Source organism: Rahnella sp. BIGb0603 (assembly GCF_024808755.1).
GTDB lineage: Bacteria > Pseudomonadota > Gammaproteobacteria > Enterobacterales > Enterobacteriaceae > Rahnella > Rahnella contaminans.
In genome coordinates this window covers 1-56,748 of record NZ_JANUEX010000009.1, presented here as the reverse complement: position 1 = coordinate 56,748, position 56,748 = coordinate 1, and the positions used below count along the sequence as shown (strand labels likewise).

At 54.0% G+C, this 56,748-nt stretch carries 57 protein-coding genes (1 of these 57 only partly in view); 36 read left to right on the top strand and 21 right to left on the bottom strand.

The features are described from left to right. The 10 genes from M2403_RS20785 to trpS form a co-directional block, all read left to right on the top strand. Nucleotides 1-365, top strand: the 3' portion of a protein-coding gene (locus M2403_RS20785; RefSeq protein ID WP_259230784.1) for a PilN domain-containing protein. Its footprint begins 199 nt before the window's first position; only the last 365 of its 564 coding nucleotides appear in the window; the start codon falls outside the window, past its left edge; it ends in the stop codon at nucleotides 363-365. Then, nucleotides 362-1,219, top strand: a complete 858-nt coding sequence (locus M2403_RS20780; RefSeq protein WP_152327516.1) for a DNA utilization family protein — start codon at nucleotides 362-364, stop codon at nucleotides 1,217-1,219. The genes M2403_RS20785 and M2403_RS20780 overlap by 4 nt, the downstream gene beginning before the upstream one ends. Then, nucleotides 1,219-2,475: a DNA uptake porin HofQ gene (gene hofQ, locus M2403_RS20775; protein ID WP_259230781.1), complete on the top strand. Its 1,257-nt coding sequence runs from the start codon at nucleotides 1,219-1,221 to the stop codon at nucleotides 2,473-2,475. Before M2403_RS20780 ends, hofQ begins: the two co-directional genes overlap by 1 nt. Nucleotides 2,476-2,823: 348 nt before the next feature. Next, on the top strand, nucleotides 2,824-3,345 hold the full coding sequence (aroK, locus tag M2403_RS20770) for a shikimate kinase AroK (RefSeq protein ID WP_104923635.1): 522 nt from the start codon (nucleotides 2,824-2,826) through the stop codon (nucleotides 3,343-3,345). Nucleotides 3,346-3,401: 56 nt separating this feature from the next. Further along, entirely contained in the window at nucleotides 3,402-4,484 is a 1,083-nt protein-coding gene (gene aroB, locus M2403_RS20765; RefSeq protein ID WP_259230778.1) for a 3-dehydroquinate synthase, read from the top strand. Nucleotides 4,485-4,613: 129 nt separating this feature from the next. Beyond that, nucleotides 4,614-5,663 carry an SPOR domain-containing protein gene (locus M2403_RS20760; protein WP_259230776.1) on the top strand — a complete coding sequence of 350 codons (1,050 nt, stop codon included), beginning with the start codon at nucleotides 4,614-4,616 and terminating at the stop codon, nucleotides 5,661-5,663. Nucleotides 5,664-5,743: 80 nt separating this feature from the next. Further along, nucleotides 5,744-6,559, top strand: a complete 816-nt coding sequence (gene dam / locus M2403_RS20755; protein WP_152327512.1) for an adenine-specific DNA-methyltransferase — start codon at nucleotides 5,744-5,746, stop codon at nucleotides 6,557-6,559. A gap of 49 nt (nucleotides 6,560-6,608) precedes the next feature. Continuing rightward, nucleotides 6,609-7,286 carry a ribulose-phosphate 3-epimerase gene (gene rpe / locus M2403_RS20750; protein ID WP_152327511.1) on the top strand — a complete coding sequence of 226 codons (678 nt, stop codon included), beginning with the start codon at nucleotides 6,609-6,611 and terminating at the stop codon, nucleotides 7,284-7,286. Next, nucleotides 7,279-7,977, top strand: coding sequence for a phosphoglycolate phosphatase (locus M2403_RS20745; RefSeq protein WP_259230774.1), 699 nt, complete (start codon nucleotides 7,279-7,281; stop codon nucleotides 7,975-7,977). The genes rpe and M2403_RS20745 overlap by 8 nt, the downstream gene beginning before the upstream one ends. 1 nt (nucleotide 7,978) lies before the next feature. Then, nucleotides 7,979-8,995, top strand: a complete 1,017-nt coding sequence (trpS, locus tag M2403_RS20740; RefSeq protein WP_152327509.1) for a tryptophan--tRNA ligase — start codon at nucleotides 7,979-7,981, stop codon at nucleotides 8,993-8,995. An 81-nt stretch (nucleotides 8,996-9,076) separates the two neighbouring features. On the opposite strand, the gene M2403_RS20735 is transcribed toward trpS, so the two are convergent. From M2403_RS20735 to nirB, 5 genes are all read right to left on the bottom strand, one after another. Next, nucleotides 9,077-10,795: a ShlB/FhaC/HecB family hemolysin secretion/activation protein gene (locus M2403_RS20735; protein ID WP_405047850.1), complete on the bottom strand. Its 1,719-nt coding sequence runs from the start codon at nucleotides 10,793-10,795 to the stop codon at nucleotides 9,077-9,079. Nucleotides 10,796-10,883: 88 nt separating this feature from the next. After that, nucleotides 10,884-12,041: a collagen-like triple helix repeat-containing protein gene (locus M2403_RS20730; protein WP_208950308.1), complete on the bottom strand. Its 1,158-nt coding sequence runs from the start codon at nucleotides 12,039-12,041 to the stop codon at nucleotides 10,884-10,886. A gap of 239 nt (nucleotides 12,042-12,280) precedes the next feature. Next, the gene (gene cysG, locus M2403_RS20725) at nucleotides 12,281-13,663 is read right to left on the bottom strand and encodes a siroheme synthase CysG (RefSeq protein WP_165061045.1); all 1,383 of its coding nucleotides are present in this window, start codon (nucleotides 13,661-13,663) and stop codon (nucleotides 12,281-12,283) included. A 60-nt stretch (nucleotides 13,664-13,723) separates the two neighbouring features. Continuing rightward, nucleotides 13,724-14,074, bottom strand: coding sequence for a nitrite reductase small subunit NirD (nirD, locus tag M2403_RS20720; RefSeq protein WP_152327505.1), 351 nt, complete (start codon nucleotides 14,072-14,074; stop codon nucleotides 13,724-13,726). Next, nucleotides 14,071-16,623: a nitrite reductase large subunit NirB gene (nirB, locus tag M2403_RS20715; protein ID WP_259230771.1), complete on the bottom strand. Its 2,553-nt coding sequence runs from the start codon at nucleotides 16,621-16,623 to the stop codon at nucleotides 14,071-14,073. Before nirB ends, nirD begins: the two co-directional genes overlap by 4 nt. Before the next feature lie 222 nt (nucleotides 16,624-16,845). Here nirB and M2403_RS20710 point away from each other — a divergent pair, with 222 nt between their 5' ends. From M2403_RS20710 to M2403_RS20675, 8 genes are all read left to right on the top strand, one after another. Then, on the top strand, nucleotides 16,846-18,129 hold the full coding sequence (locus M2403_RS20710) for a cytosine deaminase (protein WP_165061051.1): 1,284 nt from the start codon (nucleotides 16,846-16,848) through the stop codon (nucleotides 18,127-18,129). 145 nt (nucleotides 18,130-18,274) lie between these two features. Further along, entirely contained in the window at nucleotides 18,275-18,841 is a 567-nt protein-coding gene (gene ppiA / locus M2403_RS20705; RefSeq protein WP_152327502.1) for a peptidylprolyl isomerase A, read from the top strand. A 140-nt stretch (nucleotides 18,842-18,981) separates the two neighbouring features. Then, a complete protein-coding gene (locus M2403_RS20700; protein WP_259230769.1) occupies nucleotides 18,982-20,505 on the top strand; it encodes a DUF853 domain-containing protein in 1,524 nt (507 codons plus the stop codon). Nucleotides 20,506-20,746: 241 nt separating this feature from the next. Next, the gene (locus M2403_RS20695; protein WP_259230758.1) at nucleotides 20,747-21,952 is read left to right on the top strand and encodes an aldose 1-epimerase family protein; all 1,206 of its coding nucleotides are present in this window, start codon (nucleotides 20,747-20,749) and stop codon (nucleotides 21,950-21,952) included. 96 nt (nucleotides 21,953-22,048) lie between these two features. Continuing rightward, nucleotides 22,049-22,219 carry a YhfG family protein gene (locus tag M2403_RS20690; RefSeq protein ID WP_152327499.1) on the top strand — a complete coding sequence of 57 codons (171 nt, stop codon included), beginning with the start codon at nucleotides 22,049-22,051 and terminating at the stop codon, nucleotides 22,217-22,219. Then, the gene (locus M2403_RS20685) at nucleotides 22,209-22,811 is read left to right on the top strand and encodes a putative adenosine monophosphate-protein transferase Fic (protein WP_152327498.1); all 603 of its coding nucleotides are present in this window, start codon (nucleotides 22,209-22,211) and stop codon (nucleotides 22,809-22,811) included. Before M2403_RS20690 ends, M2403_RS20685 begins: the two co-directional genes overlap by 11 nt. A 92-nt stretch (nucleotides 22,812-22,903) precedes the next feature. Continuing rightward, nucleotides 22,904-23,479, top strand: coding sequence for an aminodeoxychorismate synthase component II (locus M2403_RS20680; protein WP_259230756.1), 576 nt, complete (start codon nucleotides 22,904-22,906; stop codon nucleotides 23,477-23,479). Nucleotides 23,480-23,601: 122 nt separating this feature from the next. Beyond that, nucleotides 23,602-24,816: an aspartate aminotransferase family protein gene (locus M2403_RS20675; protein WP_165061078.1), complete on the top strand. Its 1,215-nt coding sequence runs from the start codon at nucleotides 23,602-23,604 to the stop codon at nucleotides 24,814-24,816. Nucleotides 24,817-25,005: 189 nt separating this feature from the next. On the opposite strand, the gene M2403_RS20670 is transcribed toward M2403_RS20675, so the two are convergent. Then, the gene (locus tag M2403_RS20670; RefSeq protein WP_259230755.1) at nucleotides 25,006-27,081 is read right to left on the bottom strand and encodes a YccS/YhfK family putative transporter; all 2,076 of its coding nucleotides are present in this window, start codon (nucleotides 27,079-27,081) and stop codon (nucleotides 25,006-25,008) included. Between the two features lie 61 nt (nucleotides 27,082-27,142). Beyond that, entirely contained in the window at nucleotides 27,143-27,775 is a 633-nt protein-coding gene (gene crp, locus M2403_RS20665) for a cAMP-activated global transcriptional regulator CRP (RefSeq protein WP_013573634.1), read from the bottom strand. A 362-nt stretch (nucleotides 27,776-28,137) separates the two neighbouring features. On the opposite strand from crp, the gene M2403_RS20660 reads away from it, so the two are divergent. Further along, entirely contained in the window at nucleotides 28,138-28,545 is a 408-nt protein-coding gene (locus tag M2403_RS20660) for an OsmC family protein (RefSeq protein ID WP_101077441.1), read from the top strand. A gap of 1 nt (nucleotide 28,546) precedes the next feature. On the opposite strand, the gene M2403_RS20655 is transcribed toward M2403_RS20660, so the two are convergent. Further along, nucleotides 28,547-29,458 carry a LysR substrate-binding domain-containing protein gene (locus M2403_RS20655; protein WP_208950313.1) on the bottom strand — a complete coding sequence of 304 codons (912 nt, stop codon included), beginning with the start codon at nucleotides 29,456-29,458 and terminating at the stop codon, nucleotides 28,547-28,549. Nucleotides 29,459-29,662: 204 nt separating this feature from the next. Here M2403_RS20655 and M2403_RS20650 point away from each other — a divergent pair, with 204 nt between their 5' ends. Then, on the top strand, nucleotides 29,663-30,853 hold the full coding sequence (locus tag M2403_RS20650; RefSeq protein WP_259230752.1) for an MFS transporter: 1,191 nt from the start codon (nucleotides 29,663-29,665) through the stop codon (nucleotides 30,851-30,853). A 15-nt stretch (nucleotides 30,854-30,868) separates the two neighbouring features. After that, the gene (locus tag M2403_RS20645) at nucleotides 30,869-32,053 is read left to right on the top strand and encodes an amidohydrolase (RefSeq protein ID WP_259230749.1); all 1,185 of its coding nucleotides are present in this window, start codon (nucleotides 30,869-30,871) and stop codon (nucleotides 32,051-32,053) included. A gap of 5 nt (nucleotides 32,054-32,058) precedes the next feature. Here the strand turns inward: M2403_RS20645 and M2403_RS20640 are convergent, their stop codons facing one another. The 9 genes from M2403_RS20640 to yiaK form a co-directional block, all read right to left on the bottom strand. Next, complete coding sequence (locus M2403_RS20640; protein ID WP_013573636.1) at nucleotides 32,059-32,928, bottom strand: phosphoribulokinase; 870 nt, start codon at nucleotides 32,926-32,928, stop codon at nucleotides 32,059-32,061. 137 nt (nucleotides 32,929-33,065) lie between these two features. Beyond that, on the bottom strand, nucleotides 33,066-33,767 hold the full coding sequence (gene araD / locus M2403_RS20635; RefSeq protein WP_152327491.1) for an L-ribulose-5-phosphate 4-epimerase: 702 nt from the start codon (nucleotides 33,765-33,767) through the stop codon (nucleotides 33,066-33,068). Further along, a complete protein-coding gene (locus M2403_RS20630) occupies nucleotides 33,761-34,621 on the bottom strand; it encodes an L-ribulose-5-phosphate 3-epimerase (RefSeq protein WP_165061092.1) in 861 nt (286 codons plus the stop codon). Before M2403_RS20630 ends, araD begins: the two co-directional genes overlap by 7 nt. After that, a complete protein-coding gene (gene ulaD / locus M2403_RS20625) occupies nucleotides 34,618-35,277 on the bottom strand; it encodes a 3-keto-L-gulonate-6-phosphate decarboxylase UlaD (RefSeq protein ID WP_259230745.1) in 660 nt (219 codons plus the stop codon). The genes M2403_RS20630 and ulaD overlap by 4 nt, the downstream gene beginning before the upstream one ends. Then, complete coding sequence (locus tag M2403_RS20620; protein WP_259230744.1) at nucleotides 35,270-36,799, bottom strand: FGGY-family carbohydrate kinase; 1,530 nt, start codon at nucleotides 36,797-36,799, stop codon at nucleotides 35,270-35,272. The genes ulaD and M2403_RS20620 overlap by 8 nt, the downstream gene beginning before the upstream one ends. 9 nt (nucleotides 36,800-36,808) lie before the next feature. Next, complete coding sequence (locus M2403_RS20615; protein WP_259230742.1) at nucleotides 36,809-38,146, bottom strand: MFS transporter; 1,338 nt, start codon at nucleotides 38,144-38,146, stop codon at nucleotides 36,809-36,811. A gap of 108 nt (nucleotides 38,147-38,254) precedes the next feature. Further along, entirely contained in the window at nucleotides 38,255-39,229 is a 975-nt protein-coding gene (locus M2403_RS20610; protein ID WP_259230740.1) for a DUF4862 family protein, read from the bottom strand. A gap of 52 nt (nucleotides 39,230-39,281) precedes the next feature. Next, nucleotides 39,282-39,749 carry a YhcH/YjgK/YiaL family protein gene (locus M2403_RS20605; protein WP_259230739.1) on the bottom strand — a complete coding sequence of 156 codons (468 nt, stop codon included), beginning with the start codon at nucleotides 39,747-39,749 and terminating at the stop codon, nucleotides 39,282-39,284. A gap of 11 nt (nucleotides 39,750-39,760) precedes the next feature. Next, entirely contained in the window at nucleotides 39,761-40,759 is a 999-nt protein-coding gene (gene yiaK, locus M2403_RS20600) for a 3-dehydro-L-gulonate 2-dehydrogenase (RefSeq protein WP_259230737.1), read from the bottom strand. 300 nt (nucleotides 40,760-41,059) lie between these two features. Between yiaK and M2403_RS20595 the strand changes: the two genes are divergently transcribed. Next, nucleotides 41,060-41,866 (top strand): IclR family transcriptional regulator, encoded by an 807-nt coding sequence (locus tag M2403_RS20595; protein WP_152327483.1) that lies wholly within the window; start codon nucleotides 41,060-41,062, stop codon nucleotides 41,864-41,866. A gap of 2 nt (nucleotides 41,867-41,868) precedes the next feature. Here M2403_RS20595 and M2403_RS20590 read toward each other — a convergent pair whose 3' ends face one another. Both M2403_RS20590 and M2403_RS20585 read right to left on the bottom strand, forming a co-directional pair. Then, entirely contained in the window at nucleotides 41,869-42,114 is a 246-nt protein-coding gene (locus M2403_RS20590; RefSeq protein ID WP_165061109.1) for a YheU family protein, read from the bottom strand. Beyond that, nucleotides 42,111-43,106, bottom strand: coding sequence for a hydrolase (locus M2403_RS20585; protein WP_259230734.1), 996 nt, complete (start codon nucleotides 43,104-43,106; stop codon nucleotides 42,111-42,113). The genes M2403_RS20590 and M2403_RS20585 overlap by 4 nt, the downstream gene beginning before the upstream one ends. A 100-nt stretch (nucleotides 43,107-43,206) precedes the next feature. Between M2403_RS20585 and M2403_RS20580 the strand changes: the two genes are divergently transcribed. Further along, nucleotides 43,207-43,809: a LysE family translocator gene (locus M2403_RS20580; RefSeq protein WP_152327480.1), complete on the top strand. Its 603-nt coding sequence runs from the start codon at nucleotides 43,207-43,209 to the stop codon at nucleotides 43,807-43,809. A gap of 60 nt (nucleotides 43,810-43,869) precedes the next feature. Here M2403_RS20580 and M2403_RS20575 read toward each other — a convergent pair whose 3' ends face one another. Then, a complete protein-coding gene (locus M2403_RS20575; RefSeq protein WP_259230733.1) occupies nucleotides 43,870-45,786 on the bottom strand; it encodes an ABC transporter ATP-binding protein in 1,917 nt (638 codons plus the stop codon). A 129-nt stretch (nucleotides 45,787-45,915) separates the two neighbouring features. Between M2403_RS20575 and kefG the strand changes: the two genes are divergently transcribed. The 4 genes from kefG (at nucleotide 45,916) to slyD (ending at nucleotide 49,366) form a co-directional block, all read left to right on the top strand. Next, the gene (gene kefG, locus M2403_RS20570; protein WP_101077422.1) at nucleotides 45,916-46,470 is read left to right on the top strand and encodes a glutathione-regulated potassium-efflux system ancillary protein KefG; all 555 of its coding nucleotides are present in this window, start codon (nucleotides 45,916-45,918) and stop codon (nucleotides 46,468-46,470) included. Next, nucleotides 46,470-48,278 (top strand): glutathione-regulated potassium-efflux system protein KefB, encoded by a 1,809-nt coding sequence (gene kefB / locus M2403_RS20565; protein ID WP_152327478.1) that lies wholly within the window; start codon nucleotides 46,470-46,472, stop codon nucleotides 48,276-48,278. The genes kefG and kefB overlap by 1 nt, the downstream gene beginning before the upstream one ends. A 78-nt stretch (nucleotides 48,279-48,356) precedes the next feature. Next, nucleotides 48,357-48,560 carry a YheV family putative zinc ribbon protein gene (locus M2403_RS20560; RefSeq protein ID WP_104923594.1) on the top strand — a complete coding sequence of 68 codons (204 nt, stop codon included), beginning with the start codon at nucleotides 48,357-48,359 and terminating at the stop codon, nucleotides 48,558-48,560. 200 nt (nucleotides 48,561-48,760) lie between these two features. Beyond that, nucleotides 48,761-49,366, top strand: a complete 606-nt coding sequence (slyD, locus tag M2403_RS20555; protein ID WP_152327477.1) for a peptidylprolyl isomerase — start codon at nucleotides 48,761-48,763, stop codon at nucleotides 49,364-49,366. 70 nt (nucleotides 49,367-49,436) lie between these two features. Here slyD and M2403_RS20550 read toward each other — a convergent pair whose 3' ends face one another. Next, a complete protein-coding gene (locus M2403_RS20550) occupies nucleotides 49,437-49,655 on the bottom strand; it encodes a protein SlyX (RefSeq protein ID WP_112288598.1) in 219 nt (72 codons plus the stop codon). A gap of 291 nt (nucleotides 49,656-49,946) precedes the next feature. Here M2403_RS20550 and fkpA point away from each other — a divergent pair, with 291 nt between their 5' ends. From fkpA to M2403_RS20505, 9 genes are all read left to right on the top strand, one after another. Continuing rightward, the gene (fkpA, locus tag M2403_RS20545; protein ID WP_101077417.1) at nucleotides 49,947-50,798 is read left to right on the top strand and encodes an FKBP-type peptidyl-prolyl cis-trans isomerase; all 852 of its coding nucleotides are present in this window, start codon (nucleotides 49,947-49,949) and stop codon (nucleotides 50,796-50,798) included. A 264-nt stretch (nucleotides 50,799-51,062) separates the two neighbouring features. Further along, nucleotides 51,063-51,785 (top strand): transcriptional regulator, encoded by a 723-nt coding sequence (locus tag M2403_RS20540; RefSeq protein ID WP_165061123.1) that lies wholly within the window; start codon nucleotides 51,063-51,065, stop codon nucleotides 51,783-51,785. Further along, nucleotides 51,782-52,174 (top strand): sulfurtransferase complex subunit TusD, encoded by a 393-nt coding sequence (tusD, locus tag M2403_RS20535; RefSeq protein ID WP_218523150.1) that lies wholly within the window; start codon nucleotides 51,782-51,784, stop codon nucleotides 52,172-52,174. The genes M2403_RS20540 and tusD overlap by 4 nt, the downstream gene beginning before the upstream one ends. Nucleotides 52,175-52,196: 22 nt before the next feature. Next, nucleotides 52,197-52,556 (top strand): sulfurtransferase complex subunit TusC, encoded by a 360-nt coding sequence (gene tusC / locus M2403_RS20530; protein ID WP_152327475.1) that lies wholly within the window; start codon nucleotides 52,197-52,199, stop codon nucleotides 52,554-52,556. A 13-nt stretch (nucleotides 52,557-52,569) separates the two neighbouring features. Continuing rightward, nucleotides 52,570-52,857, top strand: a complete 288-nt coding sequence (gene tusB / locus M2403_RS20525) for a sulfurtransferase complex subunit TusB (RefSeq protein ID WP_165061129.1) — start codon at nucleotides 52,570-52,572, stop codon at nucleotides 52,855-52,857. Nucleotides 52,858-53,000: 143 nt separating this feature from the next. Beyond that, nucleotides 53,001-53,375 (top strand): 30S ribosomal protein S12, encoded by a 375-nt coding sequence (gene rpsL, locus M2403_RS20520; protein WP_013573668.1) that lies wholly within the window; start codon nucleotides 53,001-53,003, stop codon nucleotides 53,373-53,375. A 96-nt stretch (nucleotides 53,376-53,471) separates the two neighbouring features. After that, nucleotides 53,472-53,942: a 30S ribosomal protein S7 gene (gene rpsG / locus M2403_RS20515; RefSeq protein WP_005969574.1), complete on the top strand. Its 471-nt coding sequence runs from the start codon at nucleotides 53,472-53,474 to the stop codon at nucleotides 53,940-53,942. A gap of 96 nt (nucleotides 53,943-54,038) precedes the next feature. Continuing rightward, on the top strand, nucleotides 54,039-56,153 hold the full coding sequence (gene fusA / locus M2403_RS20510) for an elongation factor G (protein ID WP_152327473.1): 2,115 nt from the start codon (nucleotides 54,039-54,041) through the stop codon (nucleotides 56,151-56,153). Between the two features lie 71 nt (nucleotides 56,154-56,224). After that, on the top strand, nucleotides 56,225-56,748 hold a 524-nt coding region (locus tag M2403_RS20505), incomplete at its 3' end, for a GTP-binding protein (RefSeq protein ID WP_259230725.1).

Below are 56,748 nucleotides of genomic sequence, written 5' to 3'. Positions count from 1 at the left end.
AGCAACGCCGCGTGACCTTGGCGCTGGCTGAGCACAAAGTCATCGCCGAAAAACGTGCCGCGAGCCAGCAGCGCCGACAGGCCAGTCTGAACGATCTGCAACTTCTGGTGCTGCTGTCGGCGCAGATCCCGGCGGAAGTCTGGCTGAGCGAGCAGACAGAGCATCAGGGGCAACTGACGTTAAAAGGAGAGGGGCGTTTTTATCACGATATTCTGGCCTTCAGCGAAGCGCTGACCGCCAGCCCGTTGCTGAGGGATGTTCATCTGTCGAACGTTGAGCAACAACCTGAGCATGCGCTGAGTTTTGTGCTGACAACCCGTTTTCAACCGCAGAATGCTGCGCCGGTTGGTGGGGCGTTGCCATGATGATGACATTCTCCGCGCGCCTCGAACCGCTGATGGAAAAACCGGGCTGGCAACGTCTTATTGCACTGGCAGGATGCACACTGGTGCCCGTTCTGATGTGTTATCAGTTTTTGCTCCGGGGTTTATGGCTGGAGCAAACAGAATTAAAGCAGCAAACCGACGCGCAGCAACTGACGGTTTCGCGGGCGCAGGTGGCTTTATTACGCGCTCCGGCGCTGGACAGTCTTGAGCCTTCGCTAAAGGAAAATACGCCGGAGCAAAAGCAAAGCTTGCCGCTAGAGCAGCAATTTTCGCAGCCGCTAAAAGATGCACAGGCCACGCTGATCCGCTGGCAACCTGCGGCAGAAATGTCAGCAGCGCCACAGGGAAAATTGCAGCTCAAATTATCTTTCAGCGGCCTGATGAATTTTCTGTCAGCACTCCAGCAGCAGCCGGAACAGCCCGCATTCAGTGAACTGATTTTGCAATCTGCCGGAGGTGAAATGACGGCGTCCGTTTTACTGACACAAACGACGGGTCTGGAATCTTTTCCTGAAAATGCAATCACTGCGGTAACGCAGCGAGATCCGTTCGCTTCGGCCGTTTCATCGTCCTGCACAACCGCCGTTCAACCGCTTTTGTGGCGGTTAAGCGGTATCTCTTATGCCGGTGAGCAGCTTTCCGGCTGGCTGCTTTCGCCGGAGGGGCGATGGATACGTGTTGAAACGGGCACACAGCTCGGCACGCCTGCGTGGACCATCGACAATCTGGACGGCTCACATGCTGAGCTCAACATGGCGGATCCCCGCTGTGGCGAGCAGCGGCAGACACTTTGGCTTGGCAAAAACACGAATTCTCCAGGGAAAGGAAATTAATGAAAAACATCGGTTATTTCTTCGCAGGGTTAATGCTCTGTTTCAGTGGGGTGAAAGCGGCAACGCTGCCACCGGTTTCACTCGAATTCCAGGCATCTCCGGTTGCGATGGTATTGCAGGCACTTGCGGAAACGCGGGAGTTAAATCTGGTGATAGCGCCTGGTGTCGACAGCCAGATCAGCGTGAAGCTGAAAAATGTCCCCTGGCAGCAGGCGCTGGACATCATTTTGCAAATGAGCCATCTCACCAGTCAGTTACAGGGGAATGTTTTACTTGTGTCACCGGTTATCGATCCGCTTGTGCAACAGCAGCAGCGTCAGGACGCCGCAGATCAAAGGGCGCAGCAAAGCCCCGTTATCAGCCTGACAGTGCCGTTGAAATATGCCGATGCAAAAGAAGTTGCGCTCAGCCTGAACGCGCAAAAAGGCTCACTGCTTTCCGCCAAAGGCAGCGCCACCGCCGATCCCCGCACCAACACACTTTTATTACGTGATACCCGCGAAGCGCTGGATATCGCAGAACCTTGGGTCAGGGAGATGGATTTGCCGCTACAGCAGGTGCAGCTGGCTGCGCATATTGTCACGATGAACAGCGAGAGCCTGCGTGAGCTGGGCGTTCGCTGGGGGTTCAACGGTGAGGAAGCCATCACCAAAGCGGTACGTGTCAATAATTTCAACATGGGACTGCCGGTGGAGAACCCGATGTTTGCCGCAGGTTTTAATCTGGCGCACATCAGCGGCCGAATTCTGGATCTGGAACTCACGGCGCTTGAGCAGGAAGATAAGGTGGATATCATCGCCAGCCCGCGCCTGCTGACCGCGCACATGCAAACCGCCAGCATCAAACAGGGCACTGAGATTCCGTATCAGGTTTCAAGCGGCGCAAGCGGCAGTACTTCGGTTGAATTTAAAGAGGCGGTACTCGGCATGGAAGTGACACCGAAGATTCTTCGCGACGGGCGTATCGAGCTGGCGCTGCAAATCAGCCAAAACATGCCGGGGCGAAGCATCAAACAGGCCGAAGGCGAAGCGCTGGCAATTGATAAGCAGGAAATTAAAACGCAGGTGACGGTCAAAGATGGGGAGACCCTTGTTCTTGGCGGGATTTTTCAGCGAAAAAACCAAAAAACAGACACCAAAGTGCCGGTGCTGGGCGACATTCCCGTCGTCGGTTCCTTGTTTAAACACCAGTACACGAATGAACAGCGGCGCGAGTTGGTGATTTTTATCACTCCGACCTTAATCCGCACCCAATAAACGGGTATTCTGACTTAACTGAAATTGCACAATAACGTTGAGCGCATGCAACTTTTTGTGTCGTGAGAGACTTCTGAGTTTGACGCTGCGGTCGATTTAGCTTACAAGGGTTACCGAATTGAGCACCGTGATCTTTTTATTACGACAGACACGCCGATAAAAACGTACGGTTTCCCTCCTGCGGCGTGCAAAGTGATTTATTCGGTTGCCAAACTACCAAGAGTGTTGAGATAATTTTTTTCTGATCTCGCACTATATCGCTCATGAGGTTTCAGTTTAGGTCCCGCCGCTAATTTGATTGGCGGGGCGGGTTATCATCAACGAATTGTCTTAGTAATACCGAAAAACATGGCAGAGAAACGCAATATCTTTCTGGTTGGGCCTATGGGTGCCGGCAAAAGCACTATTGGTCGACAGTTAGCTCAGCAACTCAATATGGAGTTTTTCGACTCCGATCACGAAATTGAGCGACGTACCGGAGCTGATGTGGGCTGGGTATTTGATTTAGAAGGCGAAGACGGATTCCGCGACCGCGAAGAAAAAGTGATCAACGAACTGACAGAAAAACAGGGCATTGTTCTGGCAACTGGTGGGGGTTCCGTTAAATCACGTGAAACCCGTAACCGTTTGTCAGCGCGTGGCGTTGTCGTCTATCTTGAAACTACCATCGAAAAACAACTGGCGCGTACACAACGCGACAAAAAACGTCCATTATTACAAGTGAGTGCTCCGCCACGTGAAGTGCTTGAAGCACTGGCGAAGGAACGCAATCCTTTGTATGAAGAGATTGCCGACGTCACTATTCGTACCGATGATCAAAGCGCCAAAGTCGTTGCTAACCAGATTATTAACATGCTGGAAAGTAACTGATTATTGGTTCCGGTCATTGCCTGAGGGTGTCAGCTAAAAAGGTTACAAAGCACGACATGGAGAGGATTACCGTAACGTTAGGGGAGCGTAGCTACCCCATTACGATTGCTGCCGGATTGTTCCACGATCCGGCTTCTTTTATGCCGGTAAAGGCAGGCGATCAGGTCATGATAGTGACCAATGAAACGCTTGCTCCTCTCTATCTGGACGCTATCCGTTCAGTTCTGGAGCAGGCAGGCGTTCGTGTTGATCAGGTGATACTGCCTGATGGTGAACAATACAAATCCCTGACTGTTCTGAATGACGTGTTTTCCGCGCTGCTCGAGAAGCCGCACGGACGTGATACCACGCTTGTCGCCCTTGGTGGCGGCGTAGTCGGTGATTTGACCGGCTTCGCTGCTGCCAGTTATCAACGCGGTGTGCGCTTTATTCAGGTGCCAACCACATTGCTGTCTCAGGTTGATTCTTCCGTCGGCGGTAAAACGGCGGTAAACCATCCACTCGGAAAAAACATGATCGGCGCGTTTTATCAACCTGCGTCGGTGGTGGTTGATCTCGACTGTCTGCGAACGCTGCCTGCCCGTGAAATGTCATCGGGTCTCGCGGAAGTTATCAAATACGGCATTATTTTGGATGCCGATTTCTTTGTCTGGCTCGAAGACAACATGGACGCATTACTGGCGCTGAATATGAACGCGCTGGCATATTGCATCCGTCGTTGCTGCGAGCTGAAAGCTGAGGTTGTGGCTGCCGATGAACGCGAAAACGGTATGCGCGCCTTACTGAATCTGGGCCATACTTATGGCCATGCTATTGAAGCAGAAATGGGTTATGGCAACTGGCTGCACGGCGAAGCCGTCGCGGCAGGTATGGTGATGGCGTGTTATACCGCGCATCGCCTCGGGCAATTTAGCCTGGGGGATATCGCGCGTGCCAAAGCGTTGTTAATCCGCGCGGGTTTACCGGTTGCAGGCCCGCAGGTCATGGAAGCGCAGTCTTATCTGCCGCACATGATGCGTGATAAGAAAGTACTGGCTGGCGAGCTGCGTCTGGTTTTACCTAAAGCAATTGGTCAGTCTGAAGTGCGCTCCGGCGTATCGCATGAAATGGTGCTGGCTTCGATTGAAGATTGCCGTTAAGACTGCGGCCATGCTTTTGGCCAGATAACGACCGATTTTACCAATGCCCAGCAAAGCTTTATTTTTTAGTCAGGATAGTTGCTCCGCGTAAAACCTGTTTCAGGTTTTTAGCCGGGTTGGAGGTTTTAGATGGATGATTTAACACCGGAAGACGATCTCAAACCAGACACCAGCGATCGCCGCCCACCGCGCGCGCGCAAACCGTCTCCTTCCATTCCAAAGGTTCCTGTGAATCGTCAGTACGTGATGATCGGCATTGGTATTGTGGTGCTGATATTACTGATTGTCGGCATTGGTTCCGCCATGAAGTCGCCAGCGACTACCCCATCCGCGCAGCAGAACAACGGGCCTAAAGACATCAATCTTGCGGGCAACGACCTTGCGGGCAACAATGCGGCCGCACCGGCTCAGCCTTCGGCGCAAGCACAGGCGAATACGGCGCAGGCGGCTAACGGCCAGCAACCTCAGAGCATTGGTTTACCGCCAGTTTCTTCTACACCGACTGAAGCGCAGCCTCTGCCAGATAACGGGCAGAAAGAGCGTGTCGATCTGCCAGGCGATATGGGCGATGCTTTATCTTCCCAGCAGAATCAGGTGGATGGCGTAGCGCAAGGCAGCATGACACCCGCTGCCCAGTCACTGACCTCTTTACCGACAGCCCCGGCTACGGTGAACGGTTCGGCGCGGACTCAGATGCCTGCTGCCTCTCAGTCTTCAGCAACGCATACACGCCCTGCACAACCTGCGCGTAATACTCAGCCTGCTCATACCGCGAAACCGGCTGAACACAAACCGGCGTCTCAGACCGCGAAGTCTCAGCCTCAGGCGACGAAATCTCCTGCGACACATCCGTCAGCAGCACCGGCTGTCTCAGCCCCTGTTGTTGCTTCCGGCAGCGCATCGATGATTAAGTCTGCTCCGGGTTCGCACTTTACCCTGCAATTGAGCGGCGCTTCTCAGTCCAGCACGTTGAATGCATTCGCAAGACAGCAGGGCCTGAAAAATTATCTGGTTTATCAGACAGCCCGCGACGGGAAGCCGTGGTTTGTGCTGGTCAGTGGTAACTACGCTTCTTCCTCTGAAGCTAAACGTGCCATTTCCAGCTTGCCTGCGGAAGTTCAGGCGAAAAAACCGTGGGTCAAACCTGTACATCAGGTACAGCAAGACCTGAAAAAATGAATCTGATCTCAACGCGATTTGCTGTCTAAAAACAGGATACAATCCGCGGCTGTGAATTGTATAAGTAGCTAACTGACGGCATGAAGAAGAACCGCGCGTTTTTGAAGTGGGCTGGCGGCAAATACCCGCTGATTGATGACATCAGACGTCATCTACCAGCGGGAGATTGTTTGATAGAGCCTTTTGTTGGCGCGGGTTCGGTATTTTTGAATACCGAGTATGACGCTTATATTCTGGCGGACATCAACAGCGACCTGATCAATCTCTATAACATCGTGAAAATGCGTACCGAAGAATTCGTACGCGACGCCCGTGTGCTTTTCACGCCTGAGTTTAATGAATCAGATCGTTTTTACGCACTGAGGGCTGAGTTTAATGCCAGCAGCGATCCTTATCGTCGTTCGGTACTTTTCCTCTATCTCAACCGCCATTGTTACAACGGTCTTTGTCGTTATAACCTCAGTGGTGCGTTTAATGTCCCGTTCGGACGCTATAAAAAGCCGTATTTCCCTGAAGAAGAGCTCCACTGGTTTGCGGAAAAAGCCCGCAATGCGGTGTTTGTTTGCGAGCATTATCAGGACACTTTGCTGAAAGCGCAGTCTGGCTCGGTGGTGTATTGTGATCCCCCTTATGCACCGCTTTCGGCGACGGCCAATTTTACGGCGTACCACACCAACAGTTTTAGTATGGAAGATCAGCGCAATCTGGCGCGGCTGGCGTATCAGCTTTCCCATGAGAATAATGTGCCGGTGCTGATTTCCAACCATGAAACACCGCTGACGCTGGAATGGTATGCAGAGGCGAAACAGCTGCACCGCGTCTCGGCGCGCCGGACGATCAGCAGCAAAGTGGCTCAACGCAGCATGGTAAATGAACTTTTAGCGTTATATCGCTGATTACCGGCTAGCCGGTGATTTTCGGGAACCTTATCGTTTGGAGAAGCGGATGAAACAGTTTTTGATTGCACCGTCCATTCTATCGGCTGACTTTGCCCGCCTGGGTGAAGACACGGCGAAAGCATTGGAAGCTGGCGGAGATGTCGTCCATTTTGATGTGATGGACAATCATTACGTCCCGAATTTAACGATGGGGCCGATGGTCCTCAAATCATTACGCAATTACGGCATCACGGCGCCTATCGACGTGCATCTGATGGTGAAACCGGTCGATCGTTTGATCCCGGATTTCGCAGAAGCCGGGGCGTCTTACATCACTTTCCACCCTGAAGCCTCCGAGCACGTTGACCGCTCGCTGCAACTGATTAAAAGCCACGGCTGTAAAGCAGGTCTGGTTTTCAATCCTGCTACGTCCCTGAGTTATCTGGATTATGTTCTGGATAAACTTGATGTGATCTTGCTGATGTCCGTCAACCCGGGCTTTGGCGGTCAGTCATTTATTCCCGGGACGCTTGATAAATTGCGTCAGGTTCGCAAAATTATCGATGACAGCGGTTACGACATTCGCCTTGAAATTGATGGCGGCGTGAAAGCCGAGAATATCCGCGAAATCGCCGCAGCCGGTGCAGACATGTTCGTCGCCGGTTCCGCCATCTTTAACCAGCCTGATTACCGCACCGTGATTGACCATATGCGTAGTGAACTGGCTAAGGTCTCCCATGACTGAGCCTCTTGTTGCACGCGGCATTGCGTTCGATTTAGACGGCACGCTGGTCGACAGCGCGCCGGGCCTTTCCGAAGCGATTGATCTGGCGCTGCGTGATTTTGGCTTACCGGCCGCAGGCGTTGAGCGCCTGAGCACCTGGATTGGTAACGGTGCCGACGTGATGGTTGAACGCGCGGTTCGCTGGGCAGAAGGTGATTTGTCACCAGAGTTCCTGCAAAAAGTGCGCGATAAGTTTGACCACTACTACGCCGATACCGCCACTTCAGGCAGCCGTTTATACCCGCAGGTGAAAGAAACGCTGGCTGCGCTGGCGGCTCTGGATCTGCCATTAGGGCTGGTCACCAACAAACCCACGCCGTTTATCGCGCCTCTGCTTGCCTCACTGGGCATCGACAGCTATTTCTCGCTGGTGATTGGCGGCGATGACGTCGTGGTGAAAAAACCGCATCCGGCACCGGTCTATCTGATGCTGGGAAAACTCGGTCTGCGTGCCAGTGAAATGGTATTTGTTGGCGATTCCCGCAACGATATTCAGTGCGCTCAGGCGGCGGGCTGCCCGTGTGTGGGCATGACTTACGGCTATAACTACGGTGAATCTATCGCGCTGACGAAACCCGATCGCGTGCTGGATCATTTCGCCGACCTTTTGCCCACTCTGGGGCTGTCATCTTTAAAAGATCAGGAAGCATAAAATGAGTAAACCCATCGTATTTAGTGGCGCACAGCCTTCCGGTGAACTGACCATTGGCAACTACATGGGTGCGCTGCGTCAATGGGTTCATATGCAGGACGATTACGAATGCATTTACTGCATCGTCGATTTGCATGCGATCACCGTACGCCAGGATCCCGCTCAGCTGCGTAAAGCGACGCTTGATACGCTGGCGCTGTATCTGGCTGTCGGCATTGATCCGAAGAAAAGTACCATCTTTGTGCAGTCTCATGTTCCTGAGCATTCCCAGCTGAGCTGGGCGCTGAACTGTTATACCTATTTCGGCGAGCTGGGTCGTATGACGCAATTCAAAGACAAATCAGCGCGCTACGAAACGTCTAACAGCGAAAGCATCACCGCGGGTCTGTTTGATTACCCGGTGCTGATGGCCGCCGATATTCTCCTGTACCAGACCAACCAGGTGCCGGTCGGTGAAGACCAGAAACAACATCTGGAGCTGAGCCGCGATATCGCCAGCCGCTTCAATGCCCTGTACGGTGATGTGTTTACCGTGCCTGAGCCGTTTATTCCGAAATCCGGCGCGCGCGTAATGTCGTTGCAGGAACCGACTAAAAAGATGTCCAAGTCCGATGACAACCGTAAAAACGTGATCGGCCTGCTGGAAGATCCGAAAGCGGTGTCCAAAAAAATCAAAAGTGCGATGACCGACTCCGAAGAGCCGCCTGTCGTACGTTATGACGTGAAAAACAAGCCGGGCGTTTCTAACCTGCTTGATATTCTGTCCGGCGTGACCGGCAAACCGATTCCGGAACTGGAAGCCCAGTTCGAAGGCCAGATGTATGGTCATCTGAAAGGCGCTGTCGCTGAAGCGGTTGCCGGTATGCTGACCGAAGTGCAGGAACGTTATCACCGTTTCCGTAACGACGAAGCTTACCTGCAGGAAGTGATGCGTGAAGGCGCTGAGAAAGCCCGCGCGCGTGCAAAAGTGACGCTGGCAAAAGCCTATGAAGCTATCGGTTTTGTGACCGCGCCTTAATCGCTGAGTCTGTTTGAAAATGAAAAGCCACGCCTTTCGGGACGTGGCTTTTTTGTTTGGGGTTTCCGGGTGAAGAACGCGTTAAGAACCGGCGCTGAAGTTGTAGGTAAATGTCGCGTTATAGCGCCAGTCGCGGGAATGGCTGTCGAGCGGGACATCGCCGATGGCCCGCGCGGCTTCGACCGATAACGTATAGTGACGGTTATCGCCAAACATCACGCCAATTGCATAAGACGACAGATTCTGTTTCGGTAATCCGGCCTGATTGAATTCGGTGTGCGCACCGTCGATCACCGTGTAAGGCTGAATGGTTTTCAGCCAGATTCCCTGTTCCAGATTGTGGATATAGCGCAGTTCCACCTGGCCGCCGACGCCGTAATCGCCTTGCGCATCGCTGTCCGGATAGCCGCGCCCGTAATGTAGCGCGCCGAAATTCACCCGTTCCGGCTCCGGCAAATCATTGTCTGACCAGTCTCCTTCAACTGACGTACTGAGCCGCCATTTTTTGTCGAACAGATACGCTGCATCGCCGTTGAATTTCCAGCGGGTAAACGACAGATCGGCATTTGGCGTGGAATTCGTCGCGCCCAGCCCGTCGATCCCCTGGCGGACGTTAAATTTCGTGCTCCAGTATGACTGGTCATATTCGCGATAACCGGCCAGCGTGATTTCTGCCGCCGGGTAGCGTATGCGCTGATTCACTTCCTGCAGCCGCACGCGCTGGTTTCCCAGACTTGCCTGCAAATCGTAATCATATTTTTTGTCGAGATAATCCAGCCCGCCGCTGATCGTCCACTGTTTTTTCCGTGTCAGCTCTAACGGATAACTGAACACGACGCCGCCGTTGTATTGCGTCTGAGTATTCTGCGAACCGACGTTGATGCCGTTCGGCAGCGATAAAATGGTGTTGTAGTCTTTGTCTTTCTGCTGGTAATAACTGCCTTTGAGCTGCATCAGCAGCCCGTCGTCACCGAGATATTGCTGATAGTTCAGACCGGCATAGGTTTTCCGCGTGTCGCTTTCCAGCGGAATTAATGTCGCAATTCCCAACTGTTCGCCGTAAGTGCTCAGCCCGCTGAGTGTGGCGTTGACCACTGCGGAACTGTCCCCTTTGCGCGTATCGACCGCAGTCTGAATGTTCCAGTTGCGCGGGCGCAAAGCCTGTACATTGAGCACGGTCGCGCCGTAGATATTGTCCGGATTATTGGCGGAGGCGGTCACTTTGGTGTCTGGCGTGCGCTCCATCAGGAGGGTGTAGCGCTCGAACGTATCCTGCGTCAGCGGTTTATCCGCCATGATGTGTTGCGACAGTTTGCTCAGCCAGCGACCGACCTGCTGATTATCGCTGTGGATCTGGGTGCCGGAAATATACCCTTCGACCAGCCCGATTTTCACCACGCCATCTTTGAAATTATCCGCAGGAATGTAGGCATAAGAGAGTACGAATCCGTCCTGATGATAACGCCGGGTAATTCCGTCCGCGGCCGCCAGTAGCTGCGACAGCGGCACTTTCTTGCCGACAAAAGGAGCGAAAGGCGCAGCCAGAGAATCCAGAGGATATTGCGTGCCGCCTACAAACTGAATGTGCTTCACCTCTATCAGCGTCTGAGGCGTCAGGCTGGGGGCGTTTTTTTGTGCGGGCAGTTCGATTTTTTGTGTTTTAGCCGGAGGTTGTGAAATCGGCTGAGCCAGTTTGGCCGGGTTATTCGGGTCAATCAACGTAGGGAACATGTCTGCCGAACTGTAACCAACGACAGAGCCCAGTAACGCCACTATGCAGGATTTTATTCTCATAAACATTCCTTTGAACGCACAGGCAAATGTGGGAACCCGGAGGGAGAAGCCCGCTCCCCGGATGTCCGGACAGCGGGCTTTTTACAACAATGTACTATGGTGTTTTATTCACCTTCAGGCCGAGCCCGCCGGTGACCGTCCCCAGCGTGGTCCCGACGCCCGCAATCAGGCCGCCTGATTGTGTGAGCGAAGCGCCTGCGCCAGCAGAAATACCACCGGAATTACTGGCGGTGGTCGTCGTTGTGCTGCTGGCCGGAACCAGAAGCGTACCGGTTTTAGACACTGCCTGGCCGGTATCTGTAACTGCGGTGCCCAGACCCGCCAGCGCCGGTGTGCTGGTAGAAACCTGTGTCCCGACGGAGCTGACCGCGCCGCCCACCTGATTCAGCAAACCGTTAACAGGCGTACCTAAACCGGTCGCGCCGCCCACGGCTTGGGTGGTGGTTTGTACATTGGCGACAACCGGCGTCACGATGCCCGTCGCTGCCGTCGTGACGCCGGAAAGCGCGCCGCTCTGTACGTTTTGCGCCAGACCGTTACCGGTCGTGGTGACCAGTGATCCGACGTTATTCACCAGACCGCCCGTCGCACCGGTTATGCCACCCAGCGGCGTGCCGGCGGTGTTAGCGGCAATGGACGTTCCAAGACCGGATACGCCGGTGCCTAAATCAGCCACGGCTTTTGGCACGCCTGCGACCGTGGTGCCGATGGCATTAGGATTGGTGCCAAACTGGCCGACACCGTTTTGAATACCGCTGCCCACGGACGTCACCGCATTCCCGGCGCTGTCGACAATGGTCACAACGCCTGAACCTGCGACCGGAATATTACTGATAGGTGTCTGGCTGGCGATACTGCTGACTTGTGTCCCCAGGCCACTGACTGCGCCACCCGCACTGCTCAGGATGGTGCCGGTAGTGAGTGTGGTGGATGTCGATCCGGTCCCTGTCCCTGTTCCGGTACCCGTCCCGGTGCCTGTCCCCGTACCCGTTCCGGTGCCGGTTCCATTACCTGCGGTGGTGGTTCCGTCACCGGTCGTTGTGGTGCCTGTTCCGGTTCCATTTCCGGCGGTCGTGGTGCCGTCACTGCCTGTTGTTGTCCCGTCTCCGGTCGTTGCCGAGCCGGTGGTGGACGTTTTTGCCGTATGAGAAGAACCGCCGCCGCCACTGCCGCTACAGGCAGCCAGTGACAGGGCGACTAAGATTGCCAAAGCAACCTTGTTAACATGACCAACATGAATGGTATGGCGCATGATTTGACCCTCCACGGGAGATTACGCCACAGTCGGCGTACTTAAAGTCTAAGTTGAAGATTCTGAATATTCCATTTGTGTGGGGTGAATATTTTGGTTTTAAGAGAGTGAATCCCGGAATTCAGGAATTTTATTCTGTTATAAGAATTCTCTTATAATTTAAGGCAGAGAAGTGAAAGTCATATCACTTCTCTGAATTGATTAAAAAAATAAATGGAGTTTTCGGGCGGGGAGGGGTGTTACTGCGGCGTTTCGCTGGCAAACCAGTTGAGTTTATGGCGCAGGCTGACCACGCTGCCGACGATAATCAGGCTCGGGCTTTGCACCTGTTTAGCCAGATTTTCGAGGTCAGTCAGGTTTCCGGTGACCACGCGCTGCTGCTGGCTGGTGCCGTTTTCGACCAGCGCGACAGGCGTTTGTGCTGCCAGACCATTTTCCAGCAGACGCCGTTGGATCTCGCCCGCCTGCGTCAGCCCCATATAAAACACCAGCGTTTGCTGACCCTGCGCCAGACATGCCCAGTCGAGTGCGCCGTCCTGTTTGGCGTGGCCGGTGATTAGCCGTACGCTTTGCGCATGATCGCGGTGCGTCAGCGGAATGCCGCTGTAGGCGGAACAACCCGAGGCGGCCGTGATGCCTGGCACAACGGAAAACGCGATGCCCGCGGCTTTCAGTGCTTCCAGCTCTTCGCCGCCGCGACCAAAGATAAACGGATCGCCACCTTTCAGGCGCACAACGCGTTTACCCATTTGCGCCTGTTCCAGCAGAATTTCGTTGATGCGCTCCTGGGGAACACAATGATGCCCGGCGCGCTTGCCGACGAAAATGCGCTCGGCGTCGCGGCGCACCAGATTCAGCACGCCGTCGGAAACCAGCCGGTCATAAACCACCACGTCGGCCAGCTGCATTTGCTGCAAACCCTTGAGCGTCAGCAGACCGGCATCGCCCGGCCCGGCACCGACCAGAATCACTTCACCGTGTTTATCCACCGGCTCGCTGAATAATTCTTCGAGATATTGCCCGCTTTGCGCGTCGTCATTATTGGCCAGTGATTGCGCCAGACGATGATGATTAAACAGCTTTTCCCACCAGCGGCGGCGGTCGGACATTTCGCTGAACTGCGCTTTGACCCGTGCGCGTAATCCGCCCGCTACCTGCGCCAGTTTGCCCAGATGTTGCGGCAAAATGGATTCCAGACGTTCGCGTAACAGGCGCGCCAGAACCGGCGCATTGCCGCCGGAAGAGACGGCGATCATCAGTGGTGAACGGTCGATAATCGACGGCATGATCACGCTCGCGCTTTCCGGTGCGTCCACCACGTTACAGAAAACGCGGCGTTGCTCGGCGGCTTCGCTGACTTCCTGATTCACTAAATCAGAATCCGTCGCGGCAATGACCAGCCACTTTTCATCGACCAGCAGCGGCGAGAATTCGCCTTTCAGCAGGCGGACTTTGCCTTCGTCTGCCCAAATCTCAAATTGCGACGTGAAGGTGAGGGCGTTGACCGTCAGTTTCGCACCGGCATCGAGCAGCAAACGGGCTTTGCGTTCGGCAACGTCACCGGCGCCCACCAGCAGACAGGCTCTGTTTTTTAACTGACAAAAGAGGGGCAAATAATCCATGACGACGTTCCCGAAAGCAGATAACAACGCCGCCCGAAGGCGGCGTGAAAGGCGCGGAGTTTAGCAGGTTTCTGCGTGAAGGCTGGTGGTATTGATTTCCACGCTGCCGCCCTGAACACGAACCTCAAAGGCCGGAATCGAATGCGTATCGTCTTCCATACACAAACCATCCGTCAGGCGAAAATGCTGTTTTTTCAGCGGGCTGGCGACCCACAATTCGCCCTGATGTTCGGCAATAATCCCGCGTGACAGCACGCTTGATTTTGCGAAGGGATCGATATTCGACAGCGCGAAAATCTGCTCATCAGCGTAAGGACGGAACAGCGCAACTTGCTGATCGCCCGCCAGCGCGCAAACGCCGCAGCCCGGCAGGATTTGCTCAACAGAACAAAGCGTTAACCACTGGCTCATAATACTTCCTCCCCGTCGGCGATCATTTTCACCGGAATGCGTTCGTCCGGGCGCGCCGGACGGTGCTGTTCGCGTTCTGACACGAACTGGACGTTCGGGTCGCGCTGCGCGCTGTTGATAAAGTGCGTGAAGCGGGTCTGCGCCGCCGGGTCGTTCAGCGTTTCCTGCCATTCGCAAACCGCAGATTCGCGCAGACGTGCCAGTTCGGCTTCCAGCTGATCGTTCAGGCCGAGTTTGTTATCGATAATCACTTTGCGCAGATAGTCGATGCCGCCTTCGAGGTTGTCCATCCAGACCGAGGTGCGTTGAAGCTTATCGGCGGTGCGGATGTAGAACATCATGAAGCGGTCGAGATAGCGCAGCAGCGTTTCGTTATCCAGATCGGCGGCCAGCAGATCGCCGTGGCGCGGTTTCATACCGCCGTTGCCGCAGACATACAGGTTCCAGCCGTTTTCGGTGGCGATAATCCCGACGTCTTTGCCCTGAGCTTCCGAACATTCACGGGTACAACCGGAGACGCCGAACTTCATTTTGTGTGGTGTGCGGATGCCTTTGTAGCGGTTTTCCAGACTGATGCCGAAACCGAGACTGTCGCCAACGCCGTAGCGACACCAGGTGCTGCCGACGCAGGTTTTCGCCATGCGCAGCGCTTTCGCATACGCCTGACCGGTTTCGAAACCGGCGTTAATCAGTTTCTGCCAGATAGCCGGTAAATCGTCTTTATGCGCGCCGAACATCCCGATGCGCTGGGAGCCGGTAATTTTGGTGTAGAGGTTATATTCCGCTGCAATTTCGCCAATCGCCATCAGACCTTGTGGCGTGATTTCGCCGCCCGGTGAGCGCGGGATAACAGAATACGTGCCATCTTTTTGCATGTTGGCGAGGAAGACGTCATTGGTGTCCTGAAGCGGCGTGTGCTGTGCTTTCAGCACATAATCATTCCAGCAGGAGGCGAGCAGCGAACCGACAGTCGGTTTACACACTTCGCAGCCATAACCTTTGCCGTATTTATTGAGCAGATCGTCAAACGAACGGATGCCTTCGACGCGGATCAGGTGATACAGCTCCTGACGCGAATACGCAAAGTGCTCGCACAGGTGATGATTCACCTCGATGCCCTGTTTGCTCAGCTCAGCGTTCAGCACTTGTGTGACCAGCGGAATACAACCGCCACAGCCGGTCCCGGCTTTGGTTGCGGATTTCAGCGCCGCGACGGTGTGGCAGCCGCCCTGAACCGCTTTGATGATGTCGCCTTTGGTGACGTCAAAACAGGAGCAGATTTGCGCGCTTTCCGGCAAGGCGTCGGTGCCGATCACTGCGCCGCCGCTGCCCGCGTGGGCAGGCAGGATAAGTGCATCCGGGTTTTCCGGCAGTTCGATGCTGTTAAGCACCAGTTGCAACAGATTGCCGTAATCGCTGGTGTCGCCGACCAGAACCGCGCCGAGCAACGTTTTGTTGTCTTCGCTGACGACCAGACGTTTGTATAACGCTTTGCTTTCATCCAGATAGACGTAGCTGCGGGCGCCCGGTGTGCGTGCGTGTGCATCGCCGATACCCGCAACGTCAACGCCGAGCAGTTTTAGCTTGGCGCTCATGTCTGCGCCGGTGAAGGTATTTTCGCGGCCCAGAAGATGGTCTGCGGTGACCTGCGCCATTTTGTAGCCCGGTGCGACCAGACCGAAGGTGCGCTGATTCCACGACGCACATTCGCCGATGGCGTAAACGTCCGGATCGCTGGTCTGGCACTGGTCGTTAATGACGATGCCGCCGCGCGGTGCAATTTCGAGATCACACTGGCGCGCCAGTTTGTCCTGAGGACGGATGCCGGTAGAGAACACGATAAAATCGACTTCCAGCGCGGTGCCGTCAGCGAATTCCATGGTTTTGCGGGCTGAGCTTCCGCCCTGAACGATTTGTCTGGTGTTTTTCGCGGTGTGAACCTGCACGCCCATGCTTTCGATTTTCTGGCGCAGCTGGCTGCCGCCCATCACATCAAGCTGTTCCGCCATCAGACCGGGTGCGAATTCAACCACATGCGTTTCAACACCGAGGTTTTTCAGGGCACCCGCCGCTTCCAGCCCGAGCAAACCGCCGCCGACGACGGCACCGCGTTTGCTGCGACGGGCGCAGGATTCGATGGCGTGCAAATCTTCAATGGTGCGGTAAACGAAACAGTCCTGGCCGTCAGAACCGAGGATCGGGGGTACCCACGGGTAGGAACCGGTCGCGATAATCAGTTTGTCGTAGTACACCGTGCGGCCGCTGCTGGAGTGGATCACTTTTTCTTTGCGGTTCAGCGTGATGGCGCGTTCGCCGATCAGCACGTTGACGTTGTGCTTTTCGTAAAATCCTTCGCGAACCAGCGACAGTTCTTCGGCGGTATGGTGTGAAAAGTAAGAGGAAAGATGGACGCGGTCATAGGCCACGCGCGGCTCTTCACATAATACCGTGATATCGAACTGATCCGGCTCCGCTTTATCCAGCAAATCCTCGATAAAGCGATGGCCGACCATGCCGTTACCAATAATCGCGAGTCTGACTTTGCTCATAATTGCCTCAATTTTGATTTTATGAGGCTAAACATAACCCGCGCGTAACAGGGGGTATTGATACAAATCAAGCCGCTTCCAATATACCCCTTAGTAGGTATTTAGCTGATTTCATTGGGGTTTTGTGTAACCTTTCGATTTATAAACACTTTCAGGCTATTGTTCTTAGATTGGCCTTACAATCACTGACGACGCAGTCTTTCTAAAACGATGAGGTAACGCGTGACGAAAACTCCTTTGCGTACCATTAAAAATGTCCGTCTGCCTGATCGGGAAGGGTTGTGGCAGATAGAAATCGAAGACGGTGTGATCCGCCATATCGTTTCGCAGCTGGATAATGCCGATTACGGCGATCACATCCTGGATGCGGAAGGCGGGCTGGCGATCCCGCCTTTTATCGAACCGCATATTCACCTTGATACGACGCAAACCGCCGGTCAGCCCGCGTGGAACCAGTCCGGTACGCTGTTTGAAGGCATTGAACGCTGGGCAGAACGCAAGGCCGTGCTCACGCATGAGGATGTAAAACAGCGCGCGTGGAAGACGCTGAAATGGCAGATTGCCAACGGCATTCAGCACGTCCGTACGCACGTTGATGTCTCCGACCCGACGCTGACCGCGCTGAAAGCTATGCTGGAAGTGAAAGCCGAAGTCGCGCCGTGGGTTACGCTGCAAATCGTGGCGTTTCCGCAGGAAGGGATTATGTCGTATCCCGACGGCGAAGCCCTGCTGGAAGAGGCGCTGAAACTGGGTGCTGACGTTGTCGGCGCGATTCCGCATTTTGAATTTACCCGCGAATATGGCGTGGAGTCGCTGCACAAAACCTTTGCGCTGGCGCAGAAATACAACAGGCTCATCGACGTGCATTGCGATGAAATCGATGATGAACAATCGCGTTTTGTGGAAACCGTGGCGGCGCTGGCGCTGCGTGAAAACATGGGCCAGCGCGTCACCGCCAGCCATACCACCGCGATGCACTCATATAACGGCGCGTATACTTCGCGGCTGTTCCGTCTGCTGAAAATGTCGGGCATCAATTTTGTCGCCAATCCGCTGGTGAACATTCATCTGCAAGGGCGTTTTGATACCTATCCTAAACGTCGCGGTATTACGCGCGTGAAAGAAATGCTGGAGGCGGGGATTAACGTCTGCTTCGGTCACGATGACGTTTTTGATCCGTGGTATCCGCTGGGCACCGCCAATATGTTGCAGGTTTTGCACATGGGGCTGCATGTTTGCCAGCTGATGGGATATCAGCAAATTGACGATGGCCTGAAGCTGATTACCACGTACAGCGCGCGAACAATGAATCTGACGGATTACGCGCTGCAAGATGGCAATCCGGCGAACCTGGTGATCCTGCCTGCACAGAATGGTTTTGATGCTGTCCGCCGTCAGACGCCGGTGCGATATTCCATCCGTCAGGGACGTCTTATCGCGCAAACCGAACCGGCAAAAACGGTCATCCATCTTGATAAAGATTATCCGGTAGATTTCAACAGCTAACGCTAAGATAAATACCGTGTAATATTATGAAATATCTGAATAATTTAGTTTTAAGCGTAAATAAAGGTAAAGGTCTGGCGCTGAGCCTAAAGCCTCTTTAGAATCAGTGGGATCTGTTGTTTGTATTCTGAAGAAAGGAACCGTCATGTTTAAACGTACTTTAGTGGCCTTAACTGCGCTGCTATCCCTGACTGCAATGTCACCGGTTTTCGCCGCCGGTCAAACCCACGTAATGCTGACCACTTCAGCAGGGAATATCGAATTGGAACTCGACAGTGCGAAGGCACCGGTTTCTGTGAAGAATTTCGTCGATTACGCGCAGAGCGGCTATTACAACAACACCATTTTTCATCGCGTGATCCCGGGCTTCATGGTTCAGGGCGGTGGCTTTACGACTGACATGCAGCAGAAAGCGACCAAAGAACCGATTAAGAACGAAGCTGACAACGGCCTGCGTAACCTGCGCGGCACCGTTGCTATGGCGCGTACTGCTGATAAAGACAGCGCGACCAGCCAGTTCTTCATCAACGTGGCAGACAATGCTTTCCTGGATCACGGTCAGCGTGATTTTGGCTATGCCGTTTTCGGTAAAGTCATCAAAGGCATGGACGTGGTCGACAAAATGTCTTCCGTGAAAACCGATAACGTCGGGCCATACCAGAACGTTCCGACCACGCCGATTGTTATCCTCTCTGCGAAAGTCTTGCCATAACATTCAGCTTTCCGGTTCCTTTCTGCAAAGAATCTAAGCCTCCTTTCGGGAGGCTTTTTGTTGGGTGTTTCTTGACGCCCCTTGTCCTGACTAATAGGTTTTAAAGAGCGTTACCGCGTCCCACTTTCAAGGAAAAAGAAATGAGCGAACCCCGCCTTATTGCCAAAGCCATGAATGAAGGCCAGCCGGTTCAGGATCTGGTGGTCCTGCCTGCTCTGGCGAACCGGCATGGATTAATAACTGGCGCGACCGGCACAGGTAAAACGGTCACGCTGCAACGCATGGCTGAACAGTTTTCGCGTATCGGCATTCCTGTTTTTCTGGCCGATGTAAAAGGGGATTTATCGGGGATTGGCGCAGAAGGCGTGCCTTCGGAAAAACTCGCCGCGCGCCTGAAGAATATCGGCGTCACTGACTGGCAGCCGCAGGCGTGCAGCATTATCCCGTGGGATATTTTCGGTGAAAAAGGTCATCCGATCCGCGCCACGATTTCCGATCTCGGGCCGTTATTGCTGGCGCGGTTGCTGGATCTGAATGACGTGCAAAGCGGCGTGTTGCAGCTGGTTTTCAAGATTGCCGATGACAACGGACTTTTGCTGCTCGACATGAAAGATTTGCGCGCGATGGTGCAGTTTACCGGCGAAAACGCGAAGCAGTTCCAGACGCAGTACGGCAATATTTCCACGGCGTCTATCGGGGCGATTCAGCGCGGCCTGATGACGCTGGAAGGTCAGGGCGCGAATCAGTTCTTCGGCGAGCCGATGCTGGATATCAACGATCTGATGCGCACCGATAAAAACGGTCATGGGATCATCAATCTGCTGGCCGCAGATAAGCTGATTAATCAGCCCAAACTCTATTCTGTTTTCCTGCTCTGGCTGCTGGCGGAACTGTTCGAACATCTGCCGGAAGTGGGTGACCCGGAACAGCCGAAGTTGGTGTTTTTCTTTGATGAAGCGCATCTGTTGTTCAATGACGCGCCTGAAGCGTTGCTGACGAAAATCGAACAGGTGGTGCGCCTCATCCGTTCTAAAGGCGTCGGGATTTACTTCGTCACACAGAACCCGCTGGATATTCCTGACAGCGTGCTCGGACAGCTTGGCAACCGGGTTCAGCACGCTTTGCGCGCCTTTACGCCACGCGACCAGAAAGCGGTAAAAGCCGCGGCGCAGACCATGCGCGCCAATCCGGCGTTCGATGCGGAAGCGGTGATTAGCGAGCTGGGCGTCGGCGAAGCGCTGGTGTCTTTCCTCGACGAAAAAGGGCGGCCGGAAATTGTGCAGCGTGCCATAGTCATCGCCCCCGAATCAAAAATGGGCATGCTGGCGGAAGATGAGCGCAATAAAGCCATCAATCAGTCGCCGTTGTATGGCCGCTACGAAGACAGCGTGGATCGCGAATCCGCGTATGAAAAAATCACCGCACAGGGCTTCGGTACCGTGGCTGCCCCGCAACCGGGCGGCGCGGCTAAACCCACGGCGGAAGCCGGATCCGGCGGCGGCCTGATGGGGGGGCTCAATGAAATCCTGTTCGGCAGCACCGGCCCGCGTGGCGGCAAACGCGACGGTGTGGTGCAGGTTGCCGCCAAAAGTATGGCCCGCGATTTAGGGCGACAGATTCTGCGCGGCGTTTTGGGCTCAATTATGGGTGGCCGTAAAAAGTAATCTCTTCTGTTCAACACACGAAGCTGAAACGCGTCAGCTTTGTGTGTGTTTTCTCTGCCTGACTTCTCACTATTTCCTGTAACAAATCCCGTTTCATTCTTCTTTTGCCACCCTGAGCACGTTGTGGCGGGTGGTTTTACGGCAAAACCTATCAAGGTGAAGACTGTCACGTTTTTCATCCTGCGGGATTTGTAGGCTGAATTGCTTTTGGGCTAAATCAATTCAGCAAAAAGGAGTGGATGTGAAAAAATTACTCGTAACCGGGATCGTCATGGGGCTTTTTTCGTGGCAGGCTGCCGCACAAACTATCGTGCTGACGGATGCTGAAGCCGGTACTGAACTGGGAAACTGGAAAACTGACAGCAAAAAGCTGAATATCACCGGTGCAGATTTCAGCATCGAACAAAAAGTTTTGCACGGCGGTAAACAGGAAGGGTCGAAAGTCATTACGATCACCAGCAAAGGGCTGACCATCGCCCTGAGCCCGACGCGCGGCATGGATTTACTGCATGTCACCGGCGATAACATCCGGCTGGGCTGGGATTCGCCGGTGCAGGAAGTGGTGAATCCGGCGTACATCAATCTGGAAAGCCGCAACGGCGTAGGCTGGCTGGAAGGTTTCAACGAAATGATGGTGCGCTGCGGCTTTGAATGGACCGGCCATCCGGTGACCGCGGACGGCATGATTTATACGCTGCATGGCCGCGCAGGCAACACGCCAGCGTCGAAAGTCGTGGTGGAGATTGCAGAAAAAGCGCCGTACGAAATCACCGTGCGCGGGCTGCTCAAAGAAGATACCTTCAAGAAAGCCAGGCTGGAAACCTGGACTGAGCTGCGCTACGTGCCGGGCAGCCAGTCCTGGACCATTCACGATGAACTCACCAACTCGTCGGACTATCCGCACGACTACCAGATTATTTATCACAGCAACTTTGGTCAGCCAATCCTTGAGCAGGGCGCTCGCTTTATTGCACCACTAAAATCCATTTCTCCGTTCAACGATTACGCCAAAAAGGGCCTGACCGACTGGCAGACTTACGCAGGGCCAACCAAAGGCTTCGATGAAATGGTCTTCAACATGGTGCCGCTGGCGGATGCGCAGGGTAAAACCGTCGCGGGCGTCGTCAACAAAGCCGGTGATAAAGGCGCGTCGATCGAGTTCGATACCCATCAGCTTCCGCTGCTGACGCTGTGGAAAAACACCGACACGCTGAAACAGGGATATGTCACCGGTATTGAACCGGGCACCAACTATGCTTATCCGGTGACGATTGAGCGTAAACAAGGCCGCGTGAAACAACTGCAACCCGGCCAGAGCACCGTGTTCGAGCTGAAATACTCGCTGTTGCCAGACGCGCAGGCGGTTAAGCAGCTCGAAGACCGGGTGAAAACGTTGCAGGGTGAGCATAAAACTGACGTCATCAGCCAGCCGATCGCTGTTGAATAATCCGAGTTTGGGGCACTCAGCCGGGTGCCCTTTTTTCTCTGTCTATACTTACCTTCACAAGGTATGCGCCCGAATGGCCATATCCGGGGAGGAAATATGGCGAAAAAAATGACCCTCAGACAGCAGGAAAAACTCTTTCGCGAACGTCAGCGGGAGAACTTTCAGGCCAGCAGTCTGCTTGATGGTTTGCAGGTTGAAGCCGTCACGCTGGATAACGAACAAATTTCGCAGCGCTTGTCCGAGCTGAGGAGGCACTATGAACGATAAACTCGTGGCAGGTGCCGATCCTTACTACTATCCCGGCATCAACGTTCTGAAAAACAGCCTCGGGATCCGGGAGGAACATCGTCTGTTGCAGGCCGAACTGGCTTTCACCGCACTGCGCGCCGCCGCCATGCCGCTCGGCCCGGCCACCATGGGCTTACCGCATCTGTGCGCTATCCATCTTTCCCTGTTCCAGGATATCTATCCGTGGGCGGGCAAGTTCCGCGAAATCGATATTTATAAAGACGATACGCAGTTTTGCCATTTCGAATACATCGAAAATGAAGGCAACGCGCTGATGCAGGAACTCGAAGAAGAGGAGTTTCTGGTCGGATGGCCGCACGATAATCTGGCAGAACGGCTGGCGCACTATTACACCGGCCTGAACCTGTTGCATCCATTCCGGGAAGGTAACGGGCGCGCGCTGAGAATATTCATCGAGCAGCTGGTTATCCACGCCGGTTATGACATTGAGTGGGCCAAAGTCGGGCGTGAGCGCTGGCTGGCCGCCAACAAAACGGCGGTTTTTGGCGATGAAACAGACCTGGTGGCGATTTTTAATCAGGTGATCAGTGAAATCGATGAGGCACATTGACCGGCGCACCTTGATCGACAAAAAGGCTGAAGCCTGCGGATAAAAATGCGTAGAATTACCCGGTAAATTTTTCGACTTTACCGGGATTGACCATGCTGCTGCTGATCGACAACTACGACTCGTTTACCTACAACCTCTACCAATATTTTTGCGAGCTGGGGGCAAAAGTCAGCGTGGTGCGTAACGATCAGCTGACGATTGCGGATATCGAACAGCTTTCCCCGTCACATCTGGTGATTTCGCCCGGCCCGTGTACGCCCGATCAGGCGGGAATTTCCCTGCAAGCCATCACCCATTTTGCCGGTCAACTGCCGGTACTCGGCGTCTGCCTCGGGCATCAGGCAATGGCGCAGGCATTCGGCGCAAAGATCGTCCGCGCCCGCCAGGCCATTCATGGCAAAACTTCTCCCATCTGCCATACCGGCAACAGCGTTTTTACCGGGCTGAATAATCCGCTGACGGTGACGCGCTACCATTCCCTGGTGATTGCGCCCGAAACGCTGCCCGATTGCTTTGACGTCACCGCGTGGACTGAGCGCGAAGGCCAGCGCGACGAAATTATGGGCATCATGCACAAAACCTTACCGCTGCATGGCGTTCAGTTTCATCCGGAAAGCATTCTGAGTGAACAGGGGCATCAGCTTCTGGATAATTTCCTTAAAATCTAATCAGTTAATCTTGCTGATAAAATTACTTACCCATCAGGTGTGATTTCTGTTTGCCTGTGCGTGATTTTTTATGCATATTTTGTGATTATATTTTCATATTACTTTAGTAAGGGAAAACGGTTATGGCAGAAAAATCAGCGGTAGATCGGGGCACATTCGACAAAGTGATTTTGCCGGTTTATTCACCTGCGAAATTCATTCCGGTGAAGGGCAAAGGCAGCCGCGTGTGGGACCAGCAGGGCACCGAATACGTTGATTTCGCTGGCGGTATCGCGGTAACGGCGCTGGGACATTGTCATCCGGCACTGGTTAAAGCCTTGCATGAACAGGGTGAAACTCTGTGGCATGTCAGTAACGTATTTACCAACGAACCCGCTCTGCGACTGGCTCAGAAGTTGATCGACGCCACTTTTGCCGACCGCGTATTTTTTGCCAACTCCGGCGCTGAAGCTAATGAGGCCGCATTCAAACTTGCGCGCTATTATGCTTCCCACCGCCACAGCCCGTACAAAAGTAAGATCATCGCTTTCCATAACGCTTTCCATGGCCGCACGTTGTTTACCGTTTCAGTCGGCGGACAGCCGAAATATTCCGACGGCTTCGGCCCGAAACCTGCTGACATCGTACATGTGCCCTTCAACGATCTGGACGCGGTAAAAGCGGTGATCGACGACCATACCTGCGCAATTGTGGTCGAACCCGTTCAGGGCGAAGGCGGGGTGACACCGGCCACCAAAGAATTCCTGCAAGGGCTGCGTGAACTTTGCGACAAACATCAGGCACTGCTGGTGCTCGATGAAGTGCAAAGCGGTATGGGGCGTAGCGGTAAGTTGTTCAGCTACATGCATTACGGCGTGACGCCGGACATTCTGACCACAGCCAAAGCGCTGGGCGGCGGTTTCCCTGTCAGCGCCATGCTGGCAACGGAAGACGTTGCATCGGTGATGGAGCCGGGCAAACATGGCACCACCTACGGCGGTAACCCGCTGGCCTGTGCCGTCGCCGAAGCCGCACTGGATATTATCAATACGCCAGACGTGCTGGCCGGTATCAATGAACGCCGCGAGAAATTCATCAGCGCGCTGGATGCCATCAACCAGAAATATTCTGTCTTTAGCGAATTCCGCGGCCAGGGGTTGCTGATTGGCGCCGAGCTGTCGGATGCCTTCAAAAACCGCGCCGGAGAGTTTCATGCCGCCGCCGCTGAGTTCGGGTTGATGATGCTGGTGGCGGGCCCGAATGTGATCCGGTTTGCACCATCACTGGTTATCGACTTCGCGGATATTGAAGAAGGGATGGGGCGCTTTGAGAAAGCTGTGGCAAAAGTTACAGGCTGACTGCTCCCCCCTTGCGAAGGGGAGATCGACGTTTTACTTCTATCCTGCAATGGCTGAACGGTTTTGCTTTTGCTCCTTCCCCTTTCACGAGGGGAAGGCTGGGATGGGGTGTTGGTTTGAGGGCAACTCAGACAATTAAGCCGACCTTAATACCCCACCCCTCCCTTTCGCAGGGGAGGGAGTTATAAATTACGCCCGCCGCGTTAACCAGATCCCATGATGTGGTCTCTGCTTCCACGCCAGTGACGAAATAGTATGCATCACACTCAGATGCGATATCACCCTCCGCAGGTGGCGTTCCATTTCGGTCAGCGGCATATCCGGATGCAGCTCCGGCGCATTAAACAAGGTGTTCTCACCACCGGGCCCGTCGTAAAGCAACCGCTGCTGACAGCTTTGCAGCGCGATTTCGCAGGTCTGCAAATACTCCGTCGCCAGTTTCTCCGGCAGCATGTAGTGCTCGCGGGCGAGAATAGTCATCGCATTGATGTGCTCGACAATAAACTGACTGTGCGTCACCCACAGACGCATATCCGCCAGATAATGCGAGTTAAAGCCCGGTTCCTGCATTGCCTGATTCAGTGAGGTGAACAGTTTATTATGCGCCTGATTGACCTGCATTCGGGTGTAGGCGAGTTTCGCGGTATCCGGATTTTCCTCAAGCAGCAACCGGATTGCGTTCTGATAGGTTTCCAGCGCCTGATGCGCATTCTGGCGCAGCAAACCGCTTTGCCATTGCGGCCACAACCAGATGGTGCCGCCGAAAGCCAGCGCACAGCCGATCAGCGTATCTATCAGCCGTGGTACGAGAAAATGTACGCCATTCATCGCCAGCAGTTGCAGGGTATACACGGCTGTCACTGTCATACCTACCATTGCCAGCCCGTAGTTTTTGCGTAAAACCGTGTAGGACAACAAAGTAATCAGCAGCATGCAGAGCAACGTGGTGCTTTCGGGTAATTCCAGCTTCAGCAATCCGGATGCAATCAGTAATCCGGCCAGCGTCCCCAGCGCACGATGCTGGATACGTACGCGCGTGGCGTTATAGCCGTTCTGGCTGACCAGCATGATGGTCAGCAAAATCCAGTAGGGCTTGGGCAGATTGAAAAACAGACCAAGGCTGCTGCCAATCGCCAGGATGATGCCCAGCCGGGCAGCATTGCGCAGCGCGACCGATTTAAAGGAAAGATAACTTTTCAATGCCGGCCAGAAAGGTAAGCGGGGCTGAGTGTTCATCAGATCGCGTCGGTACAGCGGACGTTGTGTCCGCAATAAACGCGCAATGCGGCTGAAATGGTAATAGCAAAATTGACCGACCGGATTCTCCGGATTGCGCGCGGCGATTTTCTCCAGCGCGGCCAGTTCGTTGGCCATCGTAAATCGCCCGGATAAACGGTGATAAAGAATGTCATCAGCGATGACCCGCAGACGGGCGGAGATCACCTGCGCATTACGTCGTATAACCGCTTCGGCGTGGCTTTCTTCCACCAGCTTTTGCACTTCTTCCGGCTGATGCAGGCTCACCGTGATGTGTTCCTGCAAATCGAGTGCGACCTGAAAACGCTGGAACAGTCGCTTATGGTGATGATGATGTCCGTGTTGCGGCAGCATGTGCAGTTGCTGATAAAGCAGGGCAATCAGATCGATAACCTGTTGCTGACGCGCCAGCAGTGGCGGTAGCGCGGTTTCAGGATCGGTGTGTTGCGTCAGCAGGCTGTATTTCGCCTCGAAGTAATCTGCCAGTTGCAGATAGAGCTGGCTGAGGGTTTCGCGCATCGGTTGTTCTTTTGAAATACGAAACCACGCCCAGTTAAAGATACCGTACCAGGCGGTGCCTGCGGCGAACAGCGCCGGAGCTTGCCACATCGGACGCAGACCCACCATGCTCAGCGTGAAGATGGTCGCCACCAGCGCACCGGGCAACAGACGCGCATGCAGCGGGCTGATTTCACCGGTCACGCCCAGCAGTAACGCCAGCGACAGCATGATGAGCGGCAGGGGAATGTGCCAGCTTTCCAGCATCACTTGCAGCAGAATGCTGCTCAGGGCAAAAAGCGTGCCGCCGACCATCAGACGTTTGAAAAAGCGTTTGTGTGGCGTATCCAGACCCGCGACATTGCAGCAGGCGGGACACAGAGAGAACAGCAGACCCATTTGCAGATTGCCAAAAAGCCAGCAAATGCCAACAGGCAGGCACAACACCAGCGTCTGGCGCAGCGCGTAGTTAACTTCGGGATGATAGAACAGTCTTCGCCATAGCGTCATGCGTAAAGCTTAGCCCATAAAAAAGGCGCGACAGTTAGCTGTCGCGCCAATTTCTGAGGGATTAACGTGTGCCGTAAACGACAATCGTTTTACCGTGTGCGGAGATCAGGCTTTGATCTTCCAGCATTTTGAGAATACGTCCGACTGTTTCACGTGAACAACCGACGATTTGGCCGATTTCCTGACGGGTTATCTTGATTTGCATCCCGTCCGGATGGGTCATTGCATCAGGCTGTTTAGCCAGATTAAGCAAAGTTTGCGCGATACGGCCTGTTACGTCGAGGAAGGCAAGATTGCCGACTTTCTCTGACGTCACTTGCAGACGGTTTGCCATCTGCGCGGAAAGACGCATCAGAATATCCGGGTTTACCTGAATCAGCTGGCGGAATTTTTTATAAGAAATTTCAGCCACTTCGCAGGCAGTTTTAGCACGCACCCAGGCACTGCGTTCCTGCCCTTCTTCGAAGAGTCCCAGCTCGCCGATGAAGTCACCTTGGTTAAGGTATGACAGTATCATTTCTTTGCCTTCTTCATCTTTAATCAGGACGGCAACCGACCCTTTCACGATGTAGTACAGCGTTTCGGCTTTTTCACCTTGGTGAATCAGCGTACTTTTAGAAGGATACTTATGTATATGACAGTGAGACAGGAACCATTCGAGAGTCGGGTCTGTTTGTGGCTTGCCGAGAACCATTTGCTATTATCCTCTGTTGTTATCGCTGCCCAAAATCACAGGGCTCAGAGTTCCCTGTACGGCACTTACTTTAAAAAGCGCCCTTTCAGCATATAACTCCCCAGAAATGCTGCAAGCGGATGTCGGAGTGAAACAGCCTGATTATTGCTGTTAACACCGTGGGTTCTGTTCTTAAACCGCAAAAACCGTCACCGCAATTTACTGGAAAGTATGTTTCGGCTTTGTTTGTAACACAGGTTTGCAATGCTGTCTTCTGTTGTCTCGCTTCAGCATGATGGCGATCGGGTTACGTTGCCAGTTTTTGGGTGAAAGGGTAGTCTGAGGGGAAAATTTGACGAATTTATCCACCGGGAGAAGAGCACATGCACGCACGCGTAAAATGGGTAGAAGGGCTGACGTTTTTAGGTGAGTCAGCGTCGGGCCATCAGATCACAATGGATGGTAATGCGGGCGACAAAGCCCCGAGCCCGATGGAAATGTTGCTGATGTCGGCGGGCGGTTGCAGCGCGATTGATGTAGTGTCTATTTTGCAAAAAGGCCGCAACGACGTGCGTGACTGCGAAGTGAAACTGACGTCTCAGCGCCGCGAAGAAGCACCGCGTCTGTTCACGCACATCAACCTGCATTTCATCGTCACCGGCAAAGACCTGACGGATAAAATTGTGGAACGCGCAGTCAGCCTGTCTGCGGAAAAATATTGCTCCGTTTCCCTGATGCTGGGCAAAGCCGCGACAATCACCCACAGTTTTGAAGTAGTGAACGCCGAATAAGTCACGACCAGTGGTACGACTGGCACTGACTTCGCAGTAAATCCAGAAATCGCCGCGCGGCAAACGTCAGCGGCGATTTCTGCGAATAGAGCACGCAATATTCCGCTTCCGGCAGCGTATCGATATTGAGCAGGCAAAGCCTGTCCTGTAAGCCGAACGGCGCGCGCATGGCCTTCGCCACAATCGTCAGATAATCCGACTGCAACACCATATTCAGCCCGCACACTACCGAATCCGTTCTTACCGGCGTTTCCCCGGCTGGTGCGTTAAAGCCGTTCATCGAAAGCTGAATCTGCTGGTAGTAACCCATATCCGTTTCCGGCAACACCCAGCGCGCGCATTGCAATTCGTCGAGCGTGGTGGCATCTGCCAGCGGATGGCCTTGCCGCGCAATCACGCCAAAAGGGGCGCTAAACAGCGGCTCACGCACCAAATCCTCCAGCGGAAAACCCGGCCCGGCGGTCCCGACGGCAAAATCGAGTTTCCCTTCACGCAGCGCCGGTAACAGCGTCGAAAGCTGGCCTTCTTTAATCAGCAGTTTGGACTGGGGAAATTGCGTTTTGAACGCTTCACTGAGGGCCGGAAATACCGTCAGCGCCAGCAGTGATGAAAACCCGATAGCCACCGAACCCTGCGAATACTGATTAATCTGCCGGATCTCATCCGCCGCGCGTTCAAGTTCTTCGAGAATAAACTGCATGCGCTGCGCAAAGGCACGGCCGGTTTCCGTCAGCGCCATGCCCTGATTGCCGCGCACGATAAGCTGAGTTTCAAGCGTTTGTTCCAGTTCCCGCAAGGTTCTGCTGACCGCGGGCTGCGACTGATTCATCGCCCGCGCCGCGCCGCGAATACTGCCGCTGCGGATAACCTGCTGGAAAACCTTGAGTTGCTGCAATTTCGGTAAATAACGCATGTCGCCTCGCTTGAAAGCCCTATCAGTAAAAAGCATCACCCGCCCAAAAATTGCATCTTATGGCAAACCTGTAAAGCTGATAGCTTCAGATTTGGAATAAATAATGCGTTGTTATTCAGTTGATTACGTGATGCATGTCGCATTTTACTTTTCGCCCGACAGTGAGAACTTCTGACGCGGTGATAACAAAAAGGGATATCCGCTATGAAAAGTCGTTCCCTGATGATCTTCCTGCTGTTCGTCGGTTATGCGGTGGTGTATATCGACAAAACGGTGATGGGGTTCGCGCTGCTGCCGATTGAGCGCGAATTTAACCTGCAACCAGAGCAGCTGGGTTACATCACCGGCATTTTCTTCCTGGCCTATTCGCTGTTTCAGATCCCCGCTGGCTGGCTGAATGACCGCTTCGGCTACAAAAAAGTACTTGTTATCTCGCTGTTTTTGCTAGGCGGATTCGCGCTCTGCTTCGGTTTGCTGGGATTCGGCCTCGGTTTGCTGGTGACGTTTCGCTTTCTCTCCGGCGTCGGGCATTCCGGTTATCCGTGTTCCTGCGCCAAAGCGGTGGTCTCGAATTTTGATGTCGGGCAGCGCACTTTCGCGCAGTCCGTATTGCTGTCATCCGCCGGTCTGGCGATGACAGCCGGGCCGCTGATTGCGGTGTACGCACTCGATACGCTCGGCTGGCGCGGATCTTTCTCTATTCTCGGCCTGCTGGCGTTTGCGATTGCCGTTGCGATTATCATTTTTGTGCCGAACCCTCCGAAAGCAAAAGCCCGTGACGGCGTAGCGACCGGCTACCGTGAGCTGCTTAAAAATCCGATTGTCGTGCTGCTGTTCGTGTCGATTTTCTGCATCAACATTCCGTCTTACGGCCTGATGGCGTGGCTGCCTAAATATCTGGTTCAACAGCGCGGAATGTCGCTGGACGTTTCCGGGCTGGTGGTCGCCACCGGCGGAATGGGGATCTGGATTTCCTCGCTCGCGACCGGCTGGCTGGTCGGCCGTTATATGCAGGGCAAAGAGCCGAAAGTGATTTTTTGCAGCGCACTGCTCAGCGCGCTGTGCATCTGGCTGGTCTACACCTCCGGGTCGGCGGTGACTGCCGGGCTGTTCCTGTTCCTCGGCTATATCTTCCTGATGGCGGCATTTGTCACGGTGTTTACGCTGCCGATGAAACGCCTGCCGCCGGAAGTGATGGGTGCCGCAATGGGGATTATCAATACCGGCGGAACGCTCGGCGGATTCGTGGCGCCGATTGCGATGGGCTATCTGATCACCGTGACGCACGGGTATTTTTCGACATTTGTTTTTCTGGCGCTGGCGATGGTGGTTGCCGGGCTGGCGATTTTGCCGCTGACCCTGAAAGCGCGCGCAGCGTTGCGCGACGTGGCATAACTGAGGAGAAGTCTGATGACATTAAATTTTGAAGCGATGCTGGCGGAAGTCAAAACGGATGTTTTGCGCTGGCGCAGACATATTCATGCGCATCCTGAGCTCTCATTTCAGGAACATAAAACGGCGGATTACATTGCGGAACAGCTGGAAAGTTTTGGCGGCCTGACCCTGACGCGGCTGACGCCCAACAGCGTGGTTGCCGATCTTAAAGGCGCTTATCCGGGGCCGATGTATGCGCTGCGGGCGGATATCGACGCCCTGCCGATTCAGGAAGAAAACGATGAGCCGTTTTGTTCGACGGTGCCGGGTGTCATGCATGCCTGTGGCCATGACGCGCACACCTCGATGTTATTGGGTGCGGCGAAAGTGCTGACGCAATGTCAGTCCGCGCTGCACGGCTCGGTGCGGTTTATCTTCCAGCATGCGGAAGAGTTGCCGCCGGGCGGGGCGCAGGAACTGGTGGATTTAGGTGTGCTCGACGGCGTGGAGAAAATCTTCGGCCTGCACGTTATGCCGAATTCTCCGACGGGCGAGGTTGGCCTGAAAGAGGGCGTGTTCTGTGCGTCCACCGATAACTTCGACATCACGATTACCGGCAAAGGCGGACACGGTTCGATGCCGCATTTGTGCATTGATCCGGTGGTGATTGGCGCGGAAGTGGTGACGGCGCTGCAAAACGTCGTGGCGCGCCGCATCGATCCGCTTCAGGTGCCGGTGCTGACCATCGCCACCTTCCAGAGCGGGGAGAGTTATAACGTCATTCCGGAACGCGTGAAACTCGCCGGAACATTGCGCACCCATCACAGCAGTGTGCGCGAGCAGGTTCCGTTGCTGATGGAACAGATTATTTCGGGGATTACGGCGGCGCACGGTGCGACATACGAACTGCGCTGGACGCGCGGCTATGTGAACGGTGATAACCACCCTGAGGCCTGTGCGATTGCGCGTCAGGTGATCGAAAAAACGCTGGGGCCACAGGCGCTGCGCGAAGTCACTCAGCCGCTGTTCGGTGGTGAGGATTTCTCTTCCTATCAGCAAAAAGTACCGGGTTGCTTCCTGTTTATTGGCAGCGGGAATGAAAAAATTGGCGCGACTTACGGTGTGCATAATCCGCGTTTTCGCCTCGATGAAGAGGCGTTACAGATTGGCGTCGCACTGCATGTCGGGTTTATCCGTCAGTTGCTGATGAACGACGCCTGAGTTCGTTACTCGATTTTTTTACCTTCCATCAGGCGCTGCACCAGCGGCGCCATAATCAGCTCCATCGCCAGTCCCATTTTCCCGCCCGGTACGACCAGTGTTTTAATGTGCGAGATAAACGAGCCCTGCAACATCGCCAGCAGATACGGGAAATCAATGTCATCGAGTCCCTGGAAATGGATCACCACAAAGCTTTCATCCAGTGACGGAATGGCTTTGGCAGCAAACGGGTTGGAAGTATCGATTGTCGGCACGCGCTGAAAATTGATGTGCGTGCGGGAAAACTGCGGTGTGATGTAGTTGATGTAGTCGTCCATCGAACGCACTACGGAATCCATCACCGCCTCACGGGAATGCCCGCGCTCGCCGGTATCGCGCACCAGTTTCTGGATCCACTCAAGGTTAACGATGGGCACCACGCCGACCAGCAGATCGACCTGGGCGGCGACGTCAATTTTGTCCGCAACAACGCCGCCGTGCAGCCCTTCGTAAAACAGAATATCGGTCGGCTCCGGGAGCGCCTGCCATGGCGTAAAGGTACCCGGCACCTGATTGTAGGGAACGGCTTCATCATAAGTATGCAGATATTTGCGCGAACGGCCTGTGCCGGTTTTGCCGTATTCGATAAAGCTTTTTTCCAGCAGGCCAAAGTCATTGGCTTCCGGCCCGAAGTAACTGATGTGGCGCCCGAGGTCACGGGCTTTGCGGATCGCCGCATCCATTTCAGGACGGGTGAAATGGTGAAAACTGTCCCCTTCCAGCTCCGCGGCACGCAGGCCAAGTTGTTGAAATATTTTACGAAAGGCCACGCTGGTGGTGGTGGTGCCTGCACCGCTCGAACCGGTCACTGCAATAACAGGATGTTTGGCTGACATAATGCGCTGTTCTCCATAAAGGTGAGGCAGGCAGGCGTACCGCGGTCTTTTCTGTGGTCGAAGACCTGGCGGCATCGCTGCGCATAATTAAGCCTATTGTTACCATATTTATTCGAGAAGTGACAGGCGACGACCGGTTATTTCAGCTGTCCGTAATAGGCATTTTTCCCGTGTTTTCGCAGGTAATGTTTGTCCATCAGCGTCTGTTGCATATCGCCAAGTGCGGGCGTCAGCTGGCGGGAGAATATGCCCATGTAGGCGCATTCCTCCAGCACGACGGCGTTATGCACGGCGTCGGTGGCATTTTTCCCCCAGGCGAATGGCCCGTGAGAATGTACTAAAACCGCCGGAACCTGCATGGCGTCCAGACCCCGCTCCAGGAAGGTTTCGATTATGACGTTGCCGGTTTCCAGTTCGTACGCGCCGTTGATTTCTGCTTCGGTCATCCGGCGCGTGCAGGGAATATTGCCGTAGAAGTAATCAGCGTGCGTGGTGCCCCATGCCGGTAAATCCAGCCCGGCCTGCGACCAGATTGTCGCGTGTCGGGAATGCGTATGCACAATGCCGCCGATTTCCGGAAACTGCCGGTAAAGCGCCAGATGCGTGGCGGTATCCGACGACGGATTTTTGTCGCCTTCGATGCGCTCGCCGGTATGCAGATCGACGATGACCATGTCGCTGGCGCACATGTCGGTATATTCCACGCCCGACGGTTTGATCACCACCCGCCCCTTTTCGCGGTCAACCGCGCTGACGTTGCCCCAGGTAAACGTCACCAGATGATGCGCAGGCAGCGCCAGATTGGCCTCCAGTACGGCCTGTTTCAGCTGTTCTAACATGCGAATTCTCCTTCCTGCATTTTGGCTTCAATCCACTGACGGGCTTTGATGATTTCCAGTACCGGCTCGGCGGCGGTTTCCGTCCACATTTCGATGAGGAATGCGCCGCGATAATTCAGCGCGCCCAGCGTGCGGAAAAAGCCGGTGAAATCGACACAGCCGTCGCCGAACGGCACATCGCGGAACTGGCCTTTAGAGGTCGCGGTGACCGGGTAGGTATCTTTCAGGTGGATAGCGGCGATGCGGTCAATGCCCAGCGCCAGCTCCGACGGAATGTCGTTTCCCCACGCGCTGAGATTGCCGATGTCCGGGTACACGCTGAACCACGGTGAATTCAGGCGCTCATCCCATGCTTTCCATTTGGTTATCGAATTCATGAATTCGGTGTCCATGATTTCGACCGCCAGCGTGACCTGCGCGGCGGCGGCCTGTTCGACTGCCCACGCCAGCCCTTCGGCAAATCGTTCGCGGGTACCGGCGTCGGACGCTTCGTAATACACGTCATAACCGGCCAGCTGTAAGGTGCGGATCCCTAGGTCGCGCGCCAGTTTGATGGCTTTGGTCATCACTTCCCGTGCACGTTCGCGGACGCTTTCATCGTGGCTGCCGAACGGAAAACGGCGGTGTGCGGAAAGGCACATCGACGGAATGGAGACACCGATTTCCATCATCGCTTCGACCAGCGCGACGCGTTGCGTGATGCTCCAGTCGAGGCGCGACAGGCGCTCATCGGTTTCATCCACCGACATTTCAACAAAATCAAAGCCGCAGCTTTTCGCCAGCGCCAGTCTTTCCGGCCAGCTCAGATGTTTGGGCAGCGCTTTTTCATAGATGCCCAGCGGATGTTTTCTCATGCCGTTGCTCCCCAGATTGCGCTGATTTGCTGGTGAAAAGCCTGCGCGACCTGCGCGGGTTGCGTTGCGTCGGATAACGCGCGTCCGGCGATGAACGCCTGCACGTCGATATCGCGGAACAGTGGTAAATCCGCAGGCGTGATGCCGCCGGTGACGGAAAGGCGCAGGCCGATATCCGACAGCTGTTTCATGCGATCCAGATCCTGCTGGCCCCAGGTTTGTCCGCTGGCCTGCGCGTCGCGTCCGCGGTGGTAAATCGCCTGACGGATCCCCGCCGCGTGCCAGTCGCGCGCATCCTGCATCGTCCAGTTGCCGAAAAGTTCTATCTGGATTTCACCCTGATACGTTTTCGCCACGTCGTGCGCTTTGATAACCGTCGGCAGTGGTGCGGCGCAAATCACCGTCATCCAGTTAGCCCCGGCTTGAAATGCCTCCAGCGCCAGTGTTTCACCGGCGTCGGCTACTTTCAGATCGGCAACCAGAATCTTGTCCGGGCAAAGTTCACGCAGCATTTCTACGGCCTGCAATCCTTCGCAGAGACACAAAATGGTGCCCGCCTCGATGATGTCGACGTGATTTTTCAGCGCCTTCGCGGTGCGCAGCGCGGCCGGAAGGTCGGTATGATCCAGCGCCAGCTGGAGCAGAGGTTTAGTCATGATGAGTTTTTTCCTGTGAGTCAGCCGCCGCGCATCGGGCGTGGAAACCGCCCAGTGCGTCGATCAGGAACTGGTAACGTTGTGATTTTTTCTGATAGGCCATCTGCGCACCGACGTCGGGTTCCAGGCGCCTCACGGCAAAATGCAGATGGCGCTGGGCCCGCGCGAAAGTGGGATACACGCCGGTGCCGACCATCGCCGCCAGCGCCGCGCCCAGACAGCCGGTTTCTTCGATCTGAGGGAGTTCCACCGGCATGCCGCTGACGTCGGCCAGCATCTGCATCCAGACCTCTGAACGCGCCGGACCGCCGGTGACGCGCAGGGTTTTCGCCTGCGGAAAGCGTTCGAGCATGCGGTTAAGGTGCGTCATATGGCTGAACACCACGCCTTCGTAAACCGCCTGCAACAAATGGCCGCGATGGTGCAGTGATTGCAGGCCATAGAATCCGGCGGTCATTTCCACACCCTGATTGCTGCCATAAAGGAAGGGCAGGAACAGAACGTCGGTTGCGGCTTTCGGCAGGGCGCTGACGGCGCGGTTAATCTCGTCAAACGCCATGCCGCCGGTTTGCTGGTTGAGCCATTCGAGATTAGCGGAGGACGTCGGGCTGGCTTCGTGGATGAGATAGCCTTCGCCGCCAGCGTAGCGGCCATAAACGTACGGATGATTTTCCTGCGCCTCCATTTCCGCTGATATTCCGCTGGTGACCGCCCACGTGCCCATCACCGCATTCAGGGTGAATTCGTCGTGAAGTCCAGCGCAAAGCGCGGTAGAGACCACATCGAATAATCCGCCAGCCACCGGCGTGCCTGCGGTTAATCCGGTCAGCGCCGCGACGTCTGGCGTCACGGTTCCGCAGATTTCCGCCGAACCCACCACCGGCGGCAGCGCTGCGCTGATATCGGCAATCCCTAACATTTCAGCCAGCCGTGCGTCGTAACCGCCATTCGCCATGTGGTACAGATTGGATTCGGAGATGTTGGTTTCTTCGCAACCGCGCACGCCGGTCAGGCAATAACGCAGATAATCGTGCGCCATCATTACCGTGCCAATTTGCTGATAACGCTCCGGCTGATGCAGTTTTATCCAGCGCAGCAATGACACCGGATGCCCGGCCCACAGCGCCTGACGGGTCAGCGGATAGATTTGCTGATGCAAGCCGTCACGCTGCCAGGCGCTGATCACATCACCGGCGCGGCGGTCGGAGGACAAAATCCCCCGGCCCAGCGGATTCCCGGCTTTATCCAGCAGGAATAAGCCTTTGCCCTGCGCCGAAATGCCGATGCCTTTCACCTGATTGCCGCTGACGTTTTGCTGGCGCAGCAGCGCGGCAATACAGCTGACGCACGACGCCCACAGCGCAGGCATGTCACGCTCGGCCCAGCCGGGATGGTCGCTCAGAACCGGCAGGGACTGGCGGCAAACGCCAGACTCCTGCCCCGTGTGATCGTATAATCCTGCCTTGAGGTAGGTGCCGCCGCAGTCGATCCCTAACCAGTATTCTCCGGATGAAGCGTTCATCGTATTTCCTCAGGCTGCTGTCGGACGGCTGTCGGGTAATTTGTTCGCCGATTGCGCCGGAACGTCACACCGTGCGGGCAACAGCAATGCCATCAGTGCCGCCAGCGTGAGCGAGACCGCCAGACAATAAACACCGGCATCTTTGCTGTAGAACGTGATGAGCAAACCGACGGCATACGGCCCGCAGAATCCGCCCAGATTGCCCAGCGCGTTAATCACACCGCGTGCGCCACCGGCCATTTCCGCGCTGAAAAGCTTGGCGGGAATGGTCCAGAAAACTCCGGCGGCGGATTGCAGGAAGAAACCGCAGCCAACCAGCGCGGCATACGAAAGCCAGACGGTGTTTTTCAGCATCACCGACAGGAACATGCAGCCTGCAAAGCCCAGGAGGGGCAGGAACACGTACAATTTGCGTTTGCCGGTGCGGTCAGACAGCGAGGAGAACAGCAGCATGCCCGCCACGGCGCCGATGTAAGGCAGGATCGCGAGGACGCCGACCTGGCCCATAGTGGAATGTGTCAGCTCTTTAAGGATGGTCGGCAGCCACAGGGTGTAGCCGTAAATGCCGGTCTGATAGAAGAAATTCAGGGCGATAAGCTGCCACATCGTCCGGTTGGCCAGCACCGCGCCGAGCGAGGCGTTTCTGACTTCTTTCCCCGCAATGGCTTTCTGTTCGGCGGCCAGCGTCGATATCAGCCAGTTTTTTTCTTCGGGCGAAATCCAGCGCGCTTCCTGCGGGCGGTCACAAACGGTCAGCACCCACATCGCCAGAACGGCGGCGGAAAGCAACCCTTCAATGATGAACAGCCAGCGCCAGTCGAGTGCGCTGATGATCCAGCCGGAGAGGGGAGCGGTGATGATCCCGGCGATGGGCACGAACATGATCACAATCGCGTTCGCCCTGCCGCGTTCGGCATCGGGGAACCAGTTGCTGATCATCGTCAGTACGACCGGCAACATGCCGCCTTCTGCAACGCCCAGCGAGAAGCGCAGGAAGAGCAGCTGATACTGATTGGTGACCAGGCCGGTGAGAATCGAAATAATGACCCACGCAACCAGTGACCAGCCGATGAATTTCTTACCACTGCCGTGAACCGCGATTTTCCCGCCGGGTACCTGAAGGAATAAATACCCGAGGAAGAATATGCCGCCAGCCAGCCCGGCCATTGATGCGGTAATGCCTAATTCAGCGTCCATTCCGCCCGGCATGGCAAAGGCAATATTTACCCTGTCCATATAAGAGATAATACAGGCAATCAGGATTGGTGGAATAATTCTAAGCCAGCGCTGTTTGGGTATTTCTTTTAATGAACGATTGCTTTGCAGAGTGTCAGAGTTGTTATTCATAACTTATTACCTTAATAATGAGTTACAGAGCCCGTTTAACAGACGAGCGGGTTTCCCCTCAGAAAAAAGGGATGTGGTGTAAAATAAGATGTTGCTATTTTATGATTGTTATTTTTTATTGATTGCCAGATTCATGGCCTTAATACCGTCCTGCAAAATAGCAATACGATGATCCACGCCGGCGCTGGCATTAATTTCCAGTAATTTAATTCCCGAGAAGTTCAGGGATTCCGGTGGTGCGTGCCGGAACATTTCGGCGGCAATATCGACGGTCATCAGGCTTTCCTGACATCCCGCTTCACTGCCTGCAAATGGCGCAAACGGTGCGTGCAGATCTTGCCAGTCGCCATAAACACCTTCGCGGGTGGTGCCCGAGAACATCAGCGCCTGAAGAACACCGGCCTGCTGGCTGATTTGCAGATGTTCCAGCGGCAGGGACGTATTGCGGCCTTCAATGGCGGAACGCGCCCAGTTGATACACACTCCGGCCGTTTTCCCGGTGTAAGCTTTGGCCTCAGCAATCGCCGTCAGTTCGTGCGTCAGCGGCAGAAAACCTTTGCGTGAAGCCGGTTTATCCAGCGCATCGCAATGCTCGATAACCAGCCCGCACGGCCAGTCCCAGCTCAGGATTTCCTTCAGGGACTCCGTAAAACAGCGTGCGGCAAGACTGACATTTTGTGTGCCAGTCAGCGGCGCGGACTGCAACTCCACGGCCAGCACTTTGTTTCTGCCAACGCGCGTATTGGTCTGATCAACCTTTTCGAAAATGTGGCGGTAATAGCCGATACAGGCGCGGCGTTGTTCAACGTCTTCGGACGCCAGCCCGAAGCCCGGCAAGGTTCCGCGCCTGCGCATGGTTTCCATCACCCCGGTCACCACGATGTCCCACTCGTCAGGCAGATGGCGGAATAGCCATTCATCGCCATACGGATGTAACGTTTCAAGACAAGGTTGTTCTATTCCACGGATCCCCGGAATATCGGCCAGCTTGCGCCAGAATTCGCTTTCTTCATTTTCATTTCGCTGATGAAAAGAGGGCGCACAAGGATAAGCGCCGACAATAAAGCCTGCATGCTTTTGCATAGATATTTCCCCATTGAATTAACTGTCTTCCCGAACTGTTTTATCCTGACGGTTACCCGAGTTTATCCACTTTTACTTTGACGACAATTTTTCGGATATTACTGACGGTATGATGAATACACGCCGGACGGTGAACATCCTGCGGGAAGAATATGGCGTAGGTTCCCGGAGTCATGATAATTTCGGATTCGTTTTCCATGTCGTGATAAAAAATAATGTCTCGTTCTTCAAGCAATGACTGAGATATTAGATTATTCCCCCGGTCGGCGGCATAACCAATAATTTCATTGCCCCAGGCTAAAAATTGAATATCAATATAACGACGGTGAACTTCGGGCTGATTTTCCGTTTTCTCTTTGGTCGTCAGATCGAGGATCTGCGCATAAATATCCCTGCCTTCAATTTCGACGACGCCGGTTTCCAGAGCGCGAAAATCCGTGGTGCGTAGAAAATTCAGTGCCTTCTCAATCGCTGCGGGAAACGTACAGGGATTCGGGTTGCTGATATGTCCGGATATCATGAGCCAGCTCCTTATAAGGCCTGAATTTTCGCCCAAACGCTGTCATCGACGGTGATCCCGTTGCGGCAGTTTTCTGCCAGCAGGCGGGTGAATTCGTGGCCCGGCAGGCGCACGGCTTCGTCCGGATTATTGCGTTCGGCGGTGGTGACGTAATCCATAATGCGCCGGAGTTTTGCATCGCGGGTCGCGCCGTCAATCAGGCGGTCAACTTCGATGGCGATGAAAATCTGCGAAATCCCGTATTCATCCGAGTTGTCTTCGGTGACTTCCGCCACGGACGCGCCGTCGGAAAGCAGGGTGGCAATCATGTCCAGCACAATGGATAAACCGGAACCTTTCCAGTAGCCCATCGGCAAAATGCGCCGGTTCTTTTCTATAACGCCGGGCTCGCGGGTCAGCTGGCCGTTGTCGTCGAAGCCGCCGTCGACCGGCAGTTCACGGCCTGCGAGACGGTTCACTTCCAGCATGCCGTAGGAGAACATCGACATCGACATATCCACCATGGTGATCGGCGAGCCGGGGATGGCGACGATCAGCGGGTTCGTGCCGATGCGGCATTCTTTTGCGCCCCACGGTGGCATAACCGCGATGGAGTTCGTCCAGCAAATCCCGATGTAACCTTTTTCTGCCGCCTGCCAGCCGTAACTTCCGCCGCGCATCCAGTGGTTGGCATTGCGTAACGCCACCAGCCCGATGCCGTGGTCGGAGGCCAGAGAGATGGCGCGATCCATCATTTTTTTCGCCGTCAGATTGCCGATTGAGCGCTGCGCATCCCACTGTTCAATGGCGCCCAGCGACAGGATTTTCTTCGCCACGGCGTCCGGGTGAATGTCACCCTGATCCAGTTGCTGAATGAAGCGCGGGAAACGGTTTACGCCGTGGGAATACACGCCGGACTCTGTGGTTTGGGCAAACATCGTGGCGCATTCATCTGCGACGTCAGGTTTGACGTGGCGCGCGATAAGCACCCTTTTGAACTCCTTTTGCAACGTTTCAAAGCTCAGTTTCATACCTTTCTCCGGTGAGATTGTTAAATGTTTGGTTGTTTTTAGATCTCTATATTTCACTATGTGGAATCTGATTTCAAAAATCTACTCTTGTCCGGTACGGATAACAATCCATCCGGGTATTTTTAAAACGCTTTAAAATCAGTTGGATAAAAAATTCATGTCCGGTTCGTGATGAAGGACACATTTTAGGCAAGTCAAAAAGCAGGCAGGGAAAAGGAGTTATTTCGCGTGTGAAGGAAGTTTGCTATACCATCGGTTCAGGATTGAAACGCCATCGGCACAACGGGAATTCTTCAAGGTATGAAAGACGCAGAGAACGAACAGGGCAAAGATAAACCGGCAGGAAGTCAGAGCCTGTTCCGTGGGTTACAGCTGATCGAAATCCTCAGCAATTACCCGAACGGCTGCCCGCTGGCGCATCTTTCTGAACTGGCGGAACTGAATAAAAGCACGGTTCACCGTTTACTTCAGGGGCTGCAATCCTGCGGTTATGTCACGCCTGCTCCGGCGGCAGGAAGTTATCGCTTAACCACCAAATTTATTTCTGTCGGCCAGAAGTCACTGTCTTCCCTGAATATTATCCACGTCGCCGCGCCCCATCTTGAAGCACTGAATATCGCGACTGGCGAAACCGTTAATTTCTCCAGCCGGGAAGACGACCACGCCATTCTGATTTACAAGCTGGAACCGACCACCGGAATGCTGCGAACCCGCGCCTACATTGGCCAGCATATGCCGCTGTATTGCTCGGCGATGGGCAAAATCTACATGGCATACGGGCATCAGGATTACGTGCCGGCTTACTGGGAAAGTCACAGCGAACAGATCCAGCCGCTGACCCGCAATACGATTGTCAGCCTGAAAGAGATGGACAAAGAGCTGGCACAGATCCGCGAACAGGGCCTGGCGATGGACAGGGAAGAAAATGAGCTTGGCGTATCCTGTCTGGCGGTGCCTGTGTTTGATATCCACCGGCGCGTGACGTACGCCGTCTCGATTTCACTCTCGACGGCAAAACTCGGCGTGATCGGCGAAGAAGCCCTGCTGAAACCGCTGAAGGAAACCGCGGCCGCGATTTCCGGTGAGCTTGGGCTGAAAGTGGGGTGAGATCACCAGTCCTGCGGCATTTCTTCATGCCCGGCGCGGAACTGGCCCCGGGGCATGATATTTAACGTTTCATGCAATTCTGACCAGACCAGCACAATCTCGCCGCTTTTCAGCTGGCGTTTAACATCATCGACTTTTTGCTCCAGAGAACGTTCCTGCTCACCGTAATCGGTGCCTTCTCGCAATACGAAAGATTCCACCACACTGGTGAGCAGTTCGGCGTCCAGTTCCTGCCAGGGGATAATCACTTTAATGCTTCCTTTGTCTTTGATTCTAAATACGGGGCGATCCAGGCCGGAATGCGTTGTTCCAGCCACATTTTCGGGTGTCGCAGGCTGCCGGAAACAAAGCCGACATGCCCGCCATGTTCTGTTAACTGATATTCCACGCAAGCCGGTAAATCTTCTGCTTTCGGGATGACTTCCGGCGTCATAAACGGATCGTCTTTGGCGTGGATAATCAGCAACGGCGTTCTGACCTGCGCCAGCAGCGGCATACCGCTGCACCGGCGGTAATAATCCAGCGCGTCGGTAAAACCGTGCGCTTTTGAGGTGATGGCATCATCGAAATCACGGATACGGCGCATGGCTTTCAACTGCGACAGCGTGACGGGCAGTGTTCCCGGATATTTTGCCAGTTTGCGCGAGGCATTACCTTTGAGCTGGTCGAGTAAATATCGTTGATAAATCCTTGATGAACCTTGTTCCAGCCGGTAGGCGCAAGGTTCCAGCATCAGTGGTGCAGATACCACAACCGCCGCCTGGAGAGTGCAATTTTCGCCTTCCTGCCCGAGATAACACGCCAGCATATTGCCGCCGAGCGAAACGCCTACGGCACCGGTCGGCACTTCGCCATAAGTTTCATTGAGCCAGCGGATGAAAAAACGGGCATCTTCGGTTTCGCCGGAATGATAAATCCGCTGAAGTTTATTGGGTTCGCCGCTGCATCCGCGAAAATGCATCACGACGCCGAGCCAGCCTTTGTCTTTCCACGCCTGTAATAATCCGTGAGCGTACGGGCTGTAAAAACTGCCTTCCAGCCCGTGAAACAAGATCATGCGTGGTTTATGCCGCGCCTTTTCCGGATCTTCACTCCACGCGAGATCCAGAAAATCGCCGTCCGGCGTATCCAGTCTTTGCCAGTGAGGTTTGAGCTTTGCATGACGGCGCACCAGACGCGGTAACAGCGTCTGGATGTGCGGATTACTGGCCCCGCGCAGGGGACGAAAGGATTCAACCATAAGATGAATAAATTTCTCTTAAGAGGCTCTTGTGCGATCAATATCACGCTGTTAGCTTCAATGCTATCGCACATCTTTCGGGTCGGAGTACCCAAATTAAATGGAACTCGGTTTATTTTTCTCAATGCTCGGATTTTTATGGGTCGCTGCTATCACCCCAGGCCCGAACAATATGTTGTTAACCACGTCTGGCGCTAACTTCGGTTTTTTCCGCTCAATCTGGCTGATGGTGGGCATTATGCTCGGCATGCAAAGTATTTTGCTGCTGGTGGCCTTCGGTGTCGGCGGGCTGATTACGGTTTATCCGGCGTTACACCTTTTCCTCAAAATTGCCGGGAGCCTGTATCTGCTGTGGCTGGCGTGGAAAATTGCCACGTCTGCCTATGAAACGCTGGAAACCGGCGCACCGCCACCGAAGCCAATCCGTTTATATCAGGGCTGGCTGTTGCAATTCCTCAACCCGAAAGCCTGGCTGATGGGACTTGGCGCGGTTGCCAGTTTCAGTCTGGCGGGCGAGGCATACAACCATTCGATTGCCGGTATCAGCCTCGGGATGTTCCTGGTGAATCTGGTTTCCGGGATTATCTGGCTCGGATTCGGTACGGTGATTGGTCGCCTGCTGCGCAGTAAGCGCGCGTGGTACACCTTTAACATCGCGATGGGTATTCTCACCGCGGCCTGCGTATTGTTGATCTGGCACTGAGATGCAATGCAAAAAGGAGCCTCGCGGCTCCTTTTTCATAAATGATGGTTTACAAAACAACTAGTCGAGATCAAGTGCTTTCGACATTTCTTCCAGTTGCTCCTGCGCATCGAGCCAGGTCATTTCGGTTTCTTCCAGCGCGCCTTTGACTTTGGTCTGCTGTTGCAGACATTCGGTCAGTTCGACTTTACGGCTGTTGTCATAAATCGCGGAATCGGCCAGACGCTCTTCAATGGTCGCCAGCTCAGTGCTGAGTTTTTCCATCTGCGCTTCAAGTTTGGTGATTTGCTTACGCAGCGGCTGAGTCTGGTTGCGGAAATCGGCTTCGCGGCGCTTCTGATCTTTACGCGACTGCGCGCTGTTCACGCCCCCGTCTTTGGCCGGTGCATCCTGCTGGCTTTCCTGACGCTGAATATCCACCAGCCATTGCTGATAATCTTCCAGATCGCCGTCGAACTGTTCCACTTTGCCGCCGTGAACCAGATACAAATCGTCGGTAGTCGAACGCAGTAAGTGACGGTCATGCGAGACAACAACCATCGCGCCTTCGAAGTCGATCAGGGCTTCGGTCAGCGCCTGACGCATATCGAGATCCAGGTGGTTGGTCGGTTCATCGAGCAGCAGCAGGTTAGGGCGCTGCCAGACGATGAGCGCCAGCACCAGACGCGCCTTTTCGCCGCCGGAGAAACGCCCGGTCGGATCAGTGACTTTGTCGCCGTGGAAACCAAATCCGCCGAGATAATCGCGCAACTGCTGTTCGGTTTCTTTGTTCGCCAGACGCACCAGATGTTGCAACGGTGAATCTTCAGCACGTAAAAACTCCAGCTGATGCTGGGCGAAGTAACCGAGCTTAACGCCTTTCGCCAGACCGATATCGCCCTGAAGCGGCGGCATGGTACCGGCCAGCAGTTTGATCAGCGTCGATTTACCGGCACCGTTACGGCCCAGTAAGCCGATACGCGATCCCGGCACCAGATTCAGTTTGATCGACTCCAGAATGGTGGTGTCACCATAACCGGCGCTGACTTTTTCCATACGCAGCAGCGGATCGGGCAAACTTTCCGGCGAACGGAAGCTAAAATGAAAAGGATTGTCGACGTGTGCCGGTGCAATCAGTTCCATGCGTTCCAGCATTTTGATACGGCTTTGCGCCTGCTTGGCTTTGGTCGCCTGCGCACGGAAACGGTCGATATAACTTTGCAGATGCGCCACTTTTTCCTGCTGACTTTCAAACAATGCCTGCTGTTGCGACAATTTGGTCGCACGCTGACGTTCGAAAGACGAGTAGTTGCCGGTGTATTCGTTCAGCGATTGCTGTTCGATATGCAGGATTTTATCGACAATCGGATCCAGGAAATCGCGGTCATGGGAAATCAGGACCAGCGTCCCGTTATAGCCTTTCAGCCACTTTTCCAGCCAGATGACGGCGTCTAAATCCAGGTGGTTGGTCGGTTCATCAAGCAGCAGTAAATCAGAACGACAAATCAGCGCCTGCGCCAGGTTCAGGCGCATACGCCAGCCACCGGAGAAGGATTTCACCGGTTGCTGCAACTGATTCTGGGTAAAGCCTAAACCGCTGAGCAGGCTGGCGGCACGCGCCGGGATCGTCCAGGCATTAATCGCATCGAGCTTGCCGTGCAGTGTGGCGATAGCGTGGCCATCATCACGCTCATTGGCGTGCTGTAATTCGGATTCTAACTGACGAAATTCGCGATCGCCGTCGATAACATACTCTATCGCCGGCTCGTCAAGCGCTGGCGTTTCCTGATTCACCCAGGCCAGCGCCCAGTTAGACGGAAACGTCAGGTTGCCGGCATCGGCGCTCATTTCACCTTTTAACAGGGAAATCAGGGTGGATTTACCGCAGCCATTTTTGCCCACCAATCCGACTTTCTGGCCGGGATTGATAGTCGCAGACGCGTTGTCGAGCAGCACATTGGTGCCGCGTCGGATTTGTAAGGAGGAGAAAACAATCATAAAGCGCCGTGTTGAGAGTATGTTAAATTGTCATGATAATGATTTAAACAAGACGTATCGCGTCCCATTTAGTCTTTGCGAAGCATGGTAACGGAAAAACCGCACCCTGACGACGCTTTGGAGGTATTGATGTCGCAGCCACCAAAGGTTTTGCTGCTTTACGCTCACCCGGAATCACCCGATTCGGTCGCCAACCGCGTTTTACTGCAACAAGCCCAGCAGCTCGAACATGTCACTGTGCATGATTTGTACGCTCACTATCCTGATTTTTTTATTGATATTCATCGCGAGCAGCAATTGCTCCGCGACCACAAAGTGATTGTTTTCCAACATCCTCTTTATACCTACAGTTGCCCGGCGCTGCTGAAAGAGTGGATGGATCGCGTTCTGGCGCGCGGTTTTGCCAGTGGTGCTGGCGGGAATGCGCTGAACGGAAAATACTGGCGTTCGGTTGTGACCACCGGCGAGCCGGAAGGGGCGTATAAAGCGGGCGGATATAACCGTTACCCGATGTCCGACATTATGCGTCCGTTCGAGCTGACGTCGGCGATGTGCCATATGCACTGGATGACGCCGATTATCATTTACTGGGCGCGCCGTCAGAAACCCGATGTGCTGCAAAGCCACGCCGAAGCTTATGGCGAATGGCTGAAATCCCCGCTGCCGAACGGAGGGATTGCCTGATGGACGGTTCAAATTTACCCGCCGCGATCTTGCTGTTTTTATTCGCGGCCGTGGTTGCAGTTCCTGTTGCCCAGCGTTTAGGGATTGGCGCGGTGCTCGGTTATTTGCTGGCCGGGATCGCCATCGGCCCGTGGGGGCTGGGCTTTATCCGCGACGTCGATGAAATTCTGCATTTCTCCGAGCTGGGCGTAGTGTTCCTGATGTTTATCATCGGGCTGGAGCTGAATCCGGGGAAGCTGTGGGCGCTGCGGCGGCAAATTTTTGGCGTCGGCGCCGGGCAGGTGATTCTGACCGCGCTGGTGCTCGGCGGTTTATTGTGGCTGACGAAATTCTCCTGGCAGGCGGCGGTGATCGGCGGCATCGGTCTGGCGATGTCATCAACGGCGATGGCGTTGCAGCTGATGCGCGACAAGGGCATGACGCGTAATGAAGGCGGTCAGCTGGGTTTTGCCGTGCTGCTGTTTCAGGATATCGCGGTGATCCCGGCTTTGGCGCTGATCCCTATTCTGGCGGGCGGTTCTGAAGGCAGCAATAACTGGGAAATGATCGGCATGAAAGTGCTGGCTTTCGGCGGCATGTTAATCGGCGGGCGCTATCTGCTGCGGCCAATCTTCCGGCTGATTGTGGCCTCTGGCGTTCGCGAAGTTTTTACGGCGGCGGCGCTTCTCGTGGTCCTCGGTTCCGCGCTGTTTATGGATACGCTGGGCTTTTCGATGGCGCTCGGAACGTTCATCGCCGGTATTTTACTGGCCGAAAGTGAATATCAGCACGAACTGGAAATCGCGATAGAGCCGTTTAAGGGTTTACTGCTCGGGCTGTTCTTTATTTCCGTCGGCATGGCGCTCAATCTCGGCGTGCTTTACACCCATATTCTGCTGGTGCTGGCGGGCGTCATTATTCTCGTGACCGTCAAAGGCGCTGTGCTTTACGCGCTTTCGCGGATTTTTGGATTGCGGACGTCGGTTAGGTTGCAGTTTTCTGCCGTTCTCAGTCAGGGAGGGGAGTTTGCCTTCGTACTGTTCTCGGCTGCGGGGGCGCAGAAAGTCATTTCTTCCTCGCAGCTTTCGCTGTTGCTGGTGGTGGTGACGTTATCAATGATGACCACGCCGCTGCTGATGCAGTGGGTGGATCGCATTCTGGTTCGCCGCTACAACGACGGTGAAGAAAGCGATGAAAAACACTTTGTGCAGGATGATGAACCGCAGGTGATTATTGTCGGGTTCGGGCGTTTCGGGCAGGTGATTGGCCGTCTGCTTATGGCGAACAAAATGCGGATTACCGTGCTGGAGCGCGATATCAGCGCTGTCGGGCTGATGCGGACTTATGGCTACAAAGTGTATTACGGCGATGCAACTGAACTGGAATTGCTCAGGGCGTCTGGCGCGGAAAAAGCGAAGTCGATCGTGATTACCTGCGATGAGCCGGAAGATACGATGACCATCGTGCATCTTTGCCAGCAGCATTTTCCGCATCTGAATATTCTTGCCCGCGCCCGGGGGCGTGTTGAAGCACATGAGTTGTTGCAGGCCGGTGTGGCGAACTTCTCCCGCGAGACGTTTTCCAGTGCGCTGGAGTTAGGGAAAAAGGCGCTGGTGACGTTGGGCATGCATCCGCACAGCGCCTACCGTGCTCAGCAGCATTTCCGCCGTCTTGATATGCGGATGCTGCGTGAACTGGTGCCGCAAAACCGCGGCGACGTGGCGCAGATTTCCCGCGTGAAAGAAGCGCGGCGTGAGCTGGAAGATATCTTCCAGAGCGAAATGCACAACGAACGGCGTCAGCTTGACGGCTGGGACGATGATGAATAGTCCGGCAGACGAAAATTTTTTGTGCCGTCTGAATGAAAAATGACCGGAAGCAATGTCGAAAATTTCAGGAGAATTAACATGGCGTCTACCCGTAAACGTTTCATCGCTGGTGCGGTGTGTCCGAAATGTAAGGCGATGGATACACTGGCTTTATGGCAGGAAGATCAGGTCGAAGTGGTGGAGTGCGTGAAGTGCGGACACCACCAGCGGCAGACCGACGCGCAGGTCAGTAAGAAGCTGCGCCCGGAAGAGCAGGTGATTGGTATTTTCGATCCGAAGTAGCGTTATCGCTCGCGTTTTTTTATGCTGTTCAGTACAGAGACGCGGATTTCCGCTACACTCTTCGCCAAATTTATCCGGCGGTGATTTTCAGGATGATCTCATCCAAAAGACGCCGTCACTGAATTAACCTTAAGCGAAGTAGCGATCGTTCCCGAAACGTTCGCAGACAACAAATTGAGTATCCAACGGTAGGAGTTATCATGAAAGTAGCAAAAGACCTGGTCATCAGTGTGGCATATCAGGTACGTACAGAAGACGGTGTGTTGGTTGACGAATCTCCGGTGAGCGCACCGTTGGATTACCTGCACGGCCATGGTTCCCTGATCTCCGGTCTGGAAACTGCACTTGATGGTCACGCTGTTGGTGATGTGTTCGATGTGCATGTAGGCGCAAACGACGCTTACGGAAACTACGACGAAAACCTGGTTCAGCGCGTACCGAAAGACGTCTTCATGGGCGTTGACGAGCTGGAAGTTGGCATGCGTTTTCTGGCTGACACCGATCAGGGCCCGGTTCCTGTCGAAATCACTGAAGTTGACGGCGACCACGTTGTGGTTGACGGTAACCACATGCTGGCGGGTCAGGATCTGAACTTCCACGTTGAAGTTGTTGCTATCCGCGAAGCGACTGAAGAAGAACTGGCTCACGGCCACGTTCACGGCGAACACGGCCATGATCATGGTCACGACCATGAACACGGTGACGGTTGCTGCGGTGGTCACGGCCACGACCATGATCACGACCACGGTCATGATCACGGTAAAAAAGGCGGTTGTGGCGGCAACGGCGGCTGTGGTTGCCACTGATCACTTTGCCTGCAAAGCGATAAAAACGAAAGGCGCCGGAAGGGCGCCTTTTTGTTGCGTCGAAACAGCATCAATAATGCGGCGGCGGCGTTTCTTCCGACTGATCGGCAATCATTGACGGCTGACTGGCGCGAAGCTTGTCTGTCAGCAGGCGCAGGTGATCATGCAATCTGCTCATTTCCAGCTGATGCTGGGTGACGATCAGATTGAGCTCTTCGATAGTAATTTCCTGAAAAGCCAGCTTGTTCTCCAGCATCTCCAGACGTTGTTCAACGGTGTTTGAGTCCATCATCATTCCCTCATTGTGCGTCCCAAGCCTCTCAGATTGAGCGCTGACCGGAACCTCATTCTGTATTGTAGACCGGCGATTCTACCCGTAAACCCGCCTGATTGCCTGACCTGCGGCGCTTTATCTGTACGCCCTGATAATTTTAGGAAACTAATTGATGCAAAAAAGGTCGGAATAAGACGCTAATGGCGTGTATAGAGATTGTTTTGTCGTGAGACGGACAGTTATAGTAACCGCCGAACTTTCGTAATTATTACCAGAGGTCACACACTTCTGGTCTTGGAGAAATGGATGAAATCACTGTTTAAAGTAACTCTGCTGGCAACCACCATGGCGATCGCCCTGAATGCCACTCAGGTTATGGCTGCTGAAGCCACAGCACCGGCCGCTGCTGCCCCTGCGCCAGCCGCTGCAGCTGCACCGGCAGCAACAGATAAGACCAAGTTCAAAAGTGATGACGAGCAGGCAGCGTATGCACTGGGTGCATCTCTGGGCCGTTACATGGACAATTCACTGAAAGAACAAGAAAAACTGGGCATCAAACTCGATAAAGACCAGCTGATCGCCGGTGTTCAGGACGCGTTTGCAAACAAAAGCAAACTGTCTGACCAGGAAATCGAGCAAACTCTGCAAACCTTCGAAGGCCGTGTGAAAGCATCTGCACAGGCTAAAATGGAGCAGGACGCTAAAGCTAACGCTGACAAAGGCGACAAATTCCGTGCTGATTTCGCCAAAGAAAAAGGCGTGAAGAAAACTGAATCTGGTTTGCTGTATCAGGTAGAGAAACCAGGTACCGGCGCAGCGCCGAAAGACAGCGATACCGTTGTTGTTAACTACAAAGGCACCCTGACCGACGGGACTGAGTTCGATAACTCTTATACTCGTGGCGAGCCACTGTCCTTCCGTCTTGACGGTGTTATCCCAGGCTGGACCGAAGGCCTGAAACACATCAAGAAAGGCGGCAAAATCAAGCTGGTCATCCCACCAGAACTGGCTTACGGCAAAACTGGCGTCCCGGGGATCCCGGCTAACTCCACTCTGGTGTTCGATGTTGAACTGCTGGACGTGAAAGCAGCGCCAAAAGCTGATCCAAAAGCTGCTGAAAAACCTGCTGAAGCCGAAGCTGCGCCGAAAGCTAACTAAGCTACCGCACAGTTGCTGCATGAAACCGTCGCTTAATGCGGCGGTTTTTTTTCGTCAGTAACTTTTATTTGAACCAGCCCCTCATTTTATTGCGGTTACTCTATGATGATAACTTGACGCTTTTGTCTGCCCGGCATAACGTCACAGATCCATATACTCGCAAGGCCGTTTTTTCTGTACTTTTGATACAGTAACGACCCTGGAACGATGAATAATGCGCTCTGACTCCCGTTGGAAGGCGCGATATAGAGGGTGGTAGCTTCGATGTCTAATTCGCTTATAACTGGCGAAACCGGCGATCTGGATTTGCTGGACCAACGTCCTTTCAGCCAGGTCGACCATGAAATTTTGTCTTCATACGAGGCCGTGGTGGACGGGCTTGCTATGCTGATTGGTGAGCACTGCGAAATTGTTCTTCATTCACTGGAAGATCTGAAATGCTCTGCGGTTCGCATCGCCAATGGCGAACATACCGGCCGCAAAATCGGCTCACCGATTACGGATCTCGCGCTGCGCATGTTACATGACATGACCGGTGCTGACAGCAATGTCTCCAAAGCCTATTTCACCCGTGCTAAAAGCGGTGTGCTGATGAAGTCGGTGACTATCGCCATCCGCAACCGTGAGCAGCGTGTCATCGGGCTGCTGTGCATCAACATGAATCTTGATGTGCCTTTCTCGCAGATCATTCAGACCTTCATGCCGCCGGAAACGCAGGAAGTCGCTTCTTCGGTGAACTTCGCGTCGTCGGTTGACGATCTGGTCGCTCAGACGCTGGAATTCACCATTGAAGAAGTGAATGCGGACCGCAATGTTTCTAACAATGCGAAGAACCGTCAGGTTGTGCTGAATCTCTATGAAAAAGGTATTTTTGATATTAAAGATGCCATTAATCAGGTGGCTGACCGTCTGAATATTTCTAAGCACACGGTATATCTATATATCCGCCAGTTTAAAAGTGGTGACCTGGTGGGGAACGAACGTTGAAGCTCCGCTACTGCCTTTTGGTAACCGGTCCGGCGTATGGAACTCAGCAAGCCAGTGCGGCGTATCAGTTCGCACTGGCGCTCATTGCGAGCGGGCATCAGCTCGACAGCGTTTTTTTCTATCGCGAAGGCGTACTGAACGGCAACCTGCTTTCTGCGCCAGCCTCCGATGAATTCGATTTAGTGAGATCCTGGCAGAGAATGGCAGCCGATCATCAGGTGGCGCTGAATGTTTGTGTTGCTGCGGCTTTGCGTCGCGGTGTGATTGACGAAACGGAAGCCCATAATCAGGGGCACGGTCAGACTAACCTGCAACCGGGTTTCCATCTGACCGGCCTGGGCAGCCTTGCTGAAGCTTCGCTGACCTGTGACCGTATGGTGCAGTTCTGATGTGCTATTGCAGAGAACAATAATGAAGAAGGTAGCGTTTATATTCACGCAAGGACCGCACGGTTCTTCCGCCGGGCGCGAAGGTCTCGATGCGCTGCTTGCCACCTCAGCGCTTACCGAAGATATCGGCGTCTTTTTTATGGCAGACGGCGTTTTTCAGCTGATGCCTGCACAGCAGCCTGAAAAAATTCTGGCCCGTAATTATATCGCCACGTTCGGTGTGCTGCCCCTTTATGATGTCGACCAGTGCTTTATCTGCACCGAGTCGCTGAAGGCTCGCGGTTTATCTGCCGGGCATGAATGGGTGCTGGACGTTGAGCCGCTGTCTGTGGCTGAAATCCGCGACCGGCTGGCCAGTTACGATGTGGTGATGACGTTTTAAATCAGGAAATCCCATGCTTTTTACCCTTTCCAGTTCTCCGCAACATTGTGATTTTTCATTGCTTCTTAAGATGATTGCATCGGATGACGCGCTTTTGCTGATGCAGGATGGAGTACTCGCGGCACTCCATGACAGTGAAGCCTGTGAACTGCTGAGTCAGCATGTTCAGTCAGTCTATGTCCTCAGCGAGGATCTGGCGGCCAGAGGATTGGTTGGTCAAATTTCGCACAAAATAACGTTGATCGACTATACTGGATTCGTCGCGCTGACTGAGAAACACACCCAGCAAACAGCATGGTGAATCAACGATGTGCTGTATATTTCTTGACACCCTCTTAGGTCAGCCCTAAAATTCTGCGTCCCCATATTAGCTAATGCTTTTTGTGGGGCGATTTATCACGCGTTTACAAAGTAGTTTATGAACCAAAATCCAGGAGCTTTTTAATGGCAACAATTAATCAGCTGGTACGCAAACCACGCTCTACGAAGGTTGCTAAAAGCAACGTTCCAGCGCTGGAAGCTTGCCCGCAGAAACGTGGCGTATGTACTCGTGTATATACTACCACCCCTAAAAAACCAAACTCCGCACTGCGTAAAGTCTGCCGTGTGCGTTTGACTAACGGTTTTGAAGTTACCTCCTACATCGGCGGTGAAGGTCATAACCTGCAGGAACACTCCGTGATCCTGATCCGTGGCGGTCGTGTAAAAGACTTGCCAGGTGTGCGTTATCACACCGTCCGTGGCGCGCTGGACTGTTCAGGCGTTAAGGATCGTAAGCAATCTCGTTCTAAATACGGCGTTAAAAAGCCGAAGTCTTAATGGTTCTCCGTTAAGTAAGGCCAAACATTTTCACTTTACTGTCAAAATAAACTCTTAGAGTTTTGGACAATCCTGAATTAACAACGGAGTATTTCCATGCCACGTCGTCGCGTCATTGGTCAACGTAAAATCCTGCCAGATCCTAAGTTCGGATCCGAACTGCTGGCAAAATTCGTAAACATTCTGATGGTAGATGGTAAAAAATCTACTGCAGAAGCAATCGTCTACACTGCTCTTGAGACCCTGGCTCAACGTAGCGGTAAAGGCCACCTGGAAGCTTTCGAAGTCGCTCTGGACAACGTTCGTCCGACTGTCGAAGTTAAGTCCCGCCGCGTAGGTGGTTCTACTTATCAGGTTCCAGTTGAAGTCCGTCCGGTTCGTCGTAATGCTCTGGCAATGCGTTGGATCGTTGAAGCTGCTCGTAAACGCGGTGATAAATCCATGGCTCTCCGCCTGGCGAACGAACTTTCTGATGCTGCAGAGAACAAAGGTACTGCAGTTAAGAAACGTGAAGACGTTCACCGTATGGCTGAAGCCAACAAGGCGTTCGCCCACTACCGCTGGTAATCACTTCGCTGTAGTTATGCTAACCAAGCGGGCGCTTCAAGAAGCCAACCCGCTTGGGTTAACTGAACTTGAACGTCCTAGTTATAGAGGAATCAAATGGCTCGTAAAACACCCATTGAGCGCTACCGTAACATTGGTATCAGTGCTCACATCGACGCCGGTAAGACAACCACTACCGAACGTGTTCTGTTCTACACCGGTGTAAACCACAAAATCGGTGAAGTGCATGATGGCGCAGCCACCATGGACTGGATGGAACAGGAGCAGGAACGTGGTATTACCATCACGTCCGCTGCGACCACCTGTTTCTGGTCAGGTATGGCTAAGCAGTTCGAACCACACCACATCAACATCATCGACACCCCAGGGCACGTTGACTTCACCATCGAAGTTGAACGTTCCATGCGTGTTCTTGATGGCGCGGTAATGGTTTACTGTGCTGTTGGTGGTGTTCAGCCACAGTCTGAGACCGTATGGCGTCAGGCAAACAAATATAAAGTTCCTCGTATCGCGTTCGTTAACAAAATGGACCGTATGGGTGCTAACTTCCTGAAAGTTGTTGACCAGATTGAAAAACGTCTGGGCGCAACTCCGGTGCCACTGCAATTGGCAATCGGCGCGGAAGAGAAATTCACCGGTGTTGTTGACCTGGTGAAGATGAAAGCTATCAACTGGAACGAAGCTGATCAGGGCGTTACCTTCGAATACGAAGAAATCCCTGCCAACATGCAAGAACTGGCTGAAGAATGGCGTCAGAAACTGGTTGAGTCCGCAGCTGAAGGCTCTGATGAGCTGATGGAGAAATTCTTTGGTGGCGAAGAGCTGACTGAAGAAGAGATCAAAACTTCTCTGCGTAAGCGCGTTCTGAACAACGAAATCATCCTGGTTACCTGTGGTTCTGCGTTTAAAAACAAAGGCGTACAGGCAATGCTGGATGCTGTTGTTGAGTATCTGCCAGCACCGACTGACGTTGAAGCTATCAACGGTCTGTTGGACGACGGTAAAGACACTCCGGCAGTTCGCCATTCTGACGATTCAGAGCCGTTCTCTGCTCTGGCGTTCAAAATCGCTACTGACCCATTCGTGGGTAACTTGACGTTCTTCCGTGTTTATTCCGGTCTCGTCAATTCAGGTGACACTGTATTTAACCCAGTGAAATCTCAGCGTGAACGTCTGGGTCGTATCGTTCAGATGCACGCTAACAAGCGTGAAGAAATCAAAGAAGTTCGTGCGGGCGATATCGCTGCTGCGATCGGTCTGAAAGACGTGACTACAGGTGATACCCTGTGTGATCCGGATAATGTGATTATCCTGGAACGCATGGAATTCCCTGAGCCGGTAATCTCCGTTGCGGTAGAACCAAAAACCAAAGCTGACCAGGAAAAAATGGGTCTGGCTCTGGGCCGTCTGGCAAAAGAAGACCCATCATTCCGCGTTTGGACTGATGAAGAATCTGGCCAGACAATCATCGCAGGTATGGGTGAGCTTCACCTGGATATCCTGGTTGACCGTATGCGTCGTGAATTTAACGTTGAAGCTAACGTCGGTAAGCCGCAGGTTGCATACCGTGAAGCTATCCGCGCGAAAGTTACCGATGTTGAAGGTAAACACGCTAAGCAGTCTGGTGGTCGTGGTCAGTATGGTCACGTTGTGATCGACATGTACCCATTAGAACCTGGCACGAATCCGAAAGGATACGAGTTTGTCAACGAAATCAAAGGCGGTGTAATTCCTGGTGAATTCATCGGCGCGATTGACAAAGGCATCCAGGAACAGCTGAAGTCTGGTCCACTGGCGGGTTATCCGGTAGTCGATCTGGGCGTGCGTCTGCACTTCGGTTCTTACCATGATGTCGACTCCTCCGAGCTGGCGTTTAAACTGGCCGCTTCTATCGCCTTCAAAGATGGCTTTAAGAAAGCGAAACCAGTTCTGCTTGAGCCGATCATGAAGGTTGAAGTAGAAACTCCGGAAGAGAACACCGGTGACGTCATCGGTGACCTTAGCCGTCGTCGTGGTATGCTGAAAGGCCAAGAATCTAACGCTACTGGCGTTGTGATTCATGCTGAAGTTCCGCTTTCCGAAATGTTCGGTTATGCAACTCAGCTGCGTTCACTGACCAAAGGCCGTGCATCTTACTCCATGGAATTCCTGAAGTATGATGATGCGCCAAATAACGTGGCCCTGGCCGTTATTGAAGCTCGTGGCAAATAAGCCACTGGTTTAAACACAATGATCCCGTGCTCTCTCTATGAAGGGAGAGCACAAGAGTAAGGAATATAGCCGTGTCTAAAGAAAAATTTGAACGTACAAAACCGCACGTTAACGTTGGTACTATCGGCCACGTTGACCACGGTAAAACTACCCTGACTGCAGCAATCACTACCGTTCTGGCTAAAACCTACGGCGGTTCTGCACGCGCATTCGACCAGATCGATAACGCACCAGAAGAAAAAGCTCGTGGTATCACCATCAACACTTCACACGTTGAATATGACACCCCAAGCCGTCACTACGCGCACGTTGACTGCCCAGGGCACGCCGACTACGTGAAAAACATGATCACTGGTGCTGCTCAGATGGACGGCGCGATCCTGGTTGTTGCTGCAACTGACGGCCCTATGCCTCAGACGCGTGAGCACATCCTGCTGGGTCGCCAGGTTGGCGTTCCTTACATCATCGTGTTCCTGAACAAATGTGACATGGTTGATGACGAAGAGCTGCTGGAACTGGTAGAAATGGAAGTTCGTGAACTTCTGTCTATGTACGACTTCCCAGGCGATGACACTCCGGTTGTTCGCGGTTCAGC

Coding starts and splice junctions, on each gene's coding strand:
- M2403_RS20780 (WP_152327516.1), top strand. CDS start 362: ATGATGATGACATTCTCCGCGCGCCTCGAACCGCTGATGGAAAAACCG.
- hofQ (WP_259230781.1), top strand. CDS start 1,219: ATGAAAAACATCGGTTATTTCTTCGCAGGGTTAATGCTCTGTTTCAGT.
- aroK (WP_104923635.1), top strand. CDS start 2,824: ATGGCAGAGAAACGCAATATCTTTCTGGTTGGGCCTATGGGTGCCGGC.
- aroB (WP_259230778.1), top strand. CDS start 3,402: ATGGAGAGGATTACCGTAACGTTAGGGGAGCGTAGCTACCCCATTACG.
- M2403_RS20760 (WP_259230776.1), top strand. CDS start 4,614: ATGGATGATTTAACACCGGAAGACGATCTCAAACCAGACACCAGCGAT.
- dam (WP_152327512.1), top strand. CDS start 5,744: ATGAAGAAGAACCGCGCGTTTTTGAAGTGGGCTGGCGGCAAATACCCG.
- rpe (WP_152327511.1), top strand. CDS start 6,609: ATGAAACAGTTTTTGATTGCACCGTCCATTCTATCGGCTGACTTTGCC.
- M2403_RS20745 (WP_259230774.1), top strand. CDS start 7,279: ATGACTGAGCCTCTTGTTGCACGCGGCATTGCGTTCGATTTAGACGGC.
- trpS (WP_152327509.1), top strand. CDS start 7,979: ATGAGTAAACCCATCGTATTTAGTGGCGCACAGCCTTCCGGTGAACTG.
- M2403_RS20735 (WP_405047850.1), bottom strand. CDS start 10,795: ATGTTTATGAGAATAAAATCCTGCATAGTGGCGTTACTGGGCTCTGTC.
- M2403_RS20730 (WP_208950308.1), bottom strand. CDS start 12,041: ATGCGCCATACCATTCATGTTGGTCATGTTAACAAGGTTGCTTTGGCA.
- cysG (WP_165061045.1), bottom strand. CDS start 13,663: ATGGATTATTTGCCCCTCTTTTGTCAGTTAAAAAACAGAGCCTGTCTG.
- nirD (WP_152327505.1), bottom strand. CDS start 14,074: ATGAGCCAGTGGTTAACGCTTTGTTCTGTTGAGCAAATCCTGCCGGGC.
- nirB (WP_259230771.1), bottom strand. CDS start 16,623: ATGAGCAAAGTCAGACTCGCGATTATTGGTAACGGCATGGTCGGCCAT.
- ppiA (WP_152327502.1), top strand. CDS start 18,275: ATGTTTAAACGTACTTTAGTGGCCTTAACTGCGCTGCTATCCCTGACT.
- M2403_RS20700 (WP_259230769.1), top strand. CDS start 18,982: ATGAGCGAACCCCGCCTTATTGCCAAAGCCATGAATGAAGGCCAGCCG.
- M2403_RS20690 (WP_152327499.1), top strand. CDS start 22,049: ATGGCGAAAAAAATGACCCTCAGACAGCAGGAAAAACTCTTTCGCGAA.
- M2403_RS20685 (WP_152327498.1), top strand. CDS start 22,209: ATGAACGATAAACTCGTGGCAGGTGCCGATCCTTACTACTATCCCGGC.
- M2403_RS20680 (WP_259230756.1), top strand. CDS start 22,904: ATGCTGCTGCTGATCGACAACTACGACTCGTTTACCTACAACCTCTAC.
- M2403_RS20675 (WP_165061078.1), top strand. CDS start 23,602: ATGGCAGAAAAATCAGCGGTAGATCGGGGCACATTCGACAAAGTGATT.
- M2403_RS20670 (WP_259230755.1), bottom strand. CDS start 27,081: ATGACGCTATGGCGAAGACTGTTCTATCATCCCGAAGTTAACTACGCG.
- crp (WP_013573634.1), bottom strand. CDS start 27,775: ATGGTTCTCGGCAAGCCACAAACAGACCCGACTCTCGAATGGTTCCTG.
- M2403_RS20660 (WP_101077441.1), top strand. CDS start 28,138: ATGCACGCACGCGTAAAATGGGTAGAAGGGCTGACGTTTTTAGGTGAG.
- M2403_RS20655 (WP_208950313.1), bottom strand. CDS start 29,458: ATGCGTTATTTACCGAAATTGCAGCAACTCAAGGTTTTCCAGCAGGTT.
- M2403_RS20650 (WP_259230752.1), top strand. CDS start 29,663: ATGAAAAGTCGTTCCCTGATGATCTTCCTGCTGTTCGTCGGTTATGCG.
- M2403_RS20645 (WP_259230749.1), top strand. CDS start 30,869: ATGACATTAAATTTTGAAGCGATGCTGGCGGAAGTCAAAACGGATGTT.
- M2403_RS20640 (WP_013573636.1), bottom strand. CDS start 32,928: ATGTCAGCCAAACATCCTGTTATTGCAGTGACCGGTTCGAGCGGTGCA.
- araD (WP_152327491.1), bottom strand. CDS start 33,767: ATGTTAGAACAGCTGAAACAGGCCGTACTGGAGGCCAATCTGGCGCTG.
- M2403_RS20630 (WP_165061092.1), bottom strand. CDS start 34,621: ATGAGAAAACATCCGCTGGGCATCTATGAAAAAGCGCTGCCCAAACAT.
- ulaD (WP_259230745.1), bottom strand. CDS start 35,277: ATGACTAAACCTCTGCTCCAGCTGGCGCTGGATCATACCGACCTTCCG.
- M2403_RS20620 (WP_259230744.1), bottom strand. CDS start 36,799: ATGAACGCTTCATCCGGAGAATACTGGTTAGGGATCGACTGCGGCGGC.
- M2403_RS20615 (WP_259230742.1), bottom strand. CDS start 38,146: ATGAATAACAACTCTGACACTCTGCAAAGCAATCGTTCATTAAAAGAA.
- M2403_RS20610 (WP_259230740.1), bottom strand. CDS start 39,229: ATGCAAAAGCATGCAGGCTTTATTGTCGGCGCTTATCCTTGTGCGCCC.
- M2403_RS20605 (WP_259230739.1), bottom strand. CDS start 39,749: ATGATATCCGGACATATCAGCAACCCGAATCCCTGTACGTTTCCCGCA.
- yiaK (WP_259230737.1), bottom strand. CDS start 40,759: ATGAAACTGAGCTTTGAAACGTTGCAAAAGGAGTTCAAAAGGGTGCTT.
- M2403_RS20595 (WP_152327483.1), top strand. CDS start 41,060: ATGAAAGACGCAGAGAACGAACAGGGCAAAGATAAACCGGCAGGAAGT.
- M2403_RS20585 (WP_259230734.1), bottom strand. CDS start 43,106: ATGGTTGAATCCTTTCGTCCCCTGCGCGGGGCCAGTAATCCGCACATC.
- M2403_RS20580 (WP_152327480.1), top strand. CDS start 43,207: ATGGAACTCGGTTTATTTTTCTCAATGCTCGGATTTTTATGGGTCGCT.
- M2403_RS20575 (WP_259230733.1), bottom strand. CDS start 45,786: ATGATTGTTTTCTCCTCCTTACAAATCCGACGCGGCACCAATGTGCTG.
- kefG (WP_101077422.1), top strand. CDS start 45,916: ATGTCGCAGCCACCAAAGGTTTTGCTGCTTTACGCTCACCCGGAATCA.
- kefB (WP_152327478.1), top strand. CDS start 46,470: ATGGACGGTTCAAATTTACCCGCCGCGATCTTGCTGTTTTTATTCGCG.
- M2403_RS20560 (WP_104923594.1), top strand. CDS start 48,357: ATGGCGTCTACCCGTAAACGTTTCATCGCTGGTGCGGTGTGTCCGAAA.
- slyD (WP_152327477.1), top strand. CDS start 48,761: ATGAAAGTAGCAAAAGACCTGGTCATCAGTGTGGCATATCAGGTACGT.
- M2403_RS20550 (WP_112288598.1), bottom strand. CDS start 49,655: ATGGACTCAAACACCGTTGAACAACGTCTGGAGATGCTGGAGAACAAG.
- fkpA (WP_101077417.1), top strand. CDS start 49,947: ATGAAATCACTGTTTAAAGTAACTCTGCTGGCAACCACCATGGCGATC.
- M2403_RS20540 (WP_165061123.1), top strand. CDS start 51,063: ATGTCTAATTCGCTTATAACTGGCGAAACCGGCGATCTGGATTTGCTG.
- tusC (WP_152327475.1), top strand. CDS start 52,197: ATGAAGAAGGTAGCGTTTATATTCACGCAAGGACCGCACGGTTCTTCC.
- tusB (WP_165061129.1), top strand. CDS start 52,570: ATGCTTTTTACCCTTTCCAGTTCTCCGCAACATTGTGATTTTTCATTG.
- rpsL (WP_013573668.1), top strand. CDS start 53,001: ATGGCAACAATTAATCAGCTGGTACGCAAACCACGCTCTACGAAGGTT.
- rpsG (WP_005969574.1), top strand. CDS start 53,472: ATGCCACGTCGTCGCGTCATTGGTCAACGTAAAATCCTGCCAGATCCT.
- fusA (WP_152327473.1), top strand. CDS start 54,039: ATGGCTCGTAAAACACCCATTGAGCGCTACCGTAACATTGGTATCAGT.